The sequence below is a fragment of the Flammeovirga sp. SJP92 genome (assembly GCF_001583495.1).
Lineage (GTDB): Bacteria > Bacteroidota > Bacteroidia > Cytophagales > Flammeovirgaceae > Flammeovirga.
This window is the reverse complement of sequence record NZ_LQAQ01000061.1, coordinates 692,057-749,727: the sequence shown is the minus strand read 5'-3', so window position 1 is coordinate 749,727 and position 57,671 is coordinate 692,057. Positions and strand designations below refer to the sequence as shown.

The window sequence follows — 57,671 nt, the reverse complement described above, 5'->3', positions numbered from 1 at the left end:
TCTTGATGTTCCAAATCACCTGAAAGAGGAATAGAGATAATTTCCATATTGTCGTGAGGATGAGTTCCAAACCCTTTTCCTTCTGCCACAGTATCATCATTCAAAACTCTTAAAGCACCAAAATGAACTCTTTCAGGGTTGTAATAATTAGCAAAACTAAAGGTATGATGAGAGTTTAACCAACCATGATTGGCATGTCCTCTTGTATCGGCTTTATGTAATACAGTATTCATAGTTTTATATTCTTCGTTCGGTAAATGATTAAATCCTACTTGTTGCATCAATTTGTCATAGTCAGAGTTTTTAAGTTTCACATTAGACGCTTTGACCATTGAAGGTATAGTAGCACTCGCCACTACGGCTTTTAACGATGTAGATATAAACTTTTTTCTGTCCATAACTTTTTGATTTTGATGTAGTACAAAGGACGGAATTATAAGTAGGGCAGGAAATATGAGAAAAAGTGAAAAACTTATGAAAATCCGATATTAGCTCATTTTTCTAAATTGAGAAGGGGATACACCCACACATTTCTTGAAGAAAGCACTGAAATTGGCAGGTTCAGAAAAACCTAATTCATGGCCAATCTCCTTATTGCTCATAGCACTAAAGTAGATCAGCCTTTTAGCCGCAATGATAATTCTACTTTGAATATGCTCTTTAGCCGATTTTCCACTGTGCTGTTTCACTACCTTATTAAGATGGTCAGGGCTGATGTGTAATAAATCAGCATAAAAATTAGTATGATGATTGGTTTTGTAATGTTGATGAATTAGCTGTTTGAAATTTCTGAAAATAGTATTGACAGTATTGATGTCCTCTTGAGGTAAGGAACAAACATTATTACATAGAATCAAAACAAGTTTCAATAAGGCGCCAATAGCTTCTTCTTTATAGGCGATTTCAGAATGAAAAATAGCATACATCTCCTTCAAATATTTTTGAATTGTCAGGAAGTCATCATCATTGGGTGTTAAAGGTGGAGTTTCACTGAAATCATTAAATAAATTCAGATCTTCAATAAAAGTAAGCGGAATATTGTTGAATAGTAAAAAATCATGAGAAAAGACAACTGCATAACCAAAAGACTTTTCTCTTTCTATAATTTGATGAACCTGCCCAGGAGAGATGAAATAAATCTGATGATCTTTTAAAGAATAAGATTTAAAATCTACTTTATGTTCTCCTTTGGCAGAAGCTGTAAAAATGAGTGTAAAATAATCATGACGATGTGGATCGTCTTTTTTTCCACCTCTTCTATCATAAATATCCTCCATTTTTGAAATGCCAAAACTCAGCTTTTCATCCCTTTTATTGACGTTTTTATATGTTTTTAAGGATTCCATAGGTCATAAACTTTTACATTCAACTGAAGTTATACTTGATATGTTTACAGAAAAACAATAGTAATTTTATGTAGTATAACTATTGTGGAAGTTCACCTTTTTGTATATTGAGTTTTACTTTTTACAATAAAATTACGTAGATTTACTTAAACTTAAACGAAAAAACTACTCACAAATGAATTCTAGCATCGACTGTAAAAGCTGTCATAATGATCAGTGCTTAATCAAAAAAAATTGTCTTACAGAAGAGGCGATTCCTTATTTAGAGCAGAAATTAATGGTGAAAGCCAAGAAGAATCAACCTTTTATTTTAGAAGGTGCTCCTGTTCATGGCTTATATTTTATCTATAAAGGTAAGGTAAAAGTAGCAAAAACAGGTATTAATGGAAAAGAACAGATTGTGAGGTTATGTCAGGATGGAGAAATCATTGGGCATAGAGGTTTTGGAGTAGGACAGTTTTATCACATCAGTGCAGTAGCGATTGAAGATATTACACTATGTAATTTTTCAAATGAGGTTATCAACAGCATGTTGCAGAAGGTACCTCAGCTTTCTTACAATATGATGCTTTTTTATGCAGAAGAATTAAATAGAAGTGAGAACAAGGTACGTAAAATTGCACAAATGACGGTGCGAGAAAAAGTAATTGATGCGATTTTATACATGAATAGAAAATTTGGGCAAACCAACTCACTTTTAAATATTCAGTTATCAAGAAAAGAAATTGCGGATTTTGCTGGAACTACTGATGAACAGGTGATTAGAGTGATTTCGTCTCTGAAAAAAGAGGGTATATTGATTGCGCAAGGTAAGCGTTTGGGAATTGTGAAGTTAGATAAATTGAAGAATGAAATTAAAGAGCATAATTTCTTTCTAGATAGCTGAATATGAAAATTTTACAAAAAATTGATTTTTAATTTAACTTCATTAGTTGTTTTTTTATCTTAAAATGTGTTTACTTTAAAGTGTGTACAATCAATTTTTTTAGAATAACTAGTAAGCATGTCAGTTATAACATATATACGCGTATCTACAGTTGCACAATCTAAATTTAAACAGCAGGCTAAGATAAAAGGTAAACCTTTTATTGATAAATGTCCTGTCACTTTACCTTTCATAGAGCGTCCGAGAGCACAAGAACTTTTGACTACGCTCACAGCAGAAGATACATTATATATCGAAGATATTGATAGGTTGGGAGACAACCCTAAAGACATTTTGGATGCCTTAAAAGCATTGCTTGAGACCAATGCAGACGTTATCATTAATAAGTTTGATTTGGAAGAAGGCACTTCAGCAACGGCTTTGAAAGCAGTAATTTCAGCTTTTGAAACAATGATCAACATGAAGGAATATCAAATGCAGGAGAAAACAGTGGAAGGTATTGCTCGTGCAAAGGCTGAAGGGAAGTACAAAGGAGGAAAGAAGGGAAGGAAAATGAATGTTGAACGTTGGATGGAAAGAAACAAGGACGTCATTGAAGGTTTGAAGAGTGGCTTGACTACGTATCAAATCTCAGATTCAACAGGAGTAGGGAAGACACAAGTTTCAAGAGTAAGAAAACGTTTGCGTGAGATCGAAGCGGAGCTGATTCAAGAGAATAATATACCTCATGAAGAAGTCATTGACGAAACACAAAAATTAGAACAAGCTTAAAAAAATATTATACGTTCATACGTAATTTGGAGACTACTTATCACTAAGTAGTCTTTTTTTATATAAAAAATACGTAATATTTTTGAAAAGTAAGTATAAATACGTAGTATTGCTGTGTAATTATTCTATAGCAACGTGAAAATACTTAGTAGTATGAAGCCAAACATGATTTCAAACGAAAAAGCAACAAGCATCAACTTGTTCGACTTCAGTAGCATACAAATGAGAACATTTCATTTAAGTTGGATCGCATTCTTTTTGTGTTTCTTCGGATGGTTCTCTCATGCACCTTTGATCAAGTCTACAATTGGACCTGACTTAAATCTTACAAAAGAGCAAGCAACAATCGCTTTCATCGCCTCAGTAGGTGTTACAATTTTTGCAAGATTGGGAATTGGTAACCTTTGTGATAAAATTGGACCAAGAAAAAGTTATGTATATCTTTTAGTATTTGGTGCATTTGCAGTAGCGGGATCTTCTTTTGCTAACACTTGGGAAACTTACTTGTTATCTCGTTTAGCTATCGGTGTAATTGGTGCTTCATTCGTTATTACTCAGTATCATACTTCAGTGATGTTTGCTCCAAACGTCATTGGTATTGCCAATGCAACAACTGCAGGCTGGGGTAACTTAGGTGGTGGTGTTACAAACGCTACAATGCCATTGATCGCATCAGGAGTTGCAGCATTTGGATTAGCGGAAGCGGCAGAATCATGGAGAATTGCAATGTGGGTACCTGCTGCTATCATGTTATTAGTAGCTTACTTATACTGGAAATATACTACGGACTGTCCTAAAGGAAACTATGACGATCTTCCTGAGGAAAGACCACAAGTTAAAAAAGGAGAGAAAAGTTTATTTTATGCAGCAGCAGCTGATAAAAGAGTATGGATCTTATTCTTAATGTATGCAGGCTGTTTCGGTATGGAATTATTCGTTACAGGTAAAGCATCAACTTATTATCAAGAGAAATTTAGTTTGAGCCAAGAGGCTGCAGGTTTTGTAGTATTATTCTTTGGAGCAATGAACTTATTTGCTCGTTCAACTGGAGGATGGATTGCGGATAGATTCGCAAAAAATTCAGGATTGAACGGTAGAGTAAAAATATTAGTTTACGTAGTGATTGCAGAGGGTGTAGCATTATTACTATTCTCTCAGATGAATAAATTAGAATTAGCAATCTTAAGTATGGTATTCTTCTCGTTGTTCGTACAGATGGCAGAGGGAGCAACTTACTCAGTAGTACCATTTATCAATAGAAAAGCATTAGGAGCAGTTTCAGGTATTGTAGGAGCAGGAGGTAACGTAGGTGCAGTATTATACGCTCAATACTTATTAAGAACAGGGGCTTCATTACAAGATGCATTCTTCACATTCGGTTTTGTAGTATCAGCTGTAGGTTTCTTAGGATTATTAATCAAGTTCTCAGCAGAAGACGAATCAGCGGCCGTAGAAGAACAAAAGAAATTAGAAGCATTCAATGCTACATTAAAAGATCAAGCAGCAGGCGTACCTGCTGTATAACAAACAACTTCATACTAAAAAATATACCTATAAAATAGAAATATGTGATTTATAGTGTTCCGATATAAAAACTCTTATTTGCAGGCAGTCTTTTTCTCCTAGAGGAAGACTGCTTTTTTATTGTTCTAATATTAAATTAATGTCAGCTGGATAATAGAGATAGACTTAATAGAAGCTTTGTAAACTAAAACTTTTTTTATTCATATTGTCTAAAACTCTGCACTGGAAGTAAAGGGTTTTAGACCCATTTCTGAGACCAATAAACCATCTTTTGAAAGTGTAATGTTTTTTCAAACTCAGATTTTTTGATTTAATCTATTATTCAAGGTAAATCGGTTTCAAGTCCAAACTTATACAAGAAATATTTTATGAACCGTAATAATTTATTATTGTATAAAGGTGTTTTTCAGGTGAGATACTTTATCAGAAGAAAAGTTGAGAAATAAATTATCTTTTTTATACTCTCCGAAAAAGTTTAGACAAAAAAAGAAGGGATCAGATAAAATCTAAACCCTTTCCCCATTACTTAAAGCAAACTATTGTTCTTTTTGTAAATCGAATGAAATATTCTATTATTTCCTTCTATTACTAATTTCTTTTTTTGTCACAACCCTTTGTTGTGTCTTACACCCTTATAAACGTCAACTAGGGGGTAAAAAGTTTCATTAAAAACGTTAATGAATTAAAATAAATGTAATGAAATCGTAATTTCGTACACAATGTTATGTGATTTACCCTTTATCTCATTGCAAATTAAACAGTTTTTCTTGAATAATTATGTTAACAAGAGAATATATTTCAAAGAAATACAGAGTTGTTGCGTTTATTAACAACAACCCTGCAAATATAATACCTTAAAGTCCTAATCCAATATATTCTTTTTGTCCATTTGGATACATACCTTCTAATAAGATACCTCCGCTCTTGCCTCTTAGTGCACTTCCTAGGTCATCAATAGATAAAACTTCCTCTCTATCTACATACATAATAATGAAACCTTCTTTGATACCTGCTCTTGCTAATTTGCTACTAGGATCTAGCTTAGTGATCTCTAAACCGCCATTTATGCCCAGAGCAGCCGCTTTTTTATCAGCCAATGGTTGCACTTCAGCATTCAATGCTTCAATAGCTTCTGCTGAGTTTTTTGGAGCGGAAACAATATCTGTAGTATTTTCTTTATTTTTTAATTTTACATCAAAAGATTTTTCTTTTCCATTTCTGTTGACAGTCACATTTACTACATCACCAGGTCTTTTTCTCGCAATATACTCCTGCAATTCAGAAACAGTACTCATTTCTTCATTATTGATCATTGTGATAATATCACCTTTTTCAATGCCCGCTTCACTTGCAGCACCTTGAGGGTTTACACCCATTACAGCAATACCGGAAATTTTTTCAAGTCCTGCTTCATCTGCAATTTTTTGATCGATATCTTGGATCTGTACACCAATAAGAGCTCTCTGAACTGCACCGTATTCTTTAAGATCTTCCATTACCTTTTTCACCAATTCGGAAGGAATAGCAAAAGAGTAACCTGTAAAAGAACCCGTTCTTGAAGCAATTGCAGAGTTAATTCCAATTAAACTTCCATTTAAGTCTACTAAAGCACCTCCTGAATTACCCGGGTTTACAGCAGCGTCTGTCTGAATAAATGATTCAACTGCTAAATTGGTCTTTGATCTTAAAATGTTGATGTTTCTTGCTTTTGCACTTACAATACCTGCGGTTACAGTAGAAGTTAACTCATAAGGGTTACCAACGGCTAATACCCATTCACCAACTTTTACATTATCGGAATTGCCAAATTTTAAGAATGGAAGGTTTTCATCTGCTTCTACTTTTAATAACGCTAAGTCTGTTGTAGGATCTGTTCCCACTAGAGTGGCAGTAAAAGTATGCTTGTCTTCTAATACCACTTCTATCTTTGAAGAACCTTCTACAACGTGGTTGTTTGTAGCGATGTAACCGTCTTCACTGATAATAACACCAGAACCAGACCCTAGCTGACCACCTTCAGCACGTGGATCATTAAAGAAGTCATGGAAAAAACGTGGTGTATTTTTTCTCATTGCTGAAGCATCAGCATATGTTTTAATATGTACTACAGTTGGTGTTGTCTTTTCTGCAGCACTCACAAAGTTCAATCCATCAGGAACACTATATTCAGGCCTTGCAGTCGTAGTCTCATATTTTGTGAAAGCAACTGGTTGATCGTTTTGTGTTTTTTGACCTTGAATATCGTCTTGAATAAATGTTGTGTAAGTTCCAATTGAAATGATGCCACCTAACATCGAAGCGGCCACCATTGACATGAATTGTTTTTTCATAATTAGATAGTAAAAATTAAGTTTTGTAAGAGAACTATATGAGGAACAGTACGTTTATTGCTGATCCCATAATTCTTATTTGCACTAGTATTTCACTAATTAAATCAAACCTTGTGCGAAAAATAAGTTTATTTACCTTTTTTATAAAATAATAAGAGATGGATTTATTCTTTAATTTTTTTTAAAAGAGTGAACTATCATAAAATCATGATGATAACAGTCAACTTTTCTTTAAAAAAGAATAAGCACCTTTGTAATGTCATAAGAGAAAAGGATACAAAATACTTATTGTAAGTGTCCTTCTAAAAGTGATTCTAATACTCTGATATAGAGTGTTTTAATATAAGAACTGAGAGTTTCTGTCCTAAGGGACAGATCAATTTTCATAGTGTTTAAAGTTTGGGTGTAAATTGAAACGGGGCTCGTCCATGACGGGCCTTGTTTTTTTGTATATACTTTTTTGAAGGTGACATTATTTCATGACTTATGACACATTGACTGCTTTGTTCACAATAAAGATGAAATATTTCTTAAATCTCCTCCTTGTTTTAACTTTGGATCTATATTTACGTAATATAGCTTAAAATCAACAATTAGAATATGTATTTTGTTGATTTTGAGTAAGTAAGTCGACTTCTGTTGATCTCATCTATATAACAAGAATTAATCTTATAATGTTTACACTTCCAAGTGAAGTGCAAGAAGTTCAATCTAGAAATGAACTAGAGCACTTTATGAATACAACCGATAAATTGATTTTGAGCTTTTCTACGGAATGGTGTCCTCCTTGTCGTGTGATGGAAGGTACAATTTCCAACTTATCTTTTGAACTGAGCGGGAAAGCCAAAGTGATTAAAATTAATCCTGAAAAACTTCCAGATCTTGCAGAAGAGTTTAACATGAAAACTATTCCTTATTATATGGGATATGTCAATGGACAATTCAATAAAAAGGCTCAAGGGGTGGTACCTATAAAAATGTTGAAAGAACTAGTCAATGAAGAATAAAATACTAAGTATTCTGAAGTCTTTGTACAAAAGTAAGCAGAAGGCAAATCAAGGTTGTTGTACAGCATCATTGAAGCGTTTTGAAAAAGATAAGAAAAAGTCACTTGCCGGTTCAAAATAAAGGCAAGTGACTTTTTGTTTCTCTATGACATGCAGTCAAAGAGATTTATTGGTATCATGTAATGAACATGTTTTTTAGTGCTTTTTGAAATTTCTAGTTGAAATTAAATGTCCACAGTCTGTTTTGTGGTAATTTACTTTGGCTTTGTATTCTACTTTACCTACAATCTCAGGATCTCTGTAAATTTTCAATACATGTCCTTTCGGGAAAGTACCCACTTTAACCATTTTACCTTCAACTAAAATGTATTTTGGCGTTTTACTCTTTGTTTTCACAATAACTTCATTAGCCATTGTCATTAATGGTAAAACCAACATTGATAATATAATTAATGCTTTCTTCATAGCCTCTCGTTTTAGTTTAGATTACCTATACCGAAAAAGTAGCGTCAAAGGTTTATTCCTTTATCTATTATTAACTAATGCAACGGATAAAAGACAAATATGTTTTCTATCATTTTTATGCACAGTCAAACAAATATATCAAATAAAGTAAAACCTTTAATCTTTTATATGTAAAAAATACGTTTAATAAAATGTAACGTTCTTAAAATAAAGAGGTTATATTTTTAGACGTGATAAAACTTAATTTTTGCAATCTAAAATTCATATTAGCAAAGACTATTTACTCTCCATGTATCGACCATTTTCTGTCAAATCAATATATTCTTGCACGGCATTTCTAAACTTTTTCCCGTTTTTCCATAGGTTTCTACTGTAGAAACGCTGATAGGTCCAGTGCTTGTTTTGTAATTCGATAGGGAAATAACCGTGTGCTTCTTTCACAGAAATAAATTGATGATAAGCTTCATCATCCGTCATTAATAAACCAATTGGAGAAGCTTTATCCATCACGGTCAATGCAGAGAAAGGAATCATCTCTTTGATTTCATGACTGTTTAGAATGGCTTCTTTTAGGGTTTTGCCAAATGACCACGAGGTACTTGGTTGTGCCGATGGTTGATAACCATTGTCTTGAATATCTTTTGCGTAATAAAGGAATTTCTTCAGTAATTTAGGTCCTTCATTTTTACTGTCATCAACATTTAACTGATGAGAAAGAATACTGCTGATTACATACATTTTCTTTCTTGCTCTCGTAATGGCTACATTCAAGCGTTTTTCCCCGCCTTCTTGACTTAGAGTACCAAACTGTAAGTTGATTTTTCCTTTTTCATTGGGAGCATAAGTAACAGAAAGGAGAATATGGTCCCTTTCATCACCTTGTATATTTTCAATATTTTTGATGATTAATTCTTCTGGCCAATTGACATCCAAGCGATCCATTATCTCTTGAATCAGTTCTTGCTGTTTATGGTTAAAAGTAATAATACCAATACTCTTTTCTCCTCTTTCAACAAGTCGCTTTGCCAATTTTACTACCTTAATGGCTTCTTCTTGGTTGATGCCTTTTTTCCATAATCCTTCTTCAACTTTAATAAATTCGATGCCACTTTCTTTAGCATCTAATTTTTCAAAGTAAGGAATAAAGCGGAGTTTATTTTTATAAAAATGTTGATTAGAGAAGTCAATTAAATCAAAAGTCTGACTTCTGTAATGGCCCAATAAATAATGTTCTGATAAGTATTGCTTCCCAAGATCTAAGAGAGAATTTACTTCCAAAGCGGGGTCCAAATCATATTCTTCATCTTCTTCCCATCGAGGTTTGTATAAGTCAAATGGAGGTAATTGTTGTGAATCTCCTAAAATAGCTACCTGTGTACCTCTATACATGGCAGGAATTCCTTTTTCGGCAAAACACTGAGATGCTTCATCAAAAATGACCAAATCAAAAAATGGAATCAATGGGAAAATTGCCGATGCCGCCTCAGGCGAAGTTAACCAGCAGGGGAGCAGGTCGAGTACTTCATCTTGAAATTGATGAAATGTTTTTCTCAGAGGCCAAATACTTCTTTTCTTATTAACTTGATGATAGAGGTCTCTATAAGTCACTCTATTATTAAGACGGTTGTATTCTACTTTATCATAAGTTCTTTCTTTCAGTCTTACCAAAGTCATATCTGTAGAAATCGATCTTTTTTCCAGAATTGCTTCTTGAAGGTTTTTTTCCAGCTGTTCGATTGCACCATTAGAAACAATCCTCAATACAGGATGTTTCATTTCGATGTGATATAGCCAGCTGATATTCAAACTATTTTCGAGGTAAACTAAAACTTCTTCAATAGGGTGATTATGTACTCCTTCCAAGTGGGTATCGATCATTCTGAGTGCTGCCCATTCATGTGGTGTGAAGGAATCTTTGAGTTTATCAAAACGGCATATTTCATCAAAATCTTCTTCTAGTACTTCTTTGAAGTTTTCAAGGTCAATTTTGTCATTGATGATGTCCTCAATTTCTAAAGGAGAAAGGTATTGTTCCCACTTGACTCTTTCTTGAGGAATTTTATGGATGGTTTTGAAGAGGATATCAATTTTTGTCCATAATTCATCATAGCTATAATTCTGAAGTTCAATAAACTGAACACTTGAACGTAGAGAAGTATAATGTTTACGTGCTTCAATGGCTTTTCTGCCAGCACCAAACCAGTTTTCCCAGGCTTTTCTTTCTAAATCCTCAGGAAACTCAACAATCCACTCGTATTTACGCATGTCATTTTTCTGGTGCGTAAGGTTCATTCTGTTTTCCAAACGGTCACGAAGGTCTTGAAGACCTCTAGCTGTATTAGGAAGATTATTTTTCTGAAGGAGTTGATCAATATATTTCTTCTTGGAAGAGAATTGCCATTTCATTAAAGTCATCGGGTTGCTTCGGGCTCCAATAGCTGTAGTTACCCATTCTATAGCATCTCCCAATTCTTGATCAGTAAGTGTTTTTTCTATATCTGATCCTCTGTTATCAAATGAACTCATGCACCCTCTCTTATGATTTTGCCAATCTTGCAAAGTGGGTACTCTTCCTCTTTTCTTGATGATAGAATTGAACATTTTATAGACATCAGGATCACTGATAATTTCCATAAACTTCGTTACCTGTTCTTCTTGTCTTAAAATCCAAAGACACTCATCAAAAGAAAGTTCAACTTGAATGTTGTCTGCTATTTCGCTGAGTATTTTATTTTTGAAAGGAATGATATTATCCAAAATCTCATGGATATCTAGCACTGCACTGCTTTCAAAATGAGTAAATGGAATACGGTCTTTCCAGATATAATCTTCATGGTCCAGTTTTGATGCAAACTGAAGATAGGTATGTAAACGATCTTTATAGTAGTTGACCTCTTTTAAATCAAATTGTTGATAACAGCCTTTCAGATGAGTATGTGGAAGTTTTCTATCACATTTTAAGTATAATTCTTTTGCAGAAATCCCACATTCAGAGGCATCATAAAGTGCTTCTCTAAATTCCTCTAGCTGTGTAATGGTACTATCAATCTGTTTAGAAAGAAGAGCAAAAGTTCTTTCCAGTTGCATAGCACCCAGACTGTTATTGTCTTCCTTAAACTTTTCAATGGCATCAATCTGTTCATGCATTTTTTTGTAGATATAATTTCTATCATATCTATGATCATGCACCATAGCACAGAAAGTACCCAATGAAATATCTTTCATCCTCTGATACACAACTTCTAATGCGGCTCTTTTTTGGGAAATCACCAATACATTTTTACCTCTTGTGGTAAAATCAGCAATTAGATTACATATCAACTGAGATTTACCACTACCTGGAGGGCCTTGAACAACTACAGAATTTCCTCCTTTTACCTCTTTGATGACTTTTTCTTGAGAAGCATCAATGGGGTAAGGAGAAAGTAATTCTTCTTCTTGATTGGCTTTGCCCACATAAGTTTCTCTTAAGCCTAATACATCAAGGTGTTCTTCAGCACTGCCAAAGAATCCTTCAAGGTCTTTCACCTGATCGTTTTCAATCAAACGATCATAATCAGGCATTAAGTAAGAATCAGATTGTGGAAAAATTCCAATAAGGGCTTCAGAGAAAAGTTTCATTTGCCCTTCCTCAAATTGTTCTAGGAAATAGGCCTTGTTTTGTGGATCAAATCTTTTAATCCATTCTCCAAATGTATCTTGATTGAAATTGAGTTCTAAGTTAGAATCCTCAAGTGTATGGTATAATTTGGTTAGAAAAGCAGTGGTGTCCTTCGGAAAATCTTCAAAGGTCATTTCCAGAAAGTCATCTTCAAACATCACCCCATTATGGTGGGATATTGCCAAAAGCAGGGTTTTATTAAAAGTGACTTCAGTGTCTTCTCTTAATTCCAGTACCCAAGCACCATTTTCTTGTTTTAATTCAATAGGGAAAAATAATAATGGAGCCCTCAAGTTTCCACCGTTGATAAACCTTCCTTGTACAAAAGGGTAGCCCAAAAACAAATCATGACGACCTCCTTCTTCCAATACAAACTTTGCCGCCTTTGCTACTCTTCTGATCTGAGTACTGATTTTGTTGGCAAAAGCATCTCTGCTGTCTGCAACAGGACAGATGGGTATTGTTCTGAAGCCTTTGATTACTTGACGTATGATATCAAAAGCTGGAAGTTGCATTAACTGATCCAAGTCTGCAATATCTATATATTGCCCCGAGTACGCCCTTGGTAAATACAAAGACTTGTTTCTTGCTGATAAATTAGCAAGTCTTTTTTGATAGGTCTTGAGGGTCTTTTGCACAGTTCACTTTTTAATTTTGGTACTTAGAGCATTTTTGAATTCTATTTTAAATTAAAATCTGCTCTTTCAAAACGGTAAGGTGATTCATTTTATAGGCTTTAGTACTGCTGTTTTCTGCACAAATAATTTCCTCACAACTTACAAATAGCGTATTTTATCCTTAAAAATTCAGATTTCAAACATGCTTGCTCCAGAATCTTTCTAAAAAAATGCAAAACAAATAGGAGTAAAAGTATCTCTTACTCACCTTTGCAGCAAAAGGTTCTGAATTATATATCAAGATACACAACGAAAATTAAAATCGTAATGGATAACAGAAAGAAAAATATAATTTATTCATTTATTCTAATAACATTGGTCGGTATTGTTTGGGTTTATCGAAAATACAACCCTGAACTGCCTACACATTTTCATGTTAGAGGCACTACAATGGGAGTGGTTCCATACAATGTGAAATATATTGATACGGAGGGAAGGCCTTTGGATGAGGAAATCAAAAAAGTGCTTGCTGACTTCAATCAATCCTTATCTACTTATATTCCTTCTTCTGAAATTTCCCGTTTCAATTCGGGTACAGCATTCACTTACGAATCGGATTTCTTTTACCCTGTTTTAAAAGAAAGTAAAGAGGTTTACGAAGCTACTGAAGGTTCTTTTGATCCAACTATACAACCTCTAGTGAAAGCTTGGGGATTTGGTCCTGGTAAAACACCAACCATTAAAGACGAAGAGGTAGATTCTATTAAATCTTTTGTCAATTTTGCAACCTATGTATCTTTTGATACTAAAGAGGTGAAGAAATCAAAAGAAGGTGTGGAATTGGACTTCAGTGCAATTGCGAAAGGATATGCCGTAGATGTTGTAGCGGATTTATTGAGAGATAAAAACATCCATAATTTTATGGTTGAAATTGGTGGAGAAGTGGTTTGTGAAGGTCACAATGAGAAAGAGAAAATCTGGAAAATTGGTATTGATAATCCTCGTTATGGTGAGGGTGGACAGGAAGAACAACTTTCTCTAATTGTTGAATTACCGAACAAAGCATTGGCAACATCAGGTAATTATAGAAATTTCTATGTGAAGGATGGTAAAAAGTTTGCTCATACTTTAGATCCTCGATCAGGTTACCCTGTACAGCATAGCTTATTGAGTGCTTCGGTATTTTCTTCAAGCTGTATGAGATCAGATGCTTATGCCACAGCGTTCATGGTGATGGGAGTTGAAAAAGCAATAAAAGTGATCGAATCACATGCAGATTTAGAGGCAATTCTTATTTATGATGATAATGGTACAATGAAAAATTATATCTCTGAAGGTGCTGAGAAATTTATTAAATAAAATCTAAATATACCGGAAAACCGTAATTTGTACATTAAATCATAAGTAATGATACAAATTACGGTTTTCTGGTATTTATAAATTGATAACTTCCTTATTTTAAGTGGGGTGTTCTATCCAAAATATCTTGTGTTCTCTCGATATCTAAAGGAATTCTAACAATTTGATCACCCATGTTTGAGAAGTCAATTTCGCTCATATTGATTTGTTGCACTCTTCTGTTATCTTGAGTATGGTAATTGAAAACTAAATTAGTTAAATCCCAAGAAGTAGTCCAGATTGTAGCACTTCTCATTGTACTGTGATCTTTACCAAACATTTCTCCAGTTCCCTCTGCGCGGTCAGCACTGAGTGTTAAATTGAAGTTATCTAAGATTCTGAACATTTCGTAAAGAGATTCATCTGCGTTTTCCATAGGTCTAGTAGTTTGCGTCCATGCTACCGCTCTTACGAAACGTGATGGAGGCGTCATATCACCAGGAAGACCTACCATGCCTGACCCTACACCAATTTGCGAGAATGTGTTTCCGTTGATTGTTTTAGGTTTTGCAGTTTCAAAACTTAGGTTGATATAATTTCTGAGGTTGGTAAGGTGCCAATCGTACGATGGAGCATTAGTTATAACACCTACTGAGGCATCATAAATTTTTAACTCACCATTGATGTACTCTATCACGATTGATTCACCTGATGCATCAGTTACCATCCAATGCGAATCAACAACTATACCCAACGACTCTTCAATTACACCTACAACATTTACTTTTTGTAATCCTTCTTTTACTTCTTCTACAGTTGCAAATTGTGCCAGAATGTAGTTAGGTAATCCTTGTGATGAAATAGTATTGTCAGCTTCCTGTGAAACAAATTCTGGGTATTCAGCAAAGTCAGGAAAATAAAAATTTCCGATAGCTAACCCCATTTCATTCATGCCATCTACGATTAAATCTTTACCCATCCAGTCTAGGCCCATAAAACCGTACTTTGCTGAGAACTGTTTTCCATTTTGCCCTTCAGGAGTAAGACCTCTGAATTGAAACCCTTTGGGAATAAATGCTACTTGAGAATTAATATCAAATGAACCCCATTCCATGGATCTTCCATATCGGACTGTTCCATCTTCTGCGATGAGTCGGATACCTGTACAAGCGAAGATTGTAGAGTTGGCCAGTAATGCTAGGCATAAAGTTAAGATTGCTGAGACTTTGATTGACTTTTTCATGTTTTTAAATGACTAAATAGTTTAATTTTTTATTACACTACAAAGGTCATCTATTTCAATATCAATCATTTGCATAAAAATAAAAGAGATTTACACAAAAAAGTCAATCGCTTACACATTTACGTTAAATCACTGATTTTATAAATTAATCAATCTTTTCCCACCAGTTATTGTATTCATCATTTTGACCCATAACTACTATTTTACCTATTGGAGCAGTGAAAACATTCAAATTTTTCTTTTCCGCCTCAGCTACAAATCGCTCTACAGGTTCTTTCCAAGGATGTAATGCTAGAACAAAACCACCCCAATGAACAGGAAATGCATTTTTGACTTTAGCATCAATAGCTGCTTGAACGCTTTCTTCTGGAAACATATGAATCAAGTGCCAATTTTCATTGTATTGTCCGTTTTCCATAAAACCCCAATCAAATGGACCTAGTTTCTCGCCTACTTCTTTAAAATGATCTCCATAACCTCCATCACCGCTCCAGTAAATAGAGTGCTCAGCAGTTTTAAACACCCAGCCACCCCAAAGAGATTTGGCTCTGTCGGTCAGCCCTCTGCCAGAAAAATGTCTTGAAGGTGTATAAGTGATTTCTATATCATCAACTGTGGTTTTATCCCACCAGTCCATTTCTATAATTTTACTTTCTGCGACACCCCATGTGATTAAGTGTCTCTTAATACCCAGACCTACAATATATTGGTTGGTTTTAGGAATTAGTTTTTCAATACTCGCCAGATCAAGATGATCATAATGATCATGTGTCATCATCAACACATCAATTTTAGGAAGCTGATCAATGATGTCAAGGCTGTTTTCACTAAAACGTTTAGTAGTGATGGGACCAATAGGGGAGGCATTAGGCCCTAACATAGGATCAATCAATATATTTTTTCCACTTAGTTGAAGTAGTAAAGCTGAGTGTCCATACCACGCACATTTTGGTGCATTTGGTGTGCTATTAAAAACTTCTTTGTTGAATGGCAGAATGGGTAGATTGCTTTTGGGGGCTCTTTCAGCTCTATTGGTGAGCTGTTTTTTTAATAAGCCTGGAATATTTTTAATGCTAATATTCATTGTGGTTAAAGCAAGGTTTTCAAATTTACCTTCCTTCCACTGTGGAGACTTTTCCAATTTTGATTGTTCTTTGGGAGTTACTTTTCCTCCAAACTGCTTTTTGAAATTGCTGAGCATATAAAATGATATATGGTGTGTATTAGGTCAGGTTTGATGTCACATTAAATAATAAAGCATCAAACAAGTCTTATGAAGTTAAGGATGTTATTTATTTCACCAAAAAAATAACCCCACTAAAATTAGCGAGGTTAGTATAATTAATTTATCTATTTTTTTATTTCAATGCGAACCGGTTCAGATTTGGAATATTATCTTTTTCAACCCAAAGTACTATAGCACTTAAGATTTCCGTAAGAACAGCAAGGAAAAATAAGCTTCCTCCATCACCATTGACTTCTATACCTAAAAGAGTAAGGTGCATAAATACGGCTCCTCCAATTATTCCAAAAGTTAAAACAGCTCCTAACCATGAAGTTCTTGGTATTAATATCAATATTGCGGCGATTAATTCCATTATACCCACTCCAATTCTTCCAAAAGGTTCCATTCCTACAGTTGTAAAAATATAAACGCTATCAGGATGGGCAGTGAATTTAAATCTTAAGGTTTGAACTAATATTAAAGCAACAACAAGTTTTAAAATAATAATAATGTACTTTTTCATAATCTATATATTTTTTTGTTTTTGGTATACTACAAATATGAGAAGTTTAGCGTATACACAATGTGAAGTACTTCACAGAGCTTAAAAAAAGACGATATTTTATTTGAGTAGCTCATTATGTGGTGTTTATATATCTTAATAAATAAATCTCTGAGTAAAAAGGTTTCGTAAAAAATAAAAAACTTAACTCTTTCATTGATTTAATATTTCGTTAAAATGATTTTAAAGACCGTACGACCATATATCAGAAAATTCTTCTTTTGGTTCAAGTTGACTGTAACGTTGACATCAAGTTCATTGATTTCAACTGCAGAGGGAGCAGAACATGAATTTTTTATCTTATCCTTTGTGGAAGACGTTGCTGAAATGATTGTGGAATAAAAAAGACACCCCTTACGAAGTGTCTTTCAGTAATAAAACATTTCAAATTTATTGAACAATAAGCTTCAAACTCTTTATTTGATTGTTGTATGAAAGCTTTATTATATAACTACCTGATCCGAGGTTAGGATGAGGTATCTTATATTGATAATTACCTAATTGAAGTTGATCAATTTTTTCAGAATAAAGTGATTGCCCTTTAAGGGTAATAATCTCAATTACAAGTGATGTTCTAATTTCACTATTTATTTTTAACGTGATATTCTCCCCAGCACTCAACGGTGATTTTAATATTGAGAAATCAAGCATTGATGGAATATCTATTATTGATGTTATAGTATCTTCGCCATCGCCATCGCCATCGCCATCGCCATCGCCATCGCCATCGCCATCGCCATCACCATCGCCATCGCCATCACCATCGCTATCACCATCGCTATCACCATCACCATCACTATCTCCATCTCCACCATTGCCGTCACCATCGTCATCATTTAAATTGTGAGTCCAAGCACCTCTGCCGTGAGTTCCAGCAATAACTTGATCGTCATATATTTTTAAATCCCAAACGGAAACGGCAGGGAAATTACCTTCTAACCTATTCCAGTTTCCACCCCCATCTGTAGTTTCAAAAATACCAATTTCTGTGGCAGCCCATAGTTTATCGGGTTCTTCAGGAAATTCAAGTACATCAAAAACAGCCACATCAGGAAATCCAGTGTCACTTGTTCTTACATTGGCCACTGTTTCAAAACCCGTAATGTCGTTCCATGTTTCACCAAAGTCAGTCGTTTTTATGATTTTGGCCGCGCCTAGAAATGAAAACATGACATAAGCTGTGGCAGAGTCATTAGGACTTGTAGCTAGTCCTGATATAAAACCTGTAGCTGTATTTGTAAAATCAAAATTGTTGGTAGCATCAAAAGAACGACCACCATCTTTTGAAACATAGATGCTATTATTATTGTTCATAGCCCCACCTGCCCATACTACTATGGGTGACTTTTCAGAAACCTCAACATCAAGAAAGCTTGTAGCATTCCACTTTTCAGTAATGGAAACACCTGTCCATGTTTGCCCGAAATCAGGTGATTTCCAAACACCATTAAAGCCTACCGTGTAAAGTGTGTCAGGAGCTTCAGGGTGATTGCCAAGCATGGAAATGAAAGGGGCATTGTCTTCACCAACATCACCTAATCCAGATTCTTCCGAATCCACCATTGAAAATGTAGTACCACCATTAAATGAAATAGCAAAATTATTGTTGTAATAAGAACCAATCAGTATTGTCGAATCTCTTTTGTTGATTAAGCTTGCAAAACCATCTCCTCCAATAACAGGTTGATAAGCCGTGGAAGCTGTTGAGGCATTGCCTTTTGGAGAAATCCAAGACCCGTTATCTTGTGTGCCGAAAAAGTACCTGTTTTCACTAGGGAATTTGTCAATAGCATAAATTTGAGTAGTGTTTACACCATCACCAATTTTGGTCCAAGCTCCTTCTCCTTCGCCTGGTGTTGTTGTATCTTGGGTGTGGTAAATGCCCCCATCATTGGTTACGATGATTGAAAAAGTTTCAGCATCATTGTTTATAGAACCTAAAGTGAGAAAATGCTGATCAGGGTGGAAAACGTCAGCATCATTGGGGCCGTCTCCGTTGTATTGACCATAAGCATCGGTTAATTCTATAAATGTTCCGTTGTCTTGATCGTCAACAATTACTTTACATAAATCTACTCCACCAATATAAACCACATTTTCATCAAATGGATGTGCTAAAACGGTATGATCGTACCAACCTTGCCCTCCAAGAAAAGCGTAGCTTGAATTGTCCAAGGAAACAAAATTCCATGTGTCTCCTTTATCTCTAGAAATGTATAAATTTCCATCCTGACTGCTATCGCCTTGCCCTGCAATAGAAGCAAAGATGACGTTGGTGTTTTTAGGAGAAACGGCCAATTCTACTCTTCCATTTTGCGTTACATCAGTGGTAGTAAGGGTTGACCAACTGTCGCCACTGTCTGTTGATTTAATAAATTCTGTACCATTGACAGTGGCGTACATAATACTGAAATCACCAGGTTCAAAAACTAATGATTCTACAAAACTGTCGGCATTGTAAACCAACGACCAATTGTCTCCTCCGTCTGTAGTTTTATAGATCCCAAATGCACTGCTGACGACGTTATCTCTAGTAGATACAGCAATTAAGACGGTATTGGCATCATCAGGGTCAATGATAAGTTTGTAGATGGTTTCAAATTGCATTTTTCCTTCTAATGCAGGTAAGAAGGCCCAAGTAACACCGCCGTCCGTTGATTTTAAAATACCATTGCCCACAATAGATCCAAAACCAGAAAAGCCTTCACCTGTACCGGCGTACCAGATTTTGGTATTAGAGGGAGCAACCGCCATACATGAAATAGCAATGCTTGAAGAGGTGACACCTGAGATATCTGTCCATGAAGCGCCTTTATCTGTTGTTTTCCAAATTCCACCACCTACAGCACCTAGTAAAATAGTATTGCCTGATGTGTCATTTGGGTCAACGACAGCTGCACGTGTTCTGCCAGGAGAGTTGGAAGGTCCTCTTTCTACCCAAGTATAAGAGTTGATATTGTTTTTACGCTGATTGCTTTGAATGGCCTTTTTCAATTCTTGCACCTGATACCCGGCAACGTAATTTTTTCCTGAAGTATTGTACTTCATTTTGTGGAGTATTTCTAGGTACTTTTTAGGCTGATTTGATTTTTTGTAACCATTTTTTCTTTTCCACTTTTTCAATGCTTGTTCATAAGCGACAACATCTTCCGAAGAATAGATTTTAGGTAAGATGGGCTTTGAGGATTCATGATTTGAAAAATAGTAAAGATTAGAGCAGAGTAAAGCCATTATGAAAGTAATGGATAGTAGCTTTTTAATCATAGTTATTGAGTATTAAATGAGAAAAGTGTCAGGTCAAGAATAAGATATACTAGGTAAGTACTAGGGGGATACAAATGATGTAGCCATCACTTTACCTAGTACTTATAATTTAATTTTGATAGAGTAAGTACTGTCCTGGTACTTAATTATAACTTCGTCGTGTTTCCAGTAGTTACATCAATAGAATAACGGATAACATTGGACGCACCTTGTTGTGCTATTCCCATTTTCTGTGATGTCTTAATGTGGTTTTCATCCAGCCAGGATACATTGCCATCAATAAGCGTTTTTACTGGAACTATTATGTTCTCTTTGGGATCGAGTACAATATAACTTAGTTTTTGCTTCACCATATTTTCCGATTTTGTGAAACATAAATAGTAAGTGTTTTTATCATTTGGAATGATTTGCACGTTATCACTTTTCAGAACTGTTTGTGCTTTAGAAAGCATATTTTTATTGATTTCTGATTGATCCATTTTTTTAGGTTGACATCCCATCAACATCAGTATAAGAAAAGATAAAACATAAGGAGTTTTTAACGGCATAATAATGGAAGATTTTTTTAATGATGGATACTTTTTTAAAGTATTAATTAGAGAGATCATCTACTTAAAAATTGAACTGAGGTGATGGCATTTGAAAAGTGATAGATGAATAGCTTCAATACTGATTTCAGCATCATCAAAACACCCTATAATTATTACACCTCAAGTGCTATTGTGAAAGTTATTCTGAACAAGAGCGAATATCTAAACCATATATTAAATTTCATAATAAAACATTATATTAAAATGAAATAACGTGCATTTTACGCTTTATTGAAATAATTTTTTCCTCTGATTTTAGTCATTTTTTTAGAAGAAATATAGCTATATGTTGCGGGTGCAATTTTAAAAATTCACAATATTCTAAAAAACGTAGTTTATTAATATGAAAACTATCGATTCTTATAATTTCGCAGGTAAGAAAGCGGTTGTACGTGTTGACTTGAACGTACCTTTAAACCCAGATTTTTCAGTTCGTGATTTCACTCGTATCAATGCAGTAATTGCTACAGTTAAGAAAATCGTTGCTGACGGTGGTTCTGCTATCTTGATGTCTCACATGGGTCGTCCAAAAGATGGTTTTGAGGACAAGTTCTCTTTAAAGCACGTTGTAGCTCCATTATCTGAAAAATTAGGTCTTGAAGTAAAATTCGGTGGTGATCCAATCGGTGCTGAAGCAGACGAAATGGCTGCAAACTTACAGCCTGGTGAAGTAATGTTATTGGATAACTTACGTTTCTACAAAGAAGAGAAAAAAGGTGACGAAGAGTTTGCTAAGAAATTAGCTTCTCGTGGTGATGTTTGGGTAATGGACGCATTCGGTACTGCTCACAGAGCACACGCTTCTACTGCAGTTATCGCTAAGTTCGTAGACGAAAAAGTTTCTGGTTATGTAATGGGTCGTGAAGTTGAAAACGCGAAGAAAATTACTGAAAATCCAGCACGTCCTTTCACTGCTATCATGGGTGGTGCTAAGGTATCTGACAAGATTTTATTAATCGAGCGTATCATGGAAGTTGCTGATAATATCATTATCGGTGGTGGTATGGCTTATACATTCTTCAAAGCACAAGGTGGTACTATCGGTAACTCTTTATGTGAAGAAGATAAATTAGATTTAGCTTTAGAATTAATCGAAAAAGCAAAAGCAAAAGGAGTAAACTTGGTATTGCCAGTAGATTCAGTTTGTGGTGACAAATTCGGTGAAGATGCAGCTGTTGCTTCTTATGATTCTAACGCTATCGCTGACGGTTATATGGGTCTTGATATCGGACCTAAAGCAGCTGAAGAATTCTCTAAAATTATCAAAGAATCAAAATCTATCCTTTGGAACGGACCAATGGGTGTTTCTGAGTGGGAAAACTTTGCTAACGGTACTACTACTGTTGCAACTGCAGTGGCTGAAGCTACTGAAGCTGGTGCATTCTCATTGATCGGTGGTGGTGACTCTGCTGCTGCTGTAAACACTTTAGGTTTTGGTGATAGAGTATCATACATCTCAACAGGTGGTGGTGCTATGTTGGAATTAATGGAAGGTAAAGTTCTTCCTGGTATTGCAGCGTTAGAAGACTAATATTTCGCAACCAAGTATATTTCCTTAGATATTACTATCTAAAAACAAGCGATACCTTTTCAATAAGGTATCGCTTTGTTTTTATAATGATATTTTTACAGCAGACAGGATTGGAATTTCCAGACGTTGACTGTGATGTACTCTGCACGCATTTTTGAGGTAAAACTCTAGGGGAGAAAAATATTTTTCTCCATTATTTTTAAAATAACGATTGTGATCGATTACCCATCCATGAAGTGTTCCAAATTCCTTTTTACCTAATTTCAACAAAGTACTTCCAATTTTTTTACCCTTGTGTTTTTCATCTACAATTGTAGCAAACCAAAGTTTACCTTCTCTTTCAAATTTGAAGAACCATCCTACAATTTGATTACCATAGGTCTTAGCTAAAATAAAATTCTTATTAGAAACACCATTAAGGTACTTTTCAAAAGCTTCCAAAGATTTGTAAGACAACTGCATTGGGTATTCATTATTCCAGATTTCCATAAGTCTTTTCTTCTCGAAAGCATTGAGCTCACGCTTCAGTTCATACTGATATTCATCTGATTGTAATAATAGGTTCATCTAATTGAGAATTTTTAAATTGGAGATGTTACGCGAAAATGCAAATCTAATTAATTATGACAGAATTCAGTTAGAGACAATTAAGTAAATATGTTTGACATTAAACTTATGTTAAATATTTCTTTTTTTTGAAACAGGAATCAAAATACTACGTCTTATAAATACTCAGATAAATATTACATTGATTTTGTTTGAGTTGCTATGCCTAATTATAAATGAAGAATAAATGAAGACGATTTGTAAAACTTATCAAAATACCATTACACCAAAAAAATGGATGATTGCACTTACAGGAGTGTCTTATTTATTAATAAGCCTTATTCTGTATATCCGTCCATTTAGTGATGTATACACAATGACAACAGTTTTTGGTCTCATTTTACTGCCTTCTTCATTTCTTGAGATTTATATTTCATCAGGTAATAGAGAAAAGATATTTAGTTGGGGGTTCTCCTTCTTGAATGCCATAGCGGACCTTTTTATGGCGATGCTTTTCATGGCACATGCTCATTTAGATAATACAACGATAGTGTATTTTGGTAGCTTCTGGATTTTAGGAAAAGGCATGGTTACCTTAAACTTTTCATCGCTAATTAGGAAACACAGAATTGTAAAATTTATTTACTTGATCAGTAGTTTGATTACGATTGTTTTATCAATGTTATTAATAATAAATACTTTATTTTCAGAAATTAAGGTTGATGTCATAATAATGATAGCTCTTCTGCTTTGCGCTTTCAATAAGTTTATGTCAGTTGTGCTATTGCATAAAAACTATTATTAAATGCATAGTTATCAAGAATTAAAAAAGAGCTTAGGTTAATACAATAACTTAAGCTCTTTTTTTATTTATGAAGGAATAGCTCTTGCTATTTAACGCTTACTTTTTGTGTGATTGACGCCAACAATTCTTTGTTTACATCTTTGTTGAAGTGTTCTAAGTTTCGGATTGCATCGTCAAATTTGATAGCGTACGTTTTTTCAAATTTGTAATTCTTCTTCTTCATATCCTTTTAATTTATCAAAACATACATTGAATACGTCTCAATTTAACGCAGAAATCAATTTTGCAGGTATCGATTTTAGTGAATACATCCAAAAATTACGAAATTTTATATATTGTTAAACTGTAAACAACATTGTGATAATGTTATCATTTTAATTAGAAAAAGAAGTAGAAATGACAATAAAGGTAATTGATAATGAGCGGATAGGATTATTTTTTTAATTCAAGTAAGTTTTTCAATGAAAAACCATAAATTATTACATTATTATAATTTTATTAATTAAAATTATTTAATTATCCGATAATAGACGATCTTTCGGGACAAAACTCTTCTTGCTAATATTTAATCGTAATGACACCAAAACCAAAAATACTAATACTGGACGATCACATGCTATTCTGTCAAGGAATAGAAAGAATACTCTTAGAGCAATTTAATTCAGACATTGAAATCATCAATACCCCTAAAGATGTTGTTCTCGATGATGTAGTGAATTATGATATTGTATTGGTAGATATGGATATGCCTCATCAAAAGGGCTATGATTTTGTAAGTTCAGTGAAAGAGCTTGGAAATACTACTACTAAGTTTCTAATCGTATCTATGCATAATAAACCTTCACTAGTGAAAAAGTCTATTGAAGCAGGTGTAAACGGTTATATTCTAAAAGATGACCCTCTAGAAATTTTTACAACAGCTATTACTGATGTTTTAGAGGATAAAGAGTTTTATTCTGAGAGGGTAAAAACGTCTATGAAATATCTCACTTTGGAAACTATAGTTTTGTCTCCACGTGAGGAACAGATCATTAAGTATATTGCAAAGGGTCTTAATGCCAATGATATCGCAGAAATGCTGTATATTAGCGTCGAAACAGTTAAAACCCATAACAGAAATATCAAATCCAAACTTAAAATTGAGAATAGAGCAGAGTTGATCAAATACGCTTATAAGAATCTATTGACATAAAATAGAATGAGTATTGTGGAAAAAGTGCTCTGGGTTATATTTACAATTGCTATTTAATTGAATGAAAATAAAGCTCATACTTGTATTACTATTTTGTTTGCTGGAAATTACAACTTCTGTAAATGCACAGATCAATATTGATAAGTTAAACAATAAATTTAACCTAACCCCTCACGCTCAAATATATGGTGGAGCACAACCTCCTTCCTCCGATACACATCCTGTTTTTAGTGATTTATGGGAAGATTCAAACAGCAAAGGACTTTCAAGAGGACCTACAGAAGAAGCAAGTTGGTACCGTTTGATGCTAAAAAGCAATAAGGAGGTACAAAAAGTATTATATTTTAATTATACATTAATCCCTAATCTTGAAATTTGGGTTTTCTCCTCTGAAGGTGATTCACTTCATTACTTTGGCGGAACAGGTAGTCCGGCACGTCTTCAAAGCTTGGGGATATCAGAAAAAGGATACAGTTATATCATTGATTTTAAAAAAGGAGAAGAGAAGACAATTTATTTCAGAATGGATGGACAAGGCTGGCCTATACATTCAGAGGTTTTTTTATTTGATGTTCCTTCTTTTTTAGAAAGTAATCAGAATGAATTTTATATCATCAGTTTTTTGAGAGCGGTAGTGATTACTTTACTATCCATAGGTTTTTTTATAGGTATTTTATCGCGTCAACCTGTGTTCTTGCTTTATGCTTTGACCTTTGGTATAGGTATCTTTTTTGCTGAATGTGAGATAGGATTATTTATAGATTTATTCGGAGCTGAATATCATGATGCAAATTATATAATGCGTCATTTTTTTAATTTAGTTTATATCATATCATTAGTTTACTTCTATAATCTCTTTATACCTGAAGAACGATTTTTTAAGAAGTTTTTAAGCTGGTTCAGTCCTTCATTTCTTATTTATTCAGTCATTTCTGTCATCACCCTTGTAGCGAGCAGCAGTCCTGTTGTAGTCTATGTCAATTTTATTGCAATTGTAATTATTTCATGGGTGAGCTTTTTTGTAAGTTCAGTGATTTTATATAAAAATAGAAATCATTCGATCTTATCGAAATACCTTTTTGTGGTTCAAATGAGCCGATTGGTTATCATTGCTATGTTTGTGACTTTGCCACATATGGGTGTTATTCAGAGAGCTTCTTATACCGATTATGTTTATTACATTTTCATAGTATATGAATCTGTAGTTTATTTTTATCTCCTTTTGAAGCGTTCGATTACTATTTATAATGAGAAAATTGAACTGAAAAAGGCAATGTTGGAAAAGCATAAACTCTATTCGAAAGCAGTACTTGAAGGGCAGGAAAAAGAAAGAAATAGAATTGGTAGAGAATTGCATGATTCAATTGGGGGAAATTTGGCCTTATTTAATAAATCAGATTCCAATATGAGTCAGGAGGCGAAAAACATTTTGACGGATACAATGGACTCTATCAGGAACCTTAGTCATGAATTGATCTCGCCAAGTTTTCATCATATTTCTTTCAGAGAATCTATTATTGATTTAGTATCTAAATATAATTCTGAGAGACAAAAAGTTGTTGTACAATTTCATGATTGGCCCGAAATAACAAATAAGGAAACCAAGCATCATTGTTTTAGAATAATTCAGGAATTGATCCACAATGCATCAAAACATAGTCAGGCCGAAACTGTTTTTATTCAGTTTTTTGGTAATGATGATGGAATAGGTAATATCTATTATGAGGATAATGGGGTTGGTTTTGATACCAATAATGTAAGAGGAGGAATTGGCTTGAATAATATAGATTTCAGGTCAGCTTCAATTGGAGCGAAACTGACCATTGAATCTTCTGTAAAAGGTACAATTGTGAAGATTGAACATATAGATCTTCATAAAGAAGAAGCACATTAAGTCATTACTTGCTGTCCTTTTTCTTCTTTCTTCTATTGCCTTGTTTACTTCTTTTGATTTGTTTCTTTCTTTTTGCCGCTTGTTGAGCAATATCTTTTTCCTTCTCCTGCATTGGGAAAGGATTCTCTTTTATCTCGGGGATTTTATGCCCAATGAGTTTTTCAATACTTTTCACATCTTGTAACTCAGTGCCGTCAGCAAGTGAAATCGCAACACCCTCTTCTCCTGCTCTTCCAGAACGCCCAATTCTGTGCACATAAGTTTCTGCTACTTCAGGGATCTCAAAATTGATAACGTATTTCAGCTGACTAATATCAATACCACGAGCGGCAATATCAGTTGCGACAAGGATTCGTGTTTTCTTTTTCTTAAAATTCTCAAGTGCTCTCTGTCGTGCAGTTTGTGACTTATTACCATGAATAGCTTCTGCTTTTACACGGTTATCATTGAGTGTTTTGGCAAGATGGTTGGCCCCTCTTTTCGTTCTCATGAAAATAAGCACACTGTCTTTTTTATCATCATCTAGAATTTCAAAAAGCAATTGTTTTTTGTTCCTTTTGTCTACATAATAGATGAACTGATCAATGGTATCAGCAGTAGATGAAACAGGTGTTACCTCTACTTTTAGTGGATTATGAAGAATGGATTTACTGATTTTTTGAATTGTATCAGGCATCGTGGCAGAGAAAAGTAATGTCTGCCTTTTGGCTGGTATGAGCGTAATGATTTTTTTTATATCATTGATGAATCCCATGTCCAGCATTTTGTCTGCCTCATCCAGTACAAAATTTTCTACATGACCTAAATCTACATAACCTTGCTGATGTAAATCGAGTAATCGGCCAGGAGTGGCAATAAGTACTTCCACACCTTGCTTCAACCTTTTGATTTGTTTGTCATGGGGAATCCCGCCAAAAATAACAAGTTGTTTCAGTTTTGTCTTTTGATTGTATAAACTGAAGTTATTTCCTACTTGAAGGGCTAATTCACGTGTAGGAGTGATAATGAGTGCTCTGATCTTTTTACCATTATTGGAGTTCTTCTTCAACAATTGAATAATAGGAATACAAAAAGCAGCCGTTTTTCCAGTTCCGGTTTGAGCACTGCCTTGCAGATCATTACCTTCTAGAATAGATGGAATGGCTTTTTCTTGAATTGGGGTAGGTGTGTCATACCCTCTGTTTTCTAATGCTTCTTGGATTTCAGGGATAACTCCCAATTCTTCAAATGTCATGGACAATAATGAGTTTAAAATTTTCACAAAGTTAGGGGTTTGAAACTTTAGAGCATAGTATCATTTCTAAAAGGTCATTAATAATAGTAAGATATAGGGTGTTTACTTTGTTATAAATTCTTGTAAAAGAAAAAAGCTGTCGAAATATTCAACAGCCTTTTCATTATGATGTGTGACTACTTATACAAATTTGAAGGCAAAGTAAATAATGCGTCATTACTTTGCGACGTTTTGAAAAACTCTGTGATATACTAAAATGTGTTTCTAAAAGGGAATATCTTTTTACATGACGCTGTAAAAGACTGATTACTTGTTGATTTAGTTTAAATCTTTTTATACCCGCTGTTAGATATTTAGTAAGAGAGTGTTTCTATGGTTTATTATGTGACGAAAACAATCGTTACACTAAATGTTAATGAAAATTAATGTCATCCAAAATTGTCAACGTCGTCTACAAATCTATTACATTTTTAATATTAACCCAAAAAAAGGGCGTTTTTAATGAAAGTATTAAAATCAAATCTGACAAATAGGCAGTTTTGAGTGTCAATTTTACCCAATTTTTGGCTTGGAATGCAATTTGAAAAGGATGTCATGACTTTGAACAAAAAGTTTTAAGGTCATTGAAGTAAATAAGTATTTTAATAAACAAAAAATATAAACATGGCAGCAAAAGGTTCTATTTCAGTAAACACTGAAAATATCTTTCCTATCATTAAAAAGTTCTTATACTCAGATCACGACATTTTTTTACGTGAGTTGGTAGCCAATGCAGTTGATGCAACTCAGAAACTTCAAAAACTTGCTTCAATGGGCGAGTTTGATGGTGAACTAGGTGATCTAACGATTCAAGTTGATGTAGACAAGGAAGCAAAAACAATTTCAATCACTGACCGTGGTATCGGTATGAGTGAGGATGAAGTTGAAAAATATATCAACCAAGTTGCATTTTCTGGTGCTACTGAATTTGTTGAGAAATTCAAAGATGTAGATACTTCTACAATCATCGGTAAATTCGGTCTTGGTTTCTATTCAGCATTTATGGTTTCTGACCATGTTGAAGTAATCACAAAATCTTTCAAAGATGCTCCATCAGTAAAATGGACTTGTGATGGTTCAACTACTTATGAAATCACTGACGCTGACAAAGCAGACAGAGGTACTACAATCGTACTTCATGTCAATGAGGATTCTGAAGAGTTTGTAGACGAGCACCGTTTACGTACTATCTTAAACAGATACTCTAAGTTTATGCCTATCGCTATCCAAGTAGGTGTAGATAAAAGAACTGAAAAAGAAGGTGAAGGTGATGATGCAAAAGACGTAGAAATCGTTGAGCCACATATCATCAACCAAAAAGAGCCACTTTGGACAAAAGATCCTAAGACATTAACTGACGAGGATTACATCAACTTCTACAAAGAGTTGTACCCAATGTCTGAAGAGCCTTTATTCTGGATTCACTTAAACGTGGATTACCCATTTGAATTGACTGGTATTCTTTACTTCCCTAAAGTAAAAGAAGATATCACTCCTCATAAAGACAAGATTCAATTGTACTCTCGTCAGGTGTTTATCACTGACAACGTAGAGGAAATTATGCCTGAGTTCTTACGCTTAATGCACGGTGTAATTGATTCTCCAGACATTCCATTGAACGTATCAAGATCTTACTTACAGTCGGATGCGAACGTGAAGAAAATCTCTAGCTATGTAACGCGTAAGGTTGCAGATCGTTTGAGCAGCTTGTTCAAAAACGAAAGAGAAAGCTATGAGACGAAGTGGGAGAGCATTGGTTTGTTTGTGAAGTACGGTATGATGACAGACGACAAGTTCTTTGACAAAGCAAAGAAATTCGGTTTGTTTGAAAACATCGACGGTAAGAAATTTACTTTAGAGGAGTACAAAGAACATATAGCTTCTAACCAAATTGACAAGGACGGCAAGCACGTATTCCTTTATGCTACTGACCAAGGTACGCAAGATACTTATATTCAAGCGGCAAAGAAGAAAGGATATGATATCTTGAAAATGGATACGATGATCGACAGCCACTTTGTAAGCAATACAGAGCACAAGTTCGAGAACATCACAATGAAGCGTATCGACTCTGATACGGTAAACAACTTGATCGAAACGGACGAGAAAAACGAATCTGTATTAACAGAGGACGAAACTAAGAAGTTGGTAGAGATCTTCAAGCGTGCCTTGAATGATGACAAGTTGGAACCAAAAGTAGAGGCGATGACTGCTGACGAATTACCGGTAATGATCACTAAGCCTGAGTTCATGCGTAGAATGGAAGAAATGTCTGCGATGCAAGGTGGAATGGGTGGCATGTTTGGTGGTTTCCCTGGTGCTGATACAGTAACTATCAACGGAAACAGCGAACTTGTAGGTAGAATCTTGAAAGAAGAGGATACTGCAGCTCAAGATAAATTGGTGAAACATGCTTACGATTTAGCAAAACTTTCTCAAGGTAACTTGAAAGGTGCTGATCTTACTGCATTCATTAACCGTTCATTAGAAATCATCTAATCAAGAATACACTATTTAAAGGTGCATTGTTGAAACATTAATAATAAGGCCGTTGGGTAAATTACTCAACGGCCTTTTTACTTTGTTATTTTTTGAGCATCAGGACAAAAAAAATGTATATTTGACTTTCGCTTAAAGTAAAAGACAGTTAATATGCATTCAATCGCGAAACGAATTCTTTCAAGAGAAGAATTTACAAACAAACCACCTGTATTAGTAGATGTAGGAGCCTCAGGAGAAATCCATGCAAAGTGGAAAGAAATTGCTCCTTATTCAATTTGTATTGCTTTTGATGCAGATGATAGAAAGTTTGACATCTCTGAAGAAGATAATCAAGGTTTCAAAAAGCTCTATAAATTCAATTGTATTGTATCAGATCAGGAAGCTGAAAAATTAGACTTCCATCTGACAAAGAGTCCTTATTGCTCCAGCACACTTATCCCCAATGAGAATAACGTAAAAGATTATATTTTCTCTCCTTATTTCGAATTAGATCGAACTATTCAGCTCAATAATATCTCTATCAGTCATGCCTTGGAAAAGTTGTCATTGGACTATGTGGATTGGCTGAAAACAGATTCTCAAGGTATTGATCTTAGAATTTTAAGAAGTTTGAAACCGGGTATTCAGGACAATGCTCTAGCTATTGATTTTGAACCTGGCTTGACACAAACATATAATGGAGAAGACAATGCAAGTTCTATCCTCAATTATATGGCAGACAAAAGCTTCTGGCTTTCAGAGTACGAAGTACAAAAAGTAATTAGAGGTACTCATAAAACATATGAGAATTTATTCTCTGGTGCTTTGAATAAAAAGTTGGCCAAGGTGACGCTGAAAAAGGCCCCTTTATGGGTTGAGATCTCATATTTGAATAACTTGGAAAAAGAGAGCATCAGCATCAGAGACTTTCTTTTAGGTTTACTTTTTACAATGATCAACAAAGAATATGTGGTGGCTTTAGAATTAGCAAGGAAAGGGAAAAAGCTATATTCAGATCCAATTTTTGATGAAATAGAAAAAGAAGTCTATGCAAAAATCAAAAAGAATTTCTGGTCTGAAGCGTTCTTTAATGAAGTGGTGAAAAAGGTTAAAAATATCTTTTAAAGCGTACTATCTATAGGTCAAAACAAAGGTTATAGGTAAAATGTTGTAGTTTTGTATTATTACATTATGTCAACATTAAAGGGAAAATTGTCTGAACTTAAGGAAGTTTATCCTATCAACAGAATTGAAATTTTTATCAACTTTACATCGTTATATATAAAACACGCTCATTAAGCACTAATTAATCTTAGTCTTAGCAACTTTATAAAATTACAAAACAATGAATAAGAAAAATATTATTACTGCCCTGTCGCTACTTTTATCAATCACACTATTTAGCTTTTTAAGTATTGAGGATGATGGCGTTTATAAATTCAAAGACCTGAAAGGTAAGGAAGTGAACCTTGCTGATTTTAAAGGGAAATATGTTTATATCGACGTTTGGGCTTCATGGTGTGGACCATGTTTAGGTGAAATACCATCTTTAAAGGCATTGGAAGAAAATCACAAAGATGGAGATGTAGTTTTTGTAAGTCTATCAGTGGATCAAGATACTAAAGCTTGGAAGAAAATGGTAGAGAAAAAAGAATTGCACGGTAATCAATTCCATTATTCAGGAAACCAGGGTTTTATTGAGAAATTTAATATCTCTGCTATTCCAAGATTTATCTTATTAGACAAAGAAGGAGAAGTGAAAGTGGCTAACGCACCTCGTCCGTCATCAGATGAAATTAAGTCTTTATTTCAAGAATTGGGGATCTAAACAATTACTCCAATAGCAATAAATAATTAAACTGTATGGGAAGTAACTCATACAGTTTTTTTATTTTTGACACATGGTTATTCAAAAAACAATTTCATTAAGACCTTATATTAGAGGTTATCATATTATCACAGACGAGGTGTTGGATCAAATTCCTGAATTAAAGGGGAGAAGTGGTATCTTACAAGTATTTATTCAACACACCTCCGCTTCATTGACCATCAATGAAAATGCAGATCCTTCAGTAAGAACCGATTTTGAATCTCATTTCAACAAAGTTTATCCAGAAAATGCACCTTATTATGAGCATACTTATGAAGGGGCAGATGATATGCCTGCACATTTGAAAGCATCAACATTAGGAAGCAGTGTGTCATTGCCTATTGGTAATGGAAGACCATTATTAGGCACTTGGCAGGGGATTTACCTTGGTGAACATAGAAACCGAGGAGGAAGTAGGAGGCTGGTACTTACTTTTATAGGAGAGTAAAGTTAATGCGTCTTCTTATTTTTTTGTCTTTTGTTGTGTTTATAGGCTTTCTTTTCATCATCAGGGAGTTGCCCATAAGTACCAATTACAGCGGTTTGAGCACCAGACATTACGGTATGAATCAGGTAATGTATAAATGATTTATAGGGAGTACGTTTGTAATACAATGGACCGTGTCTTGGTTTTCTTTGTTTCAAATTGTATCGGTGGACTAGGTTATTGGCGGCAAACCCAGCAATAGATTCTATCACATTTGATTTATTGTCATTCTTTCCAGTGATTTTAATTTTTAAATCCTGATAGAAAAAATCCAAGTTCCCTCTTCCAATAGAATCGTTTAATTGAGCATTGAAGTCAATGGTTGTAGCTTGTCCTTTCTGAAAAAGAACACCCATATTCGGTTGAGTGAATTGATTGAGGGCTAATAGAGAAAAAGCATCTATATGACCTTTTGCATTCATGAAATACGGTTCCTTTTGGTCTAAAAATACATCGATATGTAACGTTGAATTAGCTTTATCCAAAAGCTTAACAGATAGGTCGACTTGAATGATATTTTCGTCGGAGTTACTGATATCGGTAATAACACCATTAATATTCGTAATAGGAAGAATTCCAGCTTGATCGGCTTCTTTACTTTTTTCTTGGTAAGTAAGTTGACTGTTTTTTAACTCCAGTTGATCAATAGCTAATTGAAAATCAAGTTCTTTGATCATGTGGTGTGGCAATTTTTTAATTACAGTACTATCCTCATCATAGTTTTTATCTCTGTAGATATTGGCTCTTAGAGAATCTACTGTAATTTGTTCAAGGTGAAAGCGGTCCTGATTGAAAAGTTCTTTTTCTAATAATCCATGGCCTTCCACTGACTTTATTTCTACAATAAACCGATCTGTTTGTTTACCTACTATCCTAAAAAAACTTTCATCACTGTATTGAGGAGATAGCTTTACTCCGCCCAATTTGAAAAAGTCTCTTTGATTGCTGATGAAAAGAGTATCAAATTTATATTGATACAAATCCTTATTTCCCCTCATAAAAGTAGGCCCGCAGGAGAAGTAGAACTTTTCAAGGTCTACTACCTTATTTTTATTATCAATAGAATCTAAATTGAATTTTAATCCTTCAATTACAAAGTTTTGTGTGGTATGAAAAATATGAAGATGGCGGTAGTTGTTGGTTACCATATAGCCGTTTAACTCCGTGTTTAAAATACTGATAGAATGAATGCCAATTTTAGATAAACGAGCTCTCAGCGCATCAAACTTTGGAATAGGGTTGTGTTTTTTCTTTTTTTGAACTGTAGGAGTTTCTTTCCAGAAATACTGGAAGTTAGGGTGTACAATTCTAAAATTATCAATCGTAATATTTTTAGAAAGAGCACCAAGATAAAGGTTCGAAAAATCGATCATTAAAGTGTCAACAGTGCCGTTTACCCAACTATCTTTTTCTTGATTGATATGAGGAATGATACTGATACCCGTAGCTGTTATTTTACTGTTGGTCCATTCAATGGTGAACTCTTGAAAGTTGACAAAATAGCCTTTTCCATTTTTTCCGAGAGCCACTTCTTTGAGCGACTGAGCAGCAAACTCTTCAAGTCTTTTATGGCCTGTAGAAAAAAGAAATACAATGAGGGTAATTAGAATAATGAAGATTGAAAAGAGAAGGTACTTTTTTTTCATTGATAATGATTGGGTTGCTTTTAATTGGTACTCCTATAAATATAAGAAAATCCCTGACAATAAGACTATTGCAGGGATTTGATATTGGGCTAATTCTCTTTAAAAGAGATGAATTACAGCGTATAATGATATTGAAGAAACAATGACCCAAAGTGCAATACCTTGGTACATAGGTCGCGTACCTACATGTTTTACACTTGATACGTCCATTGTACAACCTACAGTAAATAAGGCTAATGAAAGACCTTTGTGAGCAATGAATTTACATAATGGAGCAAAAGCTTCAGCCCCTGGTACATAAGAATTGATTAGCATTGCTACAATGAAACCTAAAATGAAAATAGGCATTGTTTTAAAGCTCATTTTCCCTTTTTGTGAGAATGCGGCAATGAGTGAAATAGGTACAATCCATAATGCCCTTGTTAACTTCACTGTTGTTGCAATTTGAAGAGCTTCTTCTCCATATTTGGCCGCCGCACCTACTACGGCACTTGTATCATGAATGGCAAGTGCAGCCCACCATCCAAATTGTGTTTGTGATAATTGAAAGTATTCACCAACCACAGGAAAGGCCACTAGTGCAACAGCATTCAAGATAAATACAGTAGCCATAGCCACTGAGATCTGATGCTGATCGGCTTTTAAAGCAGGAGCCATAGCAGCAATGGCACTACCGCCACAAATAGCAGTACCCGATGCAATCAATCGGTAAATGGTTTTATCCAAACCAAGCTTTTTACCGATGTAAGCACCAAAGGTTAATGTCAGAGCAATACTACTAAAGGTAATTAATGATCCTTCGCTTCCTGTTTTCATAGCATCTACGGCATTTAAACCGAAGCCGAGGAAAACAACTGACCATTTCATTAAATTATTACTTAAGTTTTTATTGAGAGTTGGGTTAGGTATTTTGAATAGTAGGGCAAAGATAATTCCGGCAAATAATGACATGGCTGGCGTTACCCATGGGGTTAAAGTCAATAAGGCTAAAACGACATATACAATTTTGTTACTTTGATTAGACTTTTTCATTTTCATATTCTTTTGATAACAATACAAATGTCATAAGTATTGACATCAAAATGAATGAAGAAAATGAATAGTCTATAACTTTTTGTTATAATGGAGCATTGCGTAATCCATAAAAGTGGTGCCTAACCCAATAGAACCACCTTCCTTTATTACAAAATGAAGATCACGGTCGATTTCAAAATCTTCTAAATCTATAATTTGTAATTGATCTCGATTCAATTCTTCAAGAATAGAATAAATGGACAAAAGTGCATAGTTTGGAGAGGCTTCAATATATCTTTTGATACTCTCTGTCGAGTCTAATTGCATGGCAATGGTAAGATCATCTTCATGAAGTCCTTTGTCTTCCAGAGCATCTTTGATGATTTTTCGAGTGCCACTTCCTTGTTCTCTTATCACAAAAGGCTTCTTCAAAAACTCTTTTATAGTCAATGAACTTTTGTGTCCTTTATGAAACTTTGTAGAGCATACTACCACTAATTCATCTTTAAGGAAAGGAATGTATTTCAACCCGCCTCTATGTGGAGAACCTTCAATCATGCCTAGATCAATAATGTCATCGATCAGCCAGTTTTCAATGGCTTCAGTATTGCCACTTTTAATTTCAATATTGACATCCTTTACTTTCTGTTGGAAAGAGGCAATGACTTTAGGGATGATATATTGAGCAATCGTTGTACTCGCTCCAATACGTATTGTTCCGCCTTGGTTTTCTCTGATGGCATCAATCTCAAATTTTAATTGACGTTCTAATCCAAAGATTTTTTCACAGTAGCTTTTGAGTACTTCACCTGCGGGAGTAATATGAATAATCACACCTTTTCTTTCCAGCAATGGCACTTTATATTCCTCTTCCAATGCTCTTACATGTTTTGTTACTGCAGGCTGAGATATTTGTAGTGCCTCAGCAGCTTTAGTAAAGCTTTGTCGTTGAACTACTTCATAAAAAACATGTAGGCGGAAGTGTGATTTCATGTACTTGAAAAGGTTATATTTTTTTATTAATTTGATGAATATAGTTGATCCAAAACTGACTTACTAATGAAAGAATAAAACTATTTCTAAAAACTATTTTTCACGTTCAATACGTATTGAGTCAAAATTTACTTTTAAAATTATTCGATTTTATTTTTTGTGAGCACAATGAAAAAATGCTGTTAATAGCGGTGTTGTTTCACGTTTTATAAAAAAAGTAATTGTAGGATAACAATGTGAATAAATATACTTGGCTTCTTAAATCAGTTGTAAGATGATAAATGTCAGTAAGTTGCAGTGATCAGTGTATGTTAATAATTGTTCATATTTTCGTTAACTTTTGGATGAAAGAAAAACAAAATCCAATAAACAACCCATCACCATGTCACATTTAAAGCTCAACCACCCAATTGTCATTTATGACAGCAACGCACCAAACCAACAGTTCTTCATCAATGACCTCAGAAACAAAAACCACGCTATTCGTGAAATCGAAATCAATGTGTGTCCTGTTTCTGAAAAATATTTAATCCATATTATGGAGAATATTGAACTAAAACCAACTAGAGCATTAATCAATACCGCTTCACCTTGGTATAGATGTTTTGCAGAAGATCTTACTGAAATGAGTGCTTTTGTACTTCTTCGAACTTTGCGGGATTTCCCTTCGTTACTTAAAACTCCCATTGTGATTTTAGAGAATGACATCTTTATTGATCCAAGTTTAGAAGACCTCTCACAATCCCATGAGGAAAACGAGGAAGTTTTTGCTTAAAAAAATAAGCCCAGAAATTAATTTTTCGGGGCTTATTTTTTGAAATAACCTTTCTTAAATTTTGTGTCTGACTGCCACTCTTAGCAAGTCAGCATGATGATGGGAACCTTGACCTTTTCTAAAAGAATCTTCTCTTATGTACTGAGCTTCAAGGCTTACATGACTGCTTATCGTTCTATTCACGAGAGCAATCGTACGGTTTTTATTAAAGAGGGGGTTATCCTCCTTGTTTTCAAGGTTGATAAAAGCTTCGGTACCAAAACCAAAAATCCAATTCTCTAATTTTTTTCTTAGAATGAAAGAATATCTCATTCTGTAGTCCACTTCGTTTTCTTCTGTTTCATTTAGTGTTGCACTAAATATCTGTTGCTCAAAACGGAGTCTTTGTTTGATGAATAACTTCTTATCGGCAGTAAGGTTATGAGTGCCAATAAAATCTTGCATTGGTCTGATTTCATGAAGTTTGGAATCTTCCTCTCCAAATACATAAAAATACCCTAAACCAAATCTGATTGATAAATTTTTGTTGACCTTCCTTTTTAAACCAGAGCGAATCTGAAATCTGTCAACAGGCTTGTCGAACATGGCCATATAAGCGGCATCAGTATCTATAGACCAATTGTCTGATAAACTGACACTGTTAAAGTAATGAAGCCAAAGTCTGTTGTCACTTACATCTTGCGCATTTAGTTTAATAGAGGTAAAAGATAGAATAGAAAAGACAATTATAAGTAGTCCTTTATTTAGTTGTTTCATAAAAAAAGTTGTTAGTATTATTTAACAAAACTAACAACTTTTTCTTTAAGAATCTTCATTCCTAGAACCTTTTTCCAATAGAAACTCCAAAAGTCCAAGTATCATATAATTTTTCTTTTATATCATACTGAAAATTGGGCGAAAGTTCCCATCCGTCGTGGAGTTTGAACTCTTTTTCAAAGATAAATTTTCCTACAAAAAGGTTTTTGTTTCTCTCAATTTCAATACCTGGTCCGGCACCTATGTTCCAGCCTTCCCATGGAGAGTAAAAAACAACAAGTGAACCTACATAAGCGTACTCTCTTTCTAGAGCTTCAAGATGACCGTGATCTTCATGGCCACTACCATTTTTGACTTCTACCATATATTGAGCAATCTCAATATCGTTGATAAGCCCAACGGCCCATTTTTCAGAAATTCTAAATGTGTAATCTAATCCGAAAGTTGGGACTAATAACCCTTCATGAGTTGGAATAGCTTGAGGGATATAAGTGTACCCCATGTAAATGGCTAACTTGTGCCTTTTAAAATTTTCTTCTTCTTGGTGGTGAATAGTTGTTTTTGTAGAGATGTGATCTGATTCATTTGTTTCTGATCCGAAATGCGATTGTGCGAAAGATTGATTAGCAAAAAACAATACTAATAAGCTAACAACATAACTTGTTACTTTCATTTTCCTGTTTGTTTGATTAAGGAGCAAATGTAATGTTTAAACACTAACAAGAAAATAACATTCTGTGAACATAAGTAAACCGTAATAATTACGTCTAAAACAAAAATAGGCTACTGATTATCAGTAGCCTATGTTCGTTACTATAAAAAGGTGATTATAATAACTTTTTCAATTCAAGGATTAAACATTGCCCTGGTTGAAGTGTTGCTGAAAGCCAGTTGTCGACAAATTCATAGTCTTTCTTTTCTAAGAAATCCCAATATTTACCGTTGTTGGTTCCAGGTACATTGATATAGAAATCTTGACTGTTTTGATAGTCTGTATTGGCAATAATCAAGAGACTGTGTCCAGGATGCCAAGGGTCAAAACGTTCAAAACCAATTACACTTTCATAAGCAGTGTCTGGGTAATGGATTTTCATAGATTTCTCATTACCTCTTAAATGTACATTATTTAGCAACCACCCAAAGTGATCATAAATACTGTTGATATATTTAATGTATCCAATAAGGTTATGGTCATTGTTCCATCTTAAAGCAGATTTGAAGAACAATGGTAACCTTTGTTGGCTATAGTAATCTGTTTCTGACTGCAAGAAGTTCAAACCAGTATTGACAGGCCACTCTTCCAATAATTCAAATCCTTGATGAATAAAAGGAATAGAGTTTGGCAAGAACTTATTCAATACATAAGTCACTCTACAGTGTGGCTCGCCACCTCTCATCATTGCACGAGGAGTGTTGTGGGTTTCAGGAGTACCGTAGTAAGGTAAAGCAAGGCGCTCACTCGAATCTTGAACAATTCTTTGAATACCTGCTCTTTTTTCTCTTGAGGTTACTCTCCACTCATGTCCTAATACAGCATTGAAACCTGCTTCTCTACTTTCCTGAGTCACATCAAAGTTCTCTTCGCAGAAAGCAAAATCAGGGTCATTTTTACGAGCAACATGAATGATTTCTTCCATTAAAGGTTTTGGAAGAGCGTGTCCCATATCGATCATCACACCATCAATACCAAATGATTGGTAGTGAGGTATTACACCTGCAATTTTATCCCAAAGTGGTCTATTGACATGTGCAGGCTGTGCCAGCTCAGGGTTGTAATAACGGATGGTATCATAAGCGATGTAGTTATAATCATTTGGAGCATGATCATAAGGGAAATCATACATACGCAAGTACGTCACGTCAGACCATGCAGGCTGAATATCATCTGGTGGCCAATCCGCAAATGCACCCGGGATAATCAATTCACCTTCGTCAGTGTAGGCAACATACTTACCGTCTTGTACCTGAATTTGTTCTGGCGTAGGTGGTTTTTTAAATAATGACCTGTACTCGTTGCTTGGAGCGAAGTGGAATCCGCCACCTTTAGGGATTTTCAAGATTTCAGCTAACTCATTGGCTGGAAACTCAGGGCTTTGGTATTCATGAGCTCTATGGCGGTCAATCCAGTAGAACCACTCAGGGTTCGTTTTTACCCAGTCACCACCAAGAGAAGAAGTTCTAAGTACAAACTCCATGATTACTCTCATACCCATCATATGGGCCGCTTCAACAAAAGCTTCAAATTGCTCTTCAACTGTAAATGGAATGAGTGGATCTGCTAAATTCTCATCTAACTTATACTGATCTTTGATTGCATAAGGAGAACCTAAGTCGCCTCTGTTTCCATCTTCACCAATACTTGTGATTGGCAACATATACACAGTATCGCATCCTAATTCTTTGATATATTTTAAGATTGCAATACATTTTAATAAAGTACCTGTTTCTCTAAAGCCATTATCACTGCTAGTGATATCCATACGATGACTAGACCCTACATGCCCATCATTGTCATGGTCATAAGCAGTAGTCAATCTTGGGAAAATATTGTAGAATGCAGATTGGTAAGTCCAATCTCCTCCATAACCATGTATTTGGCTTCTTAAAGTAGAAAGAGAACGGTTATAATTTACAGATGCGTCAGTTGGAGAAGTAATCTCCTTGATAGCATTCTTGAAGAAGGTAAATGGGTTAGTTTTGACAGGGTGGGAAGCTCCCTGTTCTTGTCCCATCCATAAAGAAGGAACATAATAGTCTCTCGTCTCTTTAGCTTCATTGGCCTCAAGATAATCGAGAATTTTTAATAGCTTCGAATCTTTTTTCATACTTACTTTTTAAATCACGGATAGGTGATATTTATAGAAATAATCCTTCGATTAATGTCTAATTTACAACCTTTTTGCTCATTCGAACTACGTTCAATTGATTGTTTTTGTTAACAATTTATTTCAACCCGTTTCGATGCATTTTTTTATTAACATTATTATGCGAATAAATTTATTCTCTAAAAAAACTTAACATTATATGTAATTGAATATTTGCTAAGTAACTTTGTGTGTTTGGCATTGCAAACACTTGTTATCAATTAAATTAAAACAGGAAAACTTTCACCAAATTTGAGTTCACAGTCCAGATCCATATGGTGGGTAATTACCCTAACTACTTTCTGCTTTCTGATCATAGGCTATAAAGTGTATGAAAACGGAGGAAGTCAATCGAAAAAATTGGCTTTTGAAGTGACCAAGGAAAGAGCAGTACGCTATGGTGAATCCATTGAGTCACGATTGCAGACATTGCTATCCGAAATGCGGATGATTGGCAATGCTATGCGTGTCATTAAAGGTGATAAAAAAGAAAAGGATAAAGTATTGTCTGGACTTTTGGATCATACGGTTCAGAACTATTCTAATATAGAGTCCTTGTGGATGGTGTTATTTGATAGTTCGGATAACAGTAAACTTTTATACAATCCTGTTTTTCTTGATAAAGAGCACGTGTCACGAAGAGGTAAGGTGACGCATACATTGCTTCATACACAGTTGGACTGGGAAAACTTTATTCTTAAAGACCGAATTCTGAATTCAAAAGAGTCTTTTGTGACCCTTCCAAAACATACAAATGGAGATGACGATAACAAGTTTGTAGTACACGTTGTTCAGCCCTTTTTTACTGATAAAGGAAAATTCATTGGAGCTGTAGGTAGTTCTATCCGTTTGTCCTTCTTCCAGCGTTTTATAGAGGAAAGTGAAGATTTTGATAACCGCTACGTTTGTATTGCAGCACCTAATGGACAAATTGTAGGTTCTGTCAATGAAGCGGATATTGGGATGAATGACGGAATACCTGCTTATCTTTTTGCTTCTTTGAGAAACGATCAGAAGGTTTCCAGAATTGTAGAAAACAGTGAAACGGAGCAGAGTTACTATGAAATGCTGTTCCCTATTAAAATCCAAGGAATGACTGAACCTTGGGTGATCACAACGCGTGTGCCTTTAAAAACGGTATTGAGAAGCTCTATTCAATCAAGAAACTTTACCATGGCATTGGTTTTCTTGCTTTGGGTGATTATTACTTCTTCTCTGACATTTATGGTGAGCAAGTGGAAGAACGAATTAAACCAAAGAAGAATTGTAGTAGAAGAGTATAAGAAAACCAACGAACTCCTTCGAAATATATTAGATAACTCTGATTATATCATGATGTATACACTTGACCGCGATAAACGCTTGTTGAGCTGTAATAATAAATTCATGAAGATCACAGAAATGCTGACAGGTATCAAACTGGAAAATGGTATGTACTTGTTGGACATCTATGACAAAATCAAAGAAAACAATAAAAACATCCTTCAAAGTGAATATTTTGACCGTTGTATTAAAGGTGAAGATATTGTAGTTGTAGACCGTTTTAAAGGGTACTACTTTGAGCAGTTCTTTAACCCTTTTAGAAATACGCAGGGAGAAATTATTGGTGTGACCTCTTTCTTGGTAGATGTGACAGAGCTAAAAGACGCTCAAAAGCAGTTGGAGGTGCATAAAAACCACCTTGAGTTGTTGGTAGAAAAGAGAACCAAGCACATTGAAAGACAAAATGAGGCACTTAGAACGCAATCTGAAAAACTTCGTTACGCTCATGATGAAATTAGGGAGCAAAACGTGGCATTAGAGCATAAGAGTGATGAGATTAAGAGTAAAAACAGTGCTTTAAAAGATTCATTAAATAAAACAGAAGATACATTATCCCAGTTGAAAGAAATGCAGGATCAGTTAGTCAGTTCAGAAAAATTGGCTTCTATTGGTCAGTTGACGGCAGGGATTGCACACGAAATTAATAACCCAATTAACTTTGTAGCCAATAACGTTCTTCCTTTAAAAGATGATATTGAAGATTTGATTCAAGCTTTTACGGAGTTGAAAAAGCATACTTCAGATGCTGTAATTGATGAAATTGAAGAAGATTACGATGTGTCTTTTGTCATTCAAGAAATTAGTGACTTGTTAAAAGGTATTGAGGAAGGAGCCAACAGAACAACTCAAATTGTAATGGATTTGAAGACTTTTGCTAGAATGGATTCTACGAAGTTTAAAGAAGCTAATCTTGAAGAAGGCATTGATACTTCCTTGACATTATTGAATAATAAACTAAAAGACAGGGTAGAAGTTCATAAGGATTACGCAGATATTCCTCCGGTTGTTTGTAACGAAAGTAAGATCAATCAGGTATTTATGAATATTCTAAACAATGCGGAGCAAGCTATTAAGGGAGAAGGAAATCTGACAATCAAGACATGGTATGATGCTAAAACAGTCTATATCAAAATTTCAGATGATGGATCAGGTATGGATAAGGAAACAGTCAGCAAAATTTTTGATCCTTTCTTTACAACAAAACCTGTTGGCTTAGGAACGGGATTAGGTATGTCAATTTCATTTGGTATTATCCAAGACCATTCCGGAGATATTAAAGTAGAGTCGGAAATAGGAAAAGGAACTTCTTTCACCATATCCTTACCAATAGAAGGTCCAAGCAGTGATAGCTAAAGCTTTTGTTTTGCACTTGCCCATTTCATAATCATTTTCTGAACGGCAAAAGGCAAAAATAAAAAAAGATACATAGTTCGCTCTTGATTATTGAGTTGCTTTATATTTTGGAACAACACTTTTCTATTAATAAAATGCTTATAAGAGTGAATTGATTTTTCAATGAAAGAAGATTCATTTTTGGTAAGCTCATGCTTTTTTAAATAGAATCTCTTAAAAAAACTTCCGAAAATCATCAGAGACTGCCTTTCAAATTTCAAGGCATGTTCTTCATATATTCCTCTTTTTTGTAATAATCCTTTTGTTTTGTATTGCAATTTAAATTTACCAAGTGATGCAATAGATAATTCATTGGTGACAGAACTTTCATTTTGTCTGTAAAAATACACCCCATCATTGATTTTAAAATTCTTCATTTTTAAAACCATTCTCCTTGTTTGAAATTCATCATCAAATGATGTTGCTTTGGCAGAAGAGGCATATGACAACTCCCTGAATTCAGATTTATAAACGCCTGTTGCAGATACGCTCCAATCCAATGTGTCGGAGAACATTTTACTGGAACTGAAAAGCTGATCGTACTTTTTAGGGAGTGTATAGTTTTTATCAGGTGACTGTGGGTAAATATAATTCAAGGTAAAGAGTGAAGCATCAATATCTTCCTTTTGTAGTTGTTGTACCGCCAATCCTATGGCATTGTCTGATAGCCAATCATCACTATCCAAAAAACAATAACAATCGCCGCTCATTTCGTCTAAAGCTTTATTTCTAGCTTGGCTCACACCTTCGTGATCCTGCCGGAGTACTTTGATCAGCCCTGGATATTTTTTTCTATACTCATAAAGTTTAGAGAGACTTCCATCAGTAGAACCATCGTCCACACAAATGATCTCAAGGTTGCTATGAGTCTGATTGAGGAGGCTATGAAAATATTTATCTAAAAAGGCCTCGCTGTTAAACACTGGAGTAATAATACTAACCTTCATAGTTTTCTAAAAAAAGCTGTACTGTTTCCTTTCTTTTTATTTTTAATGTATCAGTTTTTACAAATGTACCTAATGAGTGAATGTTCTTAGGTAATTCATATTTGGTGAACTGTTCTTTTAACTCATTAATCAGCACCTTCTTTTGGCTTTCTGTCAATGTAATTCCTTCAATAAATAAATTTGCTTCTTCTCCTAAACTTCCATGCGGTAATCCACCAATGAACAAATTGACAGAAGCATAATCCATTTTTTCCAAAATCTTTGCAATCGCACCTTCAATCTTCTCCACTTGAATTTTCACACCACCAGAATTAATGATATTGTCCACTCTCCCAAGCCACTCAAAAGTATCTCTGGTTACCAATTTTACCACATCATTGGTTTGAATCCTTTGGTAATCCGTCATAGGAGCAATGATATGTAGACAACCTCTTTCATCTTGACCTATACTCACTCCTTCTAAAGTGTGATAAAGTTGATCACTGTTAGCTGAAATGCTTTTAAGAGCAATATGAGAAACACTTTCAGTCATTCCATATGTCATATATACCTTTGTTTCTGTCAGTAAATCAATGATCATTTTTTCAAGGTGTGAATTAATAGGAGCACCGCCAATGATAATGTTCTTTACATTTTGAAGCTGTTCAAGTTCTTGGGAGACATCCAAACTGCTTTGTACTTGCAGTGGAGCAAGAGCAACAAAATCAAATTGAGGCAGAAAAGGATGTTTGAAAGGATGTGCAGAAGGAGGGACAATCCATAGATTCAGATCCGCCACCAACGAACGCACAATCATCATTTTGCCAGCTATATAGTCTGTATTAAGACAACATAATGCATTGTCACCACTTTTTAAATTCAATATTTTGGTCGTGGCAGTCGCACTCGAAATCATTTGATTTCTGGTCACTGTAATATTTTTAGGTGTACCCGTACTGCCAGAAGTTTGCAGTGTGAACTCCTCTTTGCCATTGAGCCATTCAAAACAAAAAACTAAAATATTGTCTACAAAGTCATCTCCCTCAAGCGTAAAATTTCCTTGCTTGATTTCATTACTGTCAAATTGTTGATTTGTTATATTAAGAAACATAAATGGCCCTGTATGAATTAAAAAGGTTTAATGAGGTTGTCATTATAGGAATGATAATTGATCTTTGTACCGTAAGAAAAATCTCAAATACCTAAATGGATACTAAAAATAAAACAATCAAAATTAAATCTTTGTGTCTTCTACTTTTATTTACTTTTTTTTCATTTAAAGTAATAGGACAATCAAAGAATAAGACCCTAATTAAAACCTATTATGATGACTGGGCTGGAATTGTAGCAGAGGAATTTTATGTTATAGATGGTGATTCAACTCGAATAGATGGTGAGTACAAAAGATTTTTTCCTGGTTCTGATAACCTTATTGTAAAGTCTTATTATAAAGACGGTGTATTGCATGGTACTTTTCAGGAGTTTTATGAAAACGGTCAGCCACATTTTGTGACGCATTATAAAAATGGGCGGCAAGAAGGGGCGTATGCGTCCTATTATGTAGAGGGAATGAAGAAAACAGAAGCTCGTTTTAAAAACAACGAGATGGTGGGTGTAATGAAAAAATATTACCAATCAGGAGAGCTTCAAATTGAAAATGATATTAAGAAAGGTACTTGGAAAGAATTCTATCCAACAGGAGAGAAAAAGGCTGTTTCCCAAATGTTAGGTGAGAAAAAAAATGGCCTGACTGAGGTTTTTGATATTGAAGGAAATTTAGTACAAAAAGGGAATTACAAGGAAGGACTGATTGATGGAATTTTTTATACTTACTTCCCAAAAACAAACAATATCAAGAAACAAAGTCAGTTCATTGAAGGCGTATTGGAAGGGGAGTCTAAGGAGTTTTATGAGTCTGGAAAAATAAAAGAGATTATCCCCTTTGAGAAGAATAAAGAACATGGTTTGAGAAAAGCCTATTATCCAAGTGGTATTTTGATGGCTGAAGAAAAACTGGTGGAAGGACATTCAACAGGAAACTATAAAAACTACTATGAGAATGGGAAGTTGAAGTCAGAAATGATTACAGCATTGGGGAAAGATCAAAAAGGTGTTTTTAGGGAGTTTTCTGAAGAAGGAGTATTACTTAAAGAAGGGCACATGCAACAAGGAAAAATGCATGGTATTACAAAACTTTTCTATCATGATGGTAATGCAAAGGCGATCTATAATTACGCTAAAGGGATCAAAAAGGGAGAACAGAAAGATTTCTATGAAGATGGTACTACTGTGAAACTCTTAGATGTTTATACAAAAAATGGTACTGTTCATACTTCAAAAGAGTATTACCCTTCAGGTGTATTAAAAGCAGGAGGTAATTACTTGGGGAAAGTCAAAAATGGAGAATGGAAGACTTATTATGCAGATGGCAACTTGAAAGGAGTGAAGATTTTCCAAAAAGGATTTGAAGAAGGTGAAGCTTTCATATACAGGCAGAATGGTGTTTTGTTGACTAAAGAACGATACAGAAAAGGGAGAATTGTAGGTATCCGATTGGAGTATCATGAAGATGGAAAAACGGTGCTTCATGAAATTCCTTATGATAAAGGAAACATTTATGGTATGGTCAAAAAGTACTATAAAGACGGTACTTTGAGAGAAATTGGAAAAAAATACAAGGAACAAAAGCTTGGATCATGGAAATACTATGATGAAAGTGGTAACTTGGAAAAAGAAGAAATTTATGAAAAAGGGAAATTGCTAAAAGTAAATTACCCAAACGAATAAAATGCGAATAGATAAATATTTATGGTGTGTACGTGTTTTTAAAACTCGTACCGTAGCAACAGATGCTTGTAAGAAAGAAGAAGTGTTATTAAATGGTCAAGTACCAAAACCTTCACAGAAAGTGAGCGTAGGTGACATTGTGAAAGTCAAGAAAGCTCCAATATGGAGAACCTACAAAGTATTGAATATTATTGATAAAAGAGTAGGAGCAAGTTTGGTAGAAGGAAATATTGAAGACATAACTCCTGAAGAAGAATTGAGTAAGCTTCAAGAATATATTGACGATAAAAAATTTTACTTGAGATAAGTACTTATACTCCTAGAAATCAAAAAAAAAGAGATGTTTGTTGAAACACCTCTTTTTTTTAATTGTAAATATATTTAAATTAAGAACTCAAGCACACAGTTACAATTATGGTGTGTTGCTTCTACAAATTCCTAATTAAGAAAACATCAATTAATTAAATAACTCAACTATTCTATGGAGTACATTCACTTATTATTATTGATAATGTACCTTTCAATTGGTCTTGCTATATGGTCATTTTACAAAACCTACCTAATGAAAGAAGACTCTTCAAGAGGTTCTTCCTTTGGTAATGATGATGATGATAACAATGGTGGATGGCCAACAGCTCCAAAAGAACCAGACTTAGACTTGCCTCCTGGAATTTTTATTTTACCTCCTAATGCACCAGATCCAAGTAAAAAGGACGCACAGGAAGTAACTTTGGTCTAATGTAATTATCTTCCTAATTTTTGCCTTAAAGTATATGCCTGAGCTGATAAACCTTCTTTGTTGGGAATAATTCTCAATAGCAATTCTAATGTTCTCAACGTGTGCACTTCTAATTTGATCTCCCTGTAAATGTTGCATAAACCTGAAAGTGCGCCAAAATGCCTTGGTTCTAATTCCAATACCTTTTGAAGGTCTGCCAGTGCTTTGTTGTATTCACCACGCATATAGTAAGCCACAGCTCTTTTATTATATAACTCAGCATGTTCTTTATTAAACATTAAAGCATGTGAGAAAGTAGCAATTGCATCTTTATAATTCTCCCTTGTTAACTGTTCAACGCCTAAAACGATAACGTCACCCAAGAACGGATCTTCAGTTCTTTGCCATATCTCAATAATCGAACTTTCTAAATCAGATATTTTTTCACTTTCGGTAGCTTTTTTTAATTCCTTAAAAAGACTATCTACCTCTTCTGTATATTGTTTCATGATGTGATACTTTAGATTTTAGTAAAATTTCATTTACTTTTATACCGCAAAACAGTAATTCTTTTTGAATTACGCCACACAACATTAATACACAAACCCCCTAAAAAAGTTTCTTACAGTTAAATTCATTAGGGAAAAACTTAACATATCTTCATAGTTCATGAGAATAATACAAACAATTCGTGGATTGGTATTTATACTACTGATTGGTTCCTATCAAGTAACTTCAGCACAGACTATTAACAGAGCAACCCAAATCATTGACACTTTATCCAGTGATGCATTAAGAGGCAGATTGGCAGGAAGTGAAGGTGAAAAGCTAGCAACAGATTACATTAGCAATGAGTTTAAAAAATTAGGGTTAAAGCCTGCAGGAGACGATGGGTCTTACTTTCAGGTAATGACAAAATATCAGAAAGTTGTGCAGAATAATAACCTGGTTATTAATAAGGAAAATATAGCTTCAGATCAGTTTTTTGTTGATACAAACTTGGAGCAGATTTATTCAAAAAAAGCAAAAGAGCTTCAGGTAAAGGATATTCCATCAGGGAAATCATTAAACGAGTTCCGTGAAGAGTTATTGAAAGAGACAGCCGTAACAATGGTTTGGGTAAGATCAGATCAACATAAAAAAGAATTAGCAATGCTTCAGTTTAAAAGTGCTAATCAAAAATACGTAGAAGATGTTTCTTCAAAGCAGGCAATCATTTGGGTAGTTCCTCCAGCATCTGCTTTAAGCAAATTCAAAAAAGTACTTGTAGATTTCAAGCAGGAGGTGAAAAAAGTGGAGATGAGAAATGTGATGGCAAAACTTGAAGGTACTTCAAAAGCAAAAGAAGTAGTGATGATTGGAGCACATCATGATCATATCGGTATTTTAGATGCTGTACAGGAAGATTCAATTGCCAATGGAGCAGATGACAACGCTTCAGGTGTTTCAGCGGTCATTCAAATTGCGGAATATTTTGCCAAAAGAAGAAGAGCTTATGCTAGAACAATTTTATTTACCACATTTACGGCTGAGGAAATTGGATTAGTAGGTTCGAAATATATGGCGGAACAAATGTCTGATGAGGAACTGAAGAATATTGTTGCACTAATCAATATTGAAATGATTGGTAAGCCTTCTGCTAATGGAAAGAGAAAAGCATATATTACAGGATATAACAAGTCAAACTTAGGAAGATTGATGCAGAAAAATGTTCGCAAAGCAAAAGTGAAATTTAGTTTTTTTGAAGATCCTTACCCAGACCTACAGCTGTTTATGAGATCTGACAACGCTTCGTTTGCGGCAAAAGGAATACCGGCTCATACCGTTTCTTCAACAGATATTGATTTTGATTCTTATTATCATACCGTTAACGATGAAATGAACTCATTGGACTTCCAAAATATTGTTGAGGTGACAAAGGGAATTATCATTGGTATAGAACCAATAGTTTCAGGAAGAGATACACCATCTAGAATACGATAAAATGATTTTATAAGGTGTAGCTTTTTTTGTAATTTTGTTGCTTGGCAGGTAGGTATCTTAAATTAGAATTACTTACCCTGATGGTGACGAATTAAACCTAATAGTAATAGATGAGTTTTTTGAAAAAAATAATACTATTGTTTTTAATGCTAGGAGTGGTGAGCATTTCTTCAGCACAAATCAATAGAGTAGGGGTAAAAAGTGAGTGGGCTACCAACGTAGACAATTCATCTATTTCTTTGTATGAATATGAGAAGCTAGTACCAAGAGAGGCATTTCAGAGTATAGATAATCCTAGATTCTATAATGAGGAAAGTGCTCAGGAAGAATATTCAGAAGAAGCCAACGTAGTGGTAGTAGCGGCAGGGCGTGAATTTAAAGCTTACCCTCTAGATTTTTTGATGTTTCATCAAGTAATTAATGATAGAATTGGAGGAATGCCAATTGCCATCACTTATTGTCCTCTGACAGATGCAGTGGAGGTTTATGAAAGAAGGTTTCAATATAAAGGTGTTCAAAGAGAATTGACTTTAAGCCCTTCTGGAATGATCCGAAAGAGTAATATTATCCTATATGATGAGCAGTCTGAATCATGGTGGCAACAATACAACGGAAAAAGCTACACCGGAGCATTTAAAGGGCATGAATTGGTGAAATATCCTTCATTAAGAATAACAATGGGGCAGTACTATGAGAACTACAAGTACGGCCTTGTGATGAAATTTAATGAAAGAGATGAATTGCTTCCTTATGGCAAAAACCCTTATTATAGATATGATAATGTATTGGTAGAAAAACCACTCTATCTGAATTATATGCCAAGTGAAAGACTGATGCCAATGGAAAGGATTGTGGCCGTTGAACTTTTAAACGATCACGTGATTTATCCATTGGAAGATGTACAGAAGAGAGGAGTGATCAATGACAAGCCTTTGGATATGTACATTGCAGTATTTTATGATAACGCATCCACTTCAATGCTAGAAGGTAGAGATATTAAAAGCAATAAAAAGATAGGGTCTGTTGCTGTTTATTCTACTTTTCATGATGGGCAGTCTCTTACTTTTACAAAAGAAGGAAATCTCTTCAAAGATGAAAAAACACAATCAGTCTGGAACTTCAGTGGAAGGTGCATTGAAGGGGAGATGAAAGGGCAACAATTGAAAATGCTTAATTTTTCTCAAAATTTCTCTTTCCCAGAGCTTGATTTCTATCCGAATAGCCTGATTTACAATATAAATTGGTAATCTTATCTAATAGATTTATAATTTTTTTGAAACATCTTTAAATTTGTAAATAGAGTTGATGGATAAAATGTGTTTTTTTGATTATAATACATTCTGAAAAACAAATTAGTTGAACGTTTATTTTTAATAGTTAAAAGTAATACAGCTCTTTTACTGATAGATTAAGTTAATAAATGAAAGATTTTAAAGCCGTAAAATTATCATACAAAAATACTCCTTTAGATGTGAGGGGACAGTTTTCACTTTCTCAACAAGATTGTGAATCCCTTCTGAAGGTATATCAAAATGATGAACGTGTGAACGAGTTGCTGTTGGTTTCTACATGTAACCGTACGGAAGCTTATTACATGGCGGAAGAGGATCTTTCTAAAGATATTATCAAAGAAATTTGTTCACTTAAGGAGGTGGAAGAGGAAAAAGCTTATAATTATTTTGAGTCAATGTCTTCATCTTCTGATGCTCAAATGCATTTGTTTAGAGTAGCCATGGGTTTGGAAGCCCAAGTGGTAGGAGATATTCAGATTTCAAGCCAGGTGAAAAGGGCTTACCAATGGACTGCTGATCATGAAATGGCAGGGCAATATCTTCACCGTTTGATGCATACTATTTTCAATGCCAATAAAAGAGTGCAGATTGAAACTGAATTCAGAGATGGTGCCGCTTCCGTATCGTATGCTGCAGTGGAAATGATCGATGAAATCACTTCAGATGTTTCTAATCCAAAGATCCTCGTTGTAGGATTAGGGGAAATTGGTACTGATGCTGTAAGAAACCTTCAGAATACTGAAATTACAGATGTGACGATCATGAACCGTACACTTTCTGTAGCAGAGGAGTTGGCGGCTGAAACAGGTTATCAGGTAAGAGATTTTTCTGAATTATGGAAAGCAGCAAAAGAAGCTGATGTTATTATTTCGTCTCTACCAATTGCTGATTATTTCAATGCGGATAATGTAAAATCATTGGATATCTTGGCTTTCAAATGCTTTATGGACCTTTCAGTGCCTCGATCAGTTGCTGTTGATGTAGAAAAAATTCCTGGAGCATTAGTTTATACTGTTGATGATATCAATGCAAGAGCGGATAAAGCTTTAGAAAAACGTCTTAATTCTATTCCTAAGGTAGAAGCTATCATTGAAGCTTCATTGACAGAGTTCAATAAGAGAACGCAGGAAATGGAATATTCTCCCATCATTAAAGGTTTGAAGAGTACTTTGGAGGATATTAGATGCAGGGAGGTTCAGAAATACGAAAAGGAATTAAGCTCTAAGGAGAAGAAAAATATAGATAAAATCACTAAGAATTTATTGAACAAGATTGTTAAGATTCCGGTACTTCAATTGAAAACTACTTCCAATATTGATAAAAAGGAAGGACAGAAGATGGGTAAAATCATTAGTGATCTTTTTGATCTGGATAAACAGTAATTATCCATTAAAATAAATTGTAAAGGGAAGTGGTTGTCAGAGATGGTAATCACTTTTTTTATGGCCTACAGTATTTTTGACTGCTATTTTAGAAAAATATTGGTGCTTGATAACATTCCAATAACATTTCGAAAAGTAAGGTTTGCATATTAATAGCTTCTTTGGTTTATTTGGCTTTATTAAGCTTCCAAACGAAAATAGATAAAGGTTTAAAACTTCCAATTGAAAAATCTAATCCCCACATACAGTCTAGATAAATTTAAACCTATTGGTAATTCAAAACACCCTTTCCAAATTGAAGTGTTTGATGCCAATCGTCACTTTGAGGTGCAGTATCCTCATAAGCACGACTTTTTTGAGGTTTTGTTTTTGACTCAGGGGTCGGGACTTCATGTGATTGATGACAATGAATACAAGGTAGAACCTCCGTGTATGTTTTTTTTGAGTCCGGGTCAAGCACATAAGTTGGAGTTGTCGAAAGACATTGCAGGCTATATCTTTCTGTTTACCGCTGAGTTTTATCTGATTGATAAGAGCAACAAAAACAAGTTGCTTGAGTTTCCTTTCTTTTTTAATCTCAAACAGGAAAACCCTCCACTGAAACTAGAGGAGCCAATGGATGTGGCTTTTCTTACACAGTTGTTCGTAAAAGGTTGTGATGAAATGGATCAAACGGATGTAGTCTCTCACGAAATGGCTAATTCTATTTTAGATTTGATATTAAATACCTGTAATCAGATCTATCCTAAAGAACAACGTGCTATCGAAAAAGGGAAGGGACATTTGATGGTTAAACGGTTTAGAGAATTGATTGAGGAAAAATACCAAGAGAATTTATCGGTTAGAGATTTTGCGGAATTCCTCAATGTGACTGAAAACCATTTGACGCAAACGGTGAAAGGGCTCACTGGGAAAACATCAAAAGAGTTAATCACTGATAAGCAAGTGCTTGAAATTAAGCGACTTTTGAAGCATACGGACTTGACGGTTACTCAAGTTTGTCACTATCTCAACTTCAAAGATCAATCCTATTTCAGTAAGTTTTTTAAGAAGTTAACAGGACAGACTCCAAATGCTTATAGAGAGCGATCATTGAAAAGTACCTAAACTTTATTTAAAATCACCACAATCTTATTGATTATTATCTTCACATTTGTGATAGACAAATAGATTTAAATTAAAAATATTATATACAATGGCAAATTACTTCAATACACTTCCATTAAGAGAGCAGTTACACCAACTTGGACAATGTGAATTTATGGATAGCTCAGAGTTCAGCGAAGGCGTTGAGGCTTTGAAAGGTAAGAAAATCGTAATCGTTGGTGCTGGTGCACAAGGATTGAACCAAGGTTTGAACATGAGAGACTCTGGTTTAGATATCTCTTATGCTTTAAGACAAGTAGCAATCGATGAGAAAAGAGCATCTTTTGTAAACACTTCTGAGGCAGGGTTCAAAGTAGGTACTTACGAAGAAGTAATTCCTACAGCTGACTTGGTAATCAACTTGACTCCAGACAAGCAACATACTAACGTTGTTGAGTCAGTAATGCCATTGATGAAACAAGGTGCTACATTATCTTACTCACACGGTTTCAACATCGTTGAGGAAGGAATGCAGATCAGAAAAGACTTAACTGTAATCATGGTAGCTCCTAAGTCTCCAGGTTCAGAAGTAAGAGAAGAGTACAAGAGAGGATTTGGTGTACCAACTCTAATCGCAGTACACCCAGAAAACGATCCAGAAGGTAAAGGTTGGGCACAAGCTAAAGCTTATGCAGTAGCAACTGGTGGAGATAGAGCTGGATGTTTGAAATCTTCATTCGTAGCTGAGGTGAAGTCAGATTTAATGGGTGAGCAAACTATCCTTTGTGGATTGTTACAAACTGGATCTATCCTTTGCTTCGACAAAATGGTTGAAAAAGGAATTGATGCAGGTTGGGCTGCGAAATTCATCCAATACGGATGGGAAGTTATCACTGAGTCATTAAAGCACGGTGGTGTATCAGGTATGTTAGACAGATTATCTAACCCTGCTAAAGTAAAATGTTTCGAAGTGTCTGAAGAATTGAAAGACATCATGAGACCATTATTCCAAAAGCACCAAGACGATATCATTTCAGGTGAGTTCTCATCTACAATGATGAAAGACTGGGCTGAGGATGACAAAAACTTGTTGAACTGGAGAGCTTTAACTGGTGAGACTAACTTTGAGAAAACTGCTCCTGCTGATGTTGAGATCACTGAGCAAGAATTCTATGACAAAGGTTTATTGATGGTTGCTATGGTAAGAGCTGGTGTTGAATTGGCTTTCGAAACTATGGTAGAAGCGGGTATCATCGGTGAGTCTGCTTACTATGAGTCACTTCACGAAACTCCATTGATTGCTAACACAATCGCAAGAAAGAAATTGTTCGAAATGAACAGAGTAATTTCTGACACAGCTGAGTACGGTTGTTACTTGTTCGATCATGCATGTAAGCCATTATTAGCTGACTTCATGAAAGGTGTTGAGGCTGATATTTGTGGTAAAGACTACAACGAAGGTAAAGACAACGGTGTAGACAACGTGACATTGATCAAAGTAAACGAAGCTTTAAGATCACACGAAATCGAAGCTGTAGGTGCAAGATTAAGAGGAGCAATGACTGCTATGAAGCAAATTGCTTTAGGATAAGGAATACTATTTATATCCAATATATGAAGGCTCCCTTTTTGGGAGCCTTTTTTGTCTGTATTAGCTGGGTCAGATGTAAACAGGTAATTAATATGAAAGTGGTTAGATCTATGGAGCGTTAGCTACAAGGCATTATAGCTCTATAAAATGGAGTTTTTTAATTTAGAGGCATGTTCAAAATTGATGAAACACATTAGATACAGTTCCTTGCGTTTTAAGAGCTACCTAAAAACCATTTTATTAGAGCAGAGCAGTATAATAGAGTATTTCAATTTGCTTTGATAGACACCTCTTTTTTGTCTTAGTACTTACTCTATCCAACTCAAAGAATGTTTGTAATATTATTGATTCATTGTAATGCCCTGAAAAAACGATACAGTTTTTTAGTGAATTAATTTTGATATAAGACTCAATAATTTAAAAATTATTGGGTCTTTTTTATAGGTAGCCTTCAGTTTTTATTTCGCTACCGCGAGTTCCTCAAATTTATTGATGCAAAATTGATTCGCTTCGCTGTCAATTTCACCTCAATAAATTTCGAGGCTTATTGTGTGACTTTTACTGTCCGATAAGTCCTTCGTTTCTTACCTCTTGTTTTATGCATCTGAATAGGAGTTCTCATATAACATGACATGTGTGGTCTTATAAAGTTATATGTTTTTATACATTCTTTTAAATAGGCTTCAAATACGATTTCATAACTGACATATTTACTTAAGTTAAAGTCATGCTTTATTGTTCTGTTAATGCGTTCTGCAATAGCATTTTTATACGGATCATAAGTTTCTGTCATACTTGTTATGATTTTCGATTTCCTAAGTAACTTCTGATAGGCTTTACTACAATATTGGACTCCTCTATCAGAATGATGTATCAATGTTTCTCCTTTATATTCACGTTGTTTTATCGCCATTTTCAAGGCTCTAATTACTCCCTCTTTATCTAAAGACCTAGATAAGTCGTAACCCATTATCTTCTTTGAATAGGCATCCGTTACTAATGCCAAATACCAAGGGTTGTCTCTTGTTCCTACATAAGTAATATCTGCTACTACAACCTGTTCAGGTCTATTTATCTCAAGACCATCTACCAAATCTGGATAAGTTTTAAATCTATGGTCTGAATCAGTTGTGACATGATAAGCTCTCTTAGCTTGTATTTCTAAGTGGTTAGCTTTCATAATTTGAAGTAGCTTATCACGACCTACACCTAAAGACTTTAATTGAGGATAGAGTAGTGAATACAGCATCCTATGCCCACTATTAGGAAGTTTTATCCTCTCGTTTTGTATTAGTGCTACTACTTGCTCAGAAATTTCCAGATCTTTCTTCTTACGATGGATGGAGCGGTAGTACACTTGACGATCTTTCCCAAGTAACTGACTTGAATATTCAATACTTATAGAATATCCATTTCTGAAATCATCAACTACTTGGGTGAAGAGTTTTTTCTTATGTCAATTTTATACTCTTTTTCGGCCAGGTCAATCATCATATCGAAAATGATGGCCTTATGATCTGCTTTCTCAGCTTCTGCTTCTAATCTATTGATTTTCTTTTTGGCGGTTTCCAATTCCAGTTTGAGCTCTAACAGTTCTTGTTCAGGTGTTTTCTTCTTCATGGTACTGACTTTATGGTTCCAGTCAAAGTTACCATATTTTTGTAACCAAACCTTTACTGTTCTATCTCCCTGTATTCCATATTTACGTGTAGCTCCTTTTAAACTTAATTGACCACTTTCAACTTCTGAGACAATTTGAAGTTTTAAGGACATTGAATAATCCTTCTGAGTTCTTTTAACATATTGACTTTTATTGTCTTCCATAATAACGATTGTTTTAGTGTATCGTTATTTTAGGACTTTACACATCTTATAAAAAAACGAGAGTATTCAGAAAAAGAATACTCTCGTTTTTTATTGATAAGTTCTAAGCACAAAAAAGTGAAAAATTACTTTGTCTTAGGGCTTAATTATAAACAATTATTTCTTCGCTTTTTTAAGCTTTTCATCATTAGGATTTACCTCTGGAAGCGGAAGTGGTTCGCCAGCGTTACTAAATGATCTAATAAAGAAGAAAAGCCCAGCAATTACGGCAGGAATACTTAACCATTGCCCCATATTCAATGTCATTGTTGCTTCGAATGCTACTTGGTCTTCTTTGAAGAATTCCCAAACAAAACGCATCCCGAATACCAATACTAAGAATAAACCGAAGGTTCTACCTTGACGCAATTC

Annotated in this window: 51 protein-coding genes (2 of these 51 running past the window's edge); 25 read left to right on the top strand and 26 right to left on the bottom strand. The window is 34.7% G+C overall.

What is annotated here, in order from left to right; all coding sequences use genetic code 11:
* Together AVL50_RS15835 and AVL50_RS15830 are read right to left on the bottom strand one after the other, a co-directional pair.
* A protein-coding gene (locus tag AVL50_RS15835) for a pirin family protein (protein WP_062617446.1) crosses the window boundary here: on the bottom strand, positions 1–398 show its 5' end (the start). 481 nt of this gene lie to the left of the window's left edge; 398 of the gene's 879 nt are visible here — the first part of the coding sequence; it begins with the start codon at positions 396–398; the stop codon falls past the left edge of the window.
* A gap of 90 nt (positions 399–488) precedes the next feature.
* A complete protein-coding gene (locus tag AVL50_RS15830; protein ID WP_062617445.1) occupies positions 489–1,346 on the bottom strand; it encodes a helix-turn-helix domain-containing protein in 858 nt (285 codons plus the stop codon).
* 175 nt (positions 1,347–1,521) lie between these two features.
* On the opposite strand from AVL50_RS15830, the gene AVL50_RS15825 reads away from it, so the two are divergent.
* From AVL50_RS15825 to AVL50_RS15815, 3 genes are all read left to right on the top strand, one after another.
* Positions 1,522–2,232, top strand: a complete 711-nt coding sequence (locus tag AVL50_RS15825) for a Crp/Fnr family transcriptional regulator (RefSeq protein WP_062617444.1) — start codon at positions 1,522–1,524, stop codon at positions 2,230–2,232.
* Between the two features lie 117 nt (positions 2,233–2,349).
* Positions 2,350–3,003, top strand: a complete 654-nt coding sequence (locus tag AVL50_RS15820) for a recombinase family protein (RefSeq protein WP_062617443.1) — start codon at positions 2,350–2,352, stop codon at positions 3,001–3,003.
* Positions 3,004–3,168: 165 nt separating this feature from the next.
* Positions 3,169–4,527 (top strand): MFS transporter, encoded by a 1,359-nt coding sequence (locus AVL50_RS15815; protein WP_063850743.1) that lies wholly within the window; start codon positions 3,169–3,171, stop codon positions 4,525–4,527.
* Positions 4,528–5,381: 854 nt separating this feature from the next.
* Here the strand turns inward: AVL50_RS15815 and AVL50_RS15810 are convergent.
* Complete coding sequence (locus AVL50_RS15810) at positions 5,382–6,857, bottom strand: Do family serine endopeptidase (RefSeq protein ID WP_253764291.1); 1,476 nt, start codon at positions 6,855–6,857, stop codon at positions 5,382–5,384.
* A gap of 674 nt (positions 6,858–7,531) precedes the next feature.
* Between AVL50_RS15810 and AVL50_RS15805 the strand changes: the two genes are divergently transcribed.
* Both AVL50_RS15805 and AVL50_RS33715 read left to right on the top strand, forming a co-directional pair.
* Positions 7,532–7,864, top strand: coding sequence for a co-chaperone YbbN (locus AVL50_RS15805; RefSeq protein ID WP_062617441.1), 333 nt, complete (start codon positions 7,532–7,534; stop codon positions 7,862–7,864).
* Positions 7,854–7,985 (top strand): hypothetical protein, encoded by a 132-nt coding sequence (locus AVL50_RS33715; protein WP_256366125.1) that lies wholly within the window; start codon positions 7,854–7,856, stop codon positions 7,983–7,985. The genes AVL50_RS15805 and AVL50_RS33715 overlap by 11 nt, the downstream gene beginning before the upstream one ends.
* Before the next feature lie 74 nt (positions 7,986–8,059).
* On the opposite strand, the gene AVL50_RS15800 is transcribed toward AVL50_RS33715, so the two are convergent.
* Together AVL50_RS15800 and AVL50_RS15795 are read right to left on the bottom strand one after the other, a co-directional pair.
* Positions 8,060–8,329 carry a hypothetical protein gene (locus AVL50_RS15800; protein ID WP_062617440.1) on the bottom strand — a complete coding sequence of 90 codons (270 nt, stop codon included), beginning with the start codon at positions 8,327–8,329 and terminating at the stop codon, positions 8,060–8,062.
* Between the two features lie 276 nt (positions 8,330–8,605).
* Complete coding sequence (locus tag AVL50_RS15795; RefSeq protein WP_063850724.1) at positions 8,606–12,628, bottom strand: AAA domain-containing protein; 4,023 nt, start codon at positions 12,626–12,628, stop codon at positions 8,606–8,608.
* 306 nt (positions 12,629–12,934) lie between these two features.
* Between AVL50_RS15795 and AVL50_RS15790 the strand changes: the two genes are divergently transcribed.
* A complete protein-coding gene (locus AVL50_RS15790; RefSeq protein WP_062617438.1) occupies positions 12,935–13,966 on the top strand; it encodes an FAD:protein FMN transferase in 1,032 nt (343 codons plus the stop codon).
* Positions 13,967–14,060: 94 nt separating this feature from the next.
* Here AVL50_RS15790 and AVL50_RS15785 read toward each other — a convergent pair whose 3' ends face one another.
* The 3 genes from AVL50_RS15785 to AVL50_RS15775 all read right to left on the bottom strand — a co-directional run bounded on the left by AVL50_RS15785 (position 14,061) and on the right by AVL50_RS15775 (position 16,936).
* The gene (locus AVL50_RS15785; RefSeq protein ID WP_062617437.1) at positions 14,061–15,188 is read right to left on the bottom strand and encodes a linear amide C-N hydrolase; all 1,128 of its coding nucleotides are present in this window, start codon (positions 15,186–15,188) and stop codon (positions 14,061–14,063) included.
* Positions 15,189–15,333: 145 nt separating this feature from the next.
* Positions 15,334–16,389: an MBL fold metallo-hydrolase gene (locus tag AVL50_RS15780; protein WP_062617436.1), complete on the bottom strand. Its 1,056-nt coding sequence runs from the start codon at positions 16,387–16,389 to the stop codon at positions 15,334–15,336.
* A 157-nt stretch (positions 16,390–16,546) separates the two neighbouring features.
* Positions 16,547–16,936, bottom strand: coding sequence for a DoxX family protein (locus AVL50_RS15775; protein WP_062617435.1), 390 nt, complete (start codon positions 16,934–16,936; stop codon positions 16,547–16,549).
* A gap of 216 nt (positions 16,937–17,152) precedes the next feature.
* Between AVL50_RS15775 and AVL50_RS33015 the strand changes: the two genes are divergently transcribed.
* Positions 17,153–17,317 carry a hypothetical protein gene (locus tag AVL50_RS33015; RefSeq protein WP_157491354.1) on the top strand — a complete coding sequence of 55 codons (165 nt, stop codon included), beginning with the start codon at positions 17,153–17,155 and terminating at the stop codon, positions 17,315–17,317.
* 48 nt (positions 17,318–17,365) lie between these two features.
* On the opposite strand, the gene AVL50_RS15770 is transcribed toward AVL50_RS33015, so the two are convergent.
* A complete protein-coding gene (locus AVL50_RS15770) occupies positions 17,366–20,239 on the bottom strand; it encodes a T9SS type A sorting domain-containing protein (RefSeq protein ID WP_082795847.1) in 2,874 nt (957 codons plus the stop codon).
* Positions 20,240–20,385: 146 nt separating this feature from the next.
* Positions 20,386–20,787 carry a hypothetical protein gene (locus tag AVL50_RS15765; RefSeq protein WP_157491353.1) on the bottom strand — a complete coding sequence of 134 codons (402 nt, stop codon included), beginning with the start codon at positions 20,785–20,787 and terminating at the stop codon, positions 20,386–20,388.
* A gap of 385 nt (positions 20,788–21,172) precedes the next feature.
* On the opposite strand from AVL50_RS15765, the gene pgk reads away from it, so the two are divergent.
* Entirely contained in the window at positions 21,173–22,360 is a 1,188-nt protein-coding gene (pgk, locus tag AVL50_RS15760) for a phosphoglycerate kinase (protein WP_044201208.1), read from the top strand.
* Positions 22,361–22,441: 81 nt separating this feature from the next.
* Here the strand turns inward: pgk and AVL50_RS15755 are convergent, their stop codons facing one another.
* Positions 22,442–22,927 carry a hypothetical protein gene (locus AVL50_RS15755; protein ID WP_062617432.1) on the bottom strand — a complete coding sequence of 162 codons (486 nt, stop codon included), beginning with the start codon at positions 22,925–22,927 and terminating at the stop codon, positions 22,442–22,444.
* 226 nt (positions 22,928–23,153) lie between these two features.
* On the opposite strand from AVL50_RS15755, the gene AVL50_RS15750 reads away from it, so the two are divergent.
* A complete protein-coding gene (locus AVL50_RS15750; RefSeq protein WP_062617431.1) occupies positions 23,154–23,711 on the top strand; it encodes a hypothetical protein in 558 nt (185 codons plus the stop codon).
* Positions 23,712–23,796: 85 nt separating this feature from the next.
* On the opposite strand, the gene AVL50_RS33010 is transcribed toward AVL50_RS15750, so the two are convergent.
* Positions 23,797–23,934, bottom strand: a complete 138-nt coding sequence (locus tag AVL50_RS33010; RefSeq protein ID WP_157491352.1) for a hypothetical protein — start codon at positions 23,932–23,934, stop codon at positions 23,797–23,799.
* Between the two features lie 351 nt (positions 23,935–24,285).
* On the opposite strand from AVL50_RS33010, the gene AVL50_RS15745 reads away from it, so the two are divergent.
* Both AVL50_RS15745 and AVL50_RS15740 read left to right on the top strand, forming a co-directional pair.
* Complete coding sequence (locus AVL50_RS15745; RefSeq protein WP_062617430.1) at positions 24,286–24,903, top strand: response regulator transcription factor; 618 nt, start codon at positions 24,286–24,288, stop codon at positions 24,901–24,903.
* A 61-nt stretch (positions 24,904–24,964) separates the two neighbouring features.
* Positions 24,965–26,797 carry a 7TM-DISM domain-containing protein gene (locus tag AVL50_RS15740; protein WP_062617429.1) on the top strand — a complete coding sequence of 611 codons (1,833 nt, stop codon included), beginning with the start codon at positions 24,965–24,967 and terminating at the stop codon, positions 26,795–26,797.
* 4 nt (positions 26,798–26,801) lie between these two features.
* Here the strand turns inward: AVL50_RS15740 and AVL50_RS15735 are convergent, their stop codons facing one another.
* Positions 26,802–28,031 carry a DEAD/DEAH box helicase gene (locus AVL50_RS15735; protein ID WP_062617428.1) on the bottom strand — a complete coding sequence of 410 codons (1,230 nt, stop codon included), beginning with the start codon at positions 28,029–28,031 and terminating at the stop codon, positions 26,802–26,804.
* Positions 28,032–28,694: 663 nt separating this feature from the next.
* Here AVL50_RS15735 and htpG point away from each other — a divergent pair.
* The 4 genes from htpG to AVL50_RS15715 all read left to right on the top strand — a co-directional run bounded on the left by htpG (position 28,695) and on the right by AVL50_RS15715 (position 32,869).
* Positions 28,695–30,569, top strand: coding sequence for a molecular chaperone HtpG (gene htpG, locus AVL50_RS15730; protein WP_062617427.1), 1,875 nt, complete (start codon positions 28,695–28,697; stop codon positions 30,567–30,569).
* 153 nt (positions 30,570–30,722) lie between these two features.
* The gene (locus tag AVL50_RS15725) at positions 30,723–31,676 is read left to right on the top strand and encodes a hypothetical protein (protein ID WP_062617426.1); all 954 of its coding nucleotides are present in this window, start codon (positions 30,723–30,725) and stop codon (positions 31,674–31,676) included.
* 220 nt (positions 31,677–31,896) lie between these two features.
* The gene (locus tag AVL50_RS15720) at positions 31,897–32,379 is read left to right on the top strand and encodes a TlpA disulfide reductase family protein (protein WP_062617425.1); all 483 of its coding nucleotides are present in this window, start codon (positions 31,897–31,899) and stop codon (positions 32,377–32,379) included.
* 73 nt (positions 32,380–32,452) lie between these two features.
* A complete protein-coding gene (locus tag AVL50_RS15715) occupies positions 32,453–32,869 on the top strand; it encodes a secondary thiamine-phosphate synthase enzyme YjbQ (protein WP_062617424.1) in 417 nt (138 codons plus the stop codon).
* 2 nt (positions 32,870–32,871) lie between these two features.
* Here the strand turns inward: AVL50_RS15715 and AVL50_RS15710 are convergent, their stop codons facing one another.
* The 3 genes from AVL50_RS15710 to AVL50_RS15700 all read right to left on the bottom strand — a co-directional run bounded on the left by AVL50_RS15710 (position 32,872) and on the right by AVL50_RS15700 (position 36,561).
* The gene (locus AVL50_RS15710; RefSeq protein ID WP_062617423.1) at positions 32,872–34,554 is read right to left on the bottom strand and encodes a DUF748 domain-containing protein; all 1,683 of its coding nucleotides are present in this window, start codon (positions 34,552–34,554) and stop codon (positions 32,872–32,874) included.
* Positions 34,555–34,653: 99 nt separating this feature from the next.
* The gene (locus AVL50_RS15705; RefSeq protein WP_063850742.1) at positions 34,654–35,586 is read right to left on the bottom strand and encodes a YeiH family protein; all 933 of its coding nucleotides are present in this window, start codon (positions 35,584–35,586) and stop codon (positions 34,654–34,656) included.
* Positions 35,587–35,658: 72 nt separating this feature from the next.
* Positions 35,659–36,561 (bottom strand): LysR family transcriptional regulator, encoded by a 903-nt coding sequence (locus AVL50_RS15700; protein WP_062617421.1) that lies wholly within the window; start codon positions 36,559–36,561, stop codon positions 35,659–35,661.
* Positions 36,562–36,943: 382 nt separating this feature from the next.
* Between AVL50_RS15700 and AVL50_RS15695 the strand changes: the two genes are divergently transcribed.
* Entirely contained in the window at positions 36,944–37,336 is a 393-nt protein-coding gene (locus AVL50_RS15695; RefSeq protein ID WP_157491351.1) for an arsenate reductase family protein, read from the top strand.
* 54 nt (positions 37,337–37,390) lie between these two features.
* Here the strand turns inward: AVL50_RS15695 and AVL50_RS15690 are convergent, their stop codons facing one another.
* From AVL50_RS15690 to AVL50_RS15680, 3 genes are all read right to left on the bottom strand, one after another.
* Positions 37,391–38,092, bottom strand: a complete 702-nt coding sequence (locus AVL50_RS15690; RefSeq protein ID WP_062617419.1) for a DUF2490 domain-containing protein — start codon at positions 38,090–38,092, stop codon at positions 37,391–37,393.
* A 61-nt stretch (positions 38,093–38,153) separates the two neighbouring features.
* Complete coding sequence (locus tag AVL50_RS15685; protein ID WP_062617418.1) at positions 38,154–38,765, bottom strand: hypothetical protein; 612 nt, start codon at positions 38,763–38,765, stop codon at positions 38,154–38,156.
* A 154-nt stretch (positions 38,766–38,919) separates the two neighbouring features.
* Positions 38,920–40,917 carry an alpha-amylase family glycosyl hydrolase gene (locus tag AVL50_RS15680; RefSeq protein ID WP_062617417.1) on the bottom strand — a complete coding sequence of 666 codons (1,998 nt, stop codon included), beginning with the start codon at positions 40,915–40,917 and terminating at the stop codon, positions 38,920–38,922.
* A gap of 291 nt (positions 40,918–41,208) precedes the next feature.
* On the opposite strand from AVL50_RS15680, the gene AVL50_RS15675 reads away from it, so the two are divergent.
* A complete protein-coding gene (locus tag AVL50_RS15675) occupies positions 41,209–43,632 on the top strand; it encodes an ATP-binding protein (protein WP_082795846.1) in 2,424 nt (807 codons plus the stop codon).
* Here the strand turns inward: AVL50_RS15675 and AVL50_RS15670 are convergent.
* Positions 43,629–44,618 carry a glycosyltransferase family 2 protein gene (locus tag AVL50_RS15670; RefSeq protein ID WP_062617415.1) on the bottom strand — a complete coding sequence of 330 codons (990 nt, stop codon included), beginning with the start codon at positions 44,616–44,618 and terminating at the stop codon, positions 43,629–43,631. The two genes, AVL50_RS15675 and AVL50_RS15670, sit on opposite strands and share 4 nt — an antisense overlap.
* Positions 44,608–45,708: an AMP-binding protein gene (locus AVL50_RS15665; RefSeq protein WP_062617414.1), complete on the bottom strand. Its 1,101-nt coding sequence runs from the start codon at positions 45,706–45,708 to the stop codon at positions 44,608–44,610. The genes AVL50_RS15670 and AVL50_RS15665 overlap by 11 nt, the downstream gene beginning before the upstream one ends.
* 95 nt (positions 45,709–45,803) lie before the next feature.
* On the opposite strand from AVL50_RS15665, the gene AVL50_RS15660 reads away from it, so the two are divergent.
* From AVL50_RS15660 to AVL50_RS15650, 3 genes are all read left to right on the top strand, one after another.
* Entirely contained in the window at positions 45,804–47,384 is a 1,581-nt protein-coding gene (locus tag AVL50_RS15660; protein WP_062617413.1) for a toxin-antitoxin system YwqK family antitoxin, read from the top strand.
* A gap of 1 nt (position 47,385) precedes the next feature.
* Positions 47,386–47,691, top strand: a complete 306-nt coding sequence (locus AVL50_RS15655; protein WP_062617412.1) for an RNA-binding S4 domain-containing protein — start codon at positions 47,386–47,388, stop codon at positions 47,689–47,691.
* A gap of 255 nt (positions 47,692–47,946) precedes the next feature.
* A complete protein-coding gene (locus tag AVL50_RS15650; RefSeq protein ID WP_157491350.1) occupies positions 47,947–48,123 on the top strand; it encodes a hypothetical protein in 177 nt (58 codons plus the stop codon).
* 5 nt (positions 48,124–48,128) lie between these two features.
* Here AVL50_RS15650 and AVL50_RS15645 read toward each other — a convergent pair whose 3' ends face one another.
* Both AVL50_RS15645 and AVL50_RS33840 read right to left on the bottom strand, forming a co-directional pair.
* Positions 48,129–48,611 carry a tetratricopeptide repeat protein gene (locus tag AVL50_RS15645; protein ID WP_062617410.1) on the bottom strand — a complete coding sequence of 161 codons (483 nt, stop codon included), beginning with the start codon at positions 48,609–48,611 and terminating at the stop codon, positions 48,129–48,131.
* Positions 48,612–48,958: 347 nt separating this feature from the next.
* Positions 48,959–49,018, bottom strand: coding sequence for a hypothetical protein (locus AVL50_RS33840; protein WP_371259040.1), 60 nt, complete (start codon positions 49,016–49,018; stop codon positions 48,959–48,961).
* Here AVL50_RS33840 and AVL50_RS15640 point away from each other — a divergent pair.
* The 5 genes from AVL50_RS15640 to ilvC all read left to right on the top strand — a co-directional run bounded on the left by AVL50_RS15640 (position 49,012) and on the right by ilvC (position 55,436).
* Entirely contained in the window at positions 49,012–50,085 is a 1,074-nt protein-coding gene (locus AVL50_RS15640; protein ID WP_371259039.1) for a M28 family metallopeptidase, read from the top strand. The genes AVL50_RS33840 and AVL50_RS15640 overlap by 7 nt on opposite strands.
* A gap of 119 nt (positions 50,086–50,204) precedes the next feature.
* Positions 50,205–51,332: a DUF3179 domain-containing (seleno)protein gene (locus AVL50_RS15635; RefSeq protein ID WP_172826851.1), complete on the top strand. Its 1,128-nt coding sequence runs from the start codon at positions 50,205–50,207 to the stop codon at positions 51,330–51,332.
* A 173-nt stretch (positions 51,333–51,505) separates the two neighbouring features.
* Positions 51,506–52,759, top strand: a complete 1,254-nt coding sequence (gene hemA, locus AVL50_RS15630; protein ID WP_062617407.1) for a glutamyl-tRNA reductase — start codon at positions 51,506–51,508, stop codon at positions 52,757–52,759.
* 222 nt (positions 52,760–52,981) lie between these two features.
* On the top strand, positions 52,982–53,866 hold the full coding sequence (locus tag AVL50_RS15625) for an AraC family transcriptional regulator (protein WP_063850722.1): 885 nt from the start codon (positions 52,982–52,984) through the stop codon (positions 53,864–53,866).
* A gap of 88 nt (positions 53,867–53,954) precedes the next feature.
* Positions 53,955–55,436 carry a ketol-acid reductoisomerase gene (gene ilvC, locus AVL50_RS15620; protein WP_062617405.1) on the top strand — a complete coding sequence of 494 codons (1,482 nt, stop codon included), beginning with the start codon at positions 53,955–53,957 and terminating at the stop codon, positions 55,434–55,436.
* A gap of 544 nt (positions 55,437–55,980) precedes the next feature.
* Here the strand turns inward: ilvC and AVL50_RS15615 are convergent.
* The 3 genes from AVL50_RS15615 to lgt all read right to left on the bottom strand — a co-directional run.
* Positions 55,981–56,832, bottom strand: a complete 852-nt coding sequence (locus AVL50_RS15615; protein WP_062617404.1) for an IS3 family transposase — start codon at positions 56,830–56,832, stop codon at positions 55,981–55,983.
* A gap of 32 nt (positions 56,833–56,864) precedes the next feature.
* Positions 56,865–57,260 carry a transposase gene (locus tag AVL50_RS33520; protein WP_062617403.1) on the bottom strand — a complete coding sequence of 132 codons (396 nt, stop codon included), beginning with the start codon at positions 57,258–57,260 and terminating at the stop codon, positions 56,865–56,867.
* A gap of 156 nt (positions 57,261–57,416) precedes the next feature.
* Positions 57,417–57,671, bottom strand: partial view of a prolipoprotein diacylglyceryl transferase gene (gene lgt, locus AVL50_RS15605; protein WP_062617402.1) — the 3' portion only. 609 nt of this gene lie beyond the right edge of the window; 255 of the gene's 864 nt are visible here — the last part of the coding sequence; its start codon lies off the right edge, out of view — the gene reads right to left on this strand; the stop codon is at positions 57,417–57,419.

What these genes read in the sequence shown, in the direction of transcription:
- AVL50_RS15830 (WP_062617445.1), bottom strand. Translation starts at nt 1,346, where the DNA reads ATGGAATCCTTAAAAACATATAAAAACGTCAATAAAAGGGATGAAAAG.
- AVL50_RS15825 (WP_062617444.1), top strand. Translation starts at nt 1,522, where the DNA reads ATGAATTCTAGCATCGACTGTAAAAGCTGTCATAATGATCAGTGCTTA.
- AVL50_RS15820 (WP_062617443.1), top strand. Translation starts at nt 2,350, where the DNA reads ATGTCAGTTATAACATATATACGCGTATCTACAGTTGCACAATCTAAA.
- AVL50_RS15815 (WP_063850743.1), top strand. Translation starts at nt 3,169, where the DNA reads ATGATTTCAAACGAAAAAGCAACAAGCATCAACTTGTTCGACTTCAGT.
- AVL50_RS15810 (WP_253764291.1), bottom strand. Translation starts at nt 6,857, where the DNA reads ATGAAAAAACAATTCATGTCAATGGTGGCCGCTTCGATGTTAGGTGGC.
- AVL50_RS15805 (WP_062617441.1), top strand. Translation starts at nt 7,532, where the DNA reads ATGTTTACACTTCCAAGTGAAGTGCAAGAAGTTCAATCTAGAAATGAA.
- AVL50_RS33715 (WP_256366125.1), top strand. Translation starts at nt 7,854, where the DNA reads ATGAAGAATAAAATACTAAGTATTCTGAAGTCTTTGTACAAAAGTAAG.
- AVL50_RS15800 (WP_062617440.1), bottom strand. Translation starts at nt 8,329, where the DNA reads ATGAAGAAAGCATTAATTATATTATCAATGTTGGTTTTACCATTAATG.
- AVL50_RS15790 (WP_062617438.1), top strand. Translation starts at nt 12,935, where the DNA reads ATGGATAACAGAAAGAAAAATATAATTTATTCATTTATTCTAATAACA.
- AVL50_RS15785 (WP_062617437.1), bottom strand. Translation starts at nt 15,188, where the DNA reads ATGAAAAAGTCAATCAAAGTCTCAGCAATCTTAACTTTATGCCTAGCA.
- AVL50_RS15780 (WP_062617436.1), bottom strand. Translation starts at nt 16,389, where the DNA reads ATGCTCAGCAATTTCAAAAAGCAGTTTGGAGGAAAAGTAACTCCCAAA.
- AVL50_RS15775 (WP_062617435.1), bottom strand. Translation starts at nt 16,936, where the DNA reads ATGAAAAAGTACATTATTATTATTTTAAAACTTGTTGTTGCTTTAATA.
- AVL50_RS33015 (WP_157491354.1), top strand. Translation starts at nt 17,153, where the DNA reads ATGATTTTAAAGACCGTACGACCATATATCAGAAAATTCTTCTTTTGG.
- AVL50_RS15770 (WP_082795847.1), bottom strand. Translation starts at nt 20,239, where the DNA reads ATGATTAAAAAGCTACTATCCATTACTTTCATAATGGCTTTACTCTGC.
- AVL50_RS15765 (WP_157491353.1), bottom strand. Translation starts at nt 20,787, where the DNA reads ATGCCGTTAAAAACTCCTTATGTTTTATCTTTTCTTATACTGATGTTG.
- pgk (WP_044201208.1), top strand. Translation starts at nt 21,173, where the DNA reads ATGAAAACTATCGATTCTTATAATTTCGCAGGTAAGAAAGCGGTTGTA.
- AVL50_RS15755 (WP_062617432.1), bottom strand. Translation starts at nt 22,927, where the DNA reads ATGAACCTATTATTACAATCAGATGAATATCAGTATGAACTGAAGCGT.
- AVL50_RS15750 (WP_062617431.1), top strand. Translation starts at nt 23,154, where the DNA reads ATGAAGACGATTTGTAAAACTTATCAAAATACCATTACACCAAAAAAA.
- AVL50_RS33010 (WP_157491352.1), bottom strand. Translation starts at nt 23,934, where the DNA reads ATGAAGAAGAAGAATTACAAATTTGAAAAAACGTACGCTATCAAATTT.
- AVL50_RS15745 (WP_062617430.1), top strand. Translation starts at nt 24,286, where the DNA reads ATGACACCAAAACCAAAAATACTAATACTGGACGATCACATGCTATTC.
- AVL50_RS15740 (WP_062617429.1), top strand. Translation starts at nt 24,965, where the DNA reads ATGAAAATAAAGCTCATACTTGTATTACTATTTTGTTTGCTGGAAATT.
- AVL50_RS15735 (WP_062617428.1), bottom strand. Translation starts at nt 28,031, where the DNA reads ATGACATTTGAAGAATTGGGAGTTATCCCTGAAATCCAAGAAGCATTA.
- htpG (WP_062617427.1), top strand. Translation starts at nt 28,695, where the DNA reads ATGGCAGCAAAAGGTTCTATTTCAGTAAACACTGAAAATATCTTTCCT.
- AVL50_RS15725 (WP_062617426.1), top strand. Translation starts at nt 30,723, where the DNA reads ATGCATTCAATCGCGAAACGAATTCTTTCAAGAGAAGAATTTACAAAC.
- AVL50_RS15720 (WP_062617425.1), top strand. Translation starts at nt 31,897, where the DNA reads ATGAATAAGAAAAATATTATTACTGCCCTGTCGCTACTTTTATCAATC.
- AVL50_RS15715 (WP_062617424.1), top strand. Translation starts at nt 32,453, where the DNA reads ATGGTTATTCAAAAAACAATTTCATTAAGACCTTATATTAGAGGTTAT.
- AVL50_RS15710 (WP_062617423.1), bottom strand. Translation starts at nt 34,554, where the DNA reads ATGAAAAAAAAGTACCTTCTCTTTTCAATCTTCATTATTCTAATTACC.
- AVL50_RS15705 (WP_063850742.1), bottom strand. Translation starts at nt 35,586, where the DNA reads ATGAAAAAGTCTAATCAAAGTAACAAAATTGTATATGTCGTTTTAGCC.
- AVL50_RS15700 (WP_062617421.1), bottom strand. Translation starts at nt 36,561, where the DNA reads ATGAAATCACACTTCCGCCTACATGTTTTTTATGAAGTAGTTCAACGA.
- AVL50_RS15695 (WP_157491351.1), top strand. Translation starts at nt 36,944, where the DNA reads ATGTCACATTTAAAGCTCAACCACCCAATTGTCATTTATGACAGCAAC.
- AVL50_RS15690 (WP_062617419.1), bottom strand. Translation starts at nt 38,092, where the DNA reads ATGAAACAACTAAATAAAGGACTACTTATAATTGTCTTTTCTATTCTA.
- AVL50_RS15685 (WP_062617418.1), bottom strand. Translation starts at nt 38,765, where the DNA reads ATGAAAGTAACAAGTTATGTTGTTAGCTTATTAGTATTGTTTTTTGCT.
- AVL50_RS15680 (WP_062617417.1), bottom strand. Translation starts at nt 40,917, where the DNA reads ATGAAAAAAGATTCGAAGCTATTAAAAATTCTCGATTATCTTGAGGCC.
- AVL50_RS15670 (WP_062617415.1), bottom strand. Translation starts at nt 44,618, where the DNA reads ATGAAGGTTAGTATTATTACTCCAGTGTTTAACAGCGAGGCCTTTTTA.
- AVL50_RS15665 (WP_062617414.1), bottom strand. Translation starts at nt 45,708, where the DNA reads ATGTTTCTTAATATAACAAATCAACAATTTGACAGTAATGAAATCAAG.
- AVL50_RS15660 (WP_062617413.1), top strand. Translation starts at nt 45,804, where the DNA reads ATGGATACTAAAAATAAAACAATCAAAATTAAATCTTTGTGTCTTCTA.
- AVL50_RS15655 (WP_062617412.1), top strand. Translation starts at nt 47,386, where the DNA reads ATGCGAATAGATAAATATTTATGGTGTGTACGTGTTTTTAAAACTCGT.
- AVL50_RS15650 (WP_157491350.1), top strand. Translation starts at nt 47,947, where the DNA reads ATGAAAGAAGACTCTTCAAGAGGTTCTTCCTTTGGTAATGATGATGAT.
- AVL50_RS15645 (WP_062617410.1), bottom strand. Translation starts at nt 48,611, where the DNA reads ATGAAACAATATACAGAAGAGGTAGATAGTCTTTTTAAGGAATTAAAA.
- AVL50_RS15640 (WP_371259039.1), top strand. Translation starts at nt 49,012, where the DNA reads ATGACAAAATATCAGAAAGTTGTGCAGAATAATAACCTGGTTATTAAT.
- hemA (WP_062617407.1), top strand. Translation starts at nt 51,506, where the DNA reads ATGAAAGATTTTAAAGCCGTAAAATTATCATACAAAAATACTCCTTTA.
- ilvC (WP_062617405.1), top strand. Translation starts at nt 53,955, where the DNA reads ATGGCAAATTACTTCAATACACTTCCATTAAGAGAGCAGTTACACCAA.
- AVL50_RS33520 (WP_062617403.1), bottom strand. Translation starts at nt 57,260, where the DNA reads ATGGAAGACAATAAAAGTCAATATGTTAAAAGAACTCAGAAGGATTAT.